This is a genomic window from Noviherbaspirillum suwonense (assembly GCF_900182955.1).
GTDB lineage: Bacteria > Pseudomonadota > Gammaproteobacteria > Burkholderiales > Burkholderiaceae_D > Noviherbaspirillum_A > Noviherbaspirillum_A suwonense.
Genome location: NZ_FXUL01000009.1, coordinates 57672 through 114197, shown reverse-complemented (window position 1 = coordinate 114197; position 56526 = coordinate 57672). Strand labels below are relative to the sequence as shown.

Here is a 56526-nt window from a genome sequence, read left to right as displayed (position 1 = left end):
GCCACCAGCGCGTGATCGTGGTCGAGGTCATGGGCCGCTATGCGGGATGGATCGCGCTGCACGCGGGCATGGCCGGCGGCGCGCATGGCATCCTGATCCCCGAGATTCCGTTCGATATCGACAAGCTCGCCTCCGGATTGCAGATGCGCGATGCGAGCGGCCGGCCGTATTCCATCATCATCGTCGCCGAGGGCGCCAGGCCGGCCGGCGGCGAACGGGCGCTGGCCGCGCCCGCGCAGGCCGGGCGCGCGGAGCGCCTCGGCGGCATCGGCGAACGCGTCGCCGGCGCAATCCAGGAACGCAGCGGCAAGGAAGTGCGGCTGGTGGTGCTCGGCCACCTGCTGCGCGGCGGCAGCCCGACCGCATTCGACCGGCTCGCGGCGCTTCGCTTCGGCGCCGCGGCGGTGCGGGCGCTGGCCGCGGGCCGCTCCGGCGTCATGGTCGCACTGGCCTTCCCCAATGTCGCCTATGTCGCGCTGGAGGATGTGGCCGGTCGGATGAAGGCGGTGCCGCTGGACTGCGACACGCTGCAGACGGCGCGCGACCTCGGCATCTGTTTCGGGGATTGATGCGGCTATGCAGCATCCGGTCGGCGCTGCGTTGGCGAAGGCGCATCCTCTGTCGCTTTTTTGCCGCCTGGCGCAACGCCATGCCGCACGCGATTCGATTTCGCTCAATGCATGGCCGCATTAAAGTGACGCGGACGCAGGCAACGCTATACTCGGTCGGCACAGAAAACCTCCAGGGGGAACGTGCTGGGTATGAAGCAGCTGCAGCGTGGAATGCGATACCGTCTCAAAACCATGCAGCTTCGGCTGCGGATCCAGGTAAGGCTGATGGCCCGGCACCGGAAGGCGCAGGCAGCGGCGCTGTCCTGCGAGACGGCGCCGCAGGCCGGTTCCACGCAGGACCCGCGCCGCACGGAAGAATGGACCGCCCAGCCGAGCACCACCCTTCCGCTGCCGACGCTGCGGCGGCGCAGCAGCCCGGACAACACGCAGTAACCCGATTGGCCCATCGCCGCCGGTCGATGCACTGCCTGCCTCATTGACCGCGGGCGGCCCTGCCCCGCATGCATCGATGCATGGGCATGCGGCGGAGCAGCATGTAAAGGGTGGATTACCTACCATGCAAAATATTCAACAGCCTTAATCGCGCACCTAAAACGGTGCGGATGGAAGCGCCGCGCCGTCCTGGAGGCAAGCATTCCCTTCGCGGGCCCATCGAATGGCACGATGCATGCATCAGTGCGCAGATGACTGGAACATTCCCCTCGAATCCGCATCCTGCCACGCGCACCGTAGCCGCTGGCCGCGATGCGGTAGACCGCTTCTACCAACATGCGCCCGATGCCGCACTGGCTACGCAATAGCCTGCTGGCGCTGGCGGCGCTGGCCGTTGCCGGGCTTGCGCTCAGCTGGCGGCCGTCGATCGATGCGGCCGCGCCGCCCGGGCGCCAGGCGTTTGCGCCCGGATTGATCGAGCAGGGCGCGCGCCTGGCCGCCGTCGGCAATTGCGTTAGCTGCCATACCGCGTCGCCATCGTCGCCGTTTGCCGGCGGGCGGCCGATGGAGACGCCGTTCGGCACCGTCTACAGCACCAACATCACGCCGGATGCGGCGACCGGCATCGGCGCCTGGCCCGAGGCGGCATTTGCACGTGCGCTCAGGGAAGGCGTGGCGCGCGACGGCAGCCACCTTTACCCGGCCTTTCCCTACGATCATTACACCCGGCTGACCGACCGGGACATCCATGCGCTGTATGCCTATGTGATGACCCGCGAGCCGGTGACGGCGCCCGGCCGGGCAAACCGGCTGGTGTTCCCATTGAACTTCCGGCCGCTGCTGGCCGGGTGGAAGCTGCTCTTCCTGGACCGCACGCCGTGGACGCCGGTCGCAGGCCATGACGACAGCTGGAACCGCGGCGCCTACCTGTCGGACGCGCTGGGCCATTGCAGCGCCTGCCACAGCCCGCGCAACGCGCTGGGCGCGGAGGACCGCAAGCGCTACCTGGACGGCGGCGATGCGGAAGGCTGGCATGCGACCGCGCTCAATGCGTCTTCGCCATCGCCGCTGCCGTGGACCGTAGACAAGCTGGCTGTTTACCTGCGCACCGGCATCGCGCCCGGCCACGCGATCGCCGGCGGCCCGATGCAGGAAGTCGTCGCCGGCCTGGCCCATGCCGACGATGCCGACGTGCGCGCCATCGCAAGCTACATCCATGCAACGCTCGGCGCGGACACGCCGGAGCGCCAGGCGCGGGCCGAGAAAAGCAGCCGCATGGCGCAGCAGCCGCTGGCTGCGAGCGCAGCGGCCGGCACGGTGCCGGGCGCGCCGGCCGACCCGGCGCCGGCCACGCAGATGGCGCAAATGGCGCTGGGTGCGCAGGTCTACGCCGGCGCCTGCGCGCGCTGCCACGATGCCGGCCGCGAGATCGGCTCCGCCGGCGCGCTGCCGATGCCGCTTGCCATCGCCAACCATGTGCCGGATGCGCGCAACCTGCTGCGCATCGTGCGCGACGGCGTCCATCCCGGCCCGAATGCGCCCGGCCGCTGGATGCCGGCCTTCGGCGACACGCTCACCGACGAACAGCTGACCGCGCTGGCGGCCTGGCTGCGCCGCCAGGCCGCCGGCGCGCCGCCGTGGCCGGACCTCGCGGACACCGTACGAAAGACCCGAACGCCATGACCAGACTGGACCTCAGCATCAACGGACGCACGCGGCAGGTGGATGCCGACCCTTCCACCCCGCTGCTCTACGTGCTGCGCGACGACCTTGCGCTCAACGGCGCCAAGTTCGGCTGCGGCCTGGGCCAGTGCGGCGCCTGCACCGTCATGGTCGGCAAGGAGGCGGCGCTGTCCTGCCTGCTGCCGGTCGGTCTGGTCGGCGCGCGCCCGGTCACCACCGTGGAAGGCCTGGGCAGCGCCGACAAACCGGGCGTGCTGCAGCAGGCATTCATCGCCGAGCAGGCGGCGCAATGCGGCTACTGCATTGCCGGCATGATCATGCGGGCGCAGGCGCTGCTGGAGAAAACGCCGTCGCCCGGCGATGCCGACATCCGGCGCGCGATGGCGCTTAACCTGTGCCGCTGCGGCACGCACATGCGCATCCTGCGCGCGGTCCGGCGCGCGGCCGATGCGCTGAAGCAGGGGCCGCAGGCATGAGCGCGCCGAACCTGCCCGATCCCGGCCGGCGCTGTTTCCTGGCCGGCGGCGCACTGGTCGTCAGCTTCGCCGTCATGCCGGCGCTGGCCGCCGGCGCGGACGGGCCGCCGCTGCCCGGCAGCCTCAGGACCGAGCCGATGCTGGACGGCTGGATCCGGCTGGGCGCCGACGGCCGCATCACCGTCATGACCGGCAAGGCCGAGCTCGGCCAGGGCATCAAGACCGCGCTGATCCAGCTGGCCGCCGAAGAGCTGGTGGTCGCGCCGGCCAGGATCACGCTGGTCACCGCCGACACCGCGCGCACGCCGGACGAAGGCTATACCGCCGGCAGCCACTCGATGCAGGACAGCGGCACGGCGATCCGGCATGCGGCCGCGCAGGTGCGGGCGACGCTGCTCGACCTGGCCGCAGTGCGGCTGGGCACGCCGCCTGCCGCCCTCGGCATCGCCGACGGCGTCATCAGCGCCGGCGACCGGCGGGTCGCTTACGGCGACCTGGTGCGGGGCGATGAACTGCATCTGCGCGCCAACGCCGCGGCGCCCTTGCGCGATCCGGCGCTGCACCAGGTCTCGGGCAAGCCGATGGCCCGCGTCGACATACCCGCCAAGGTCAGCGGCGGCGCGGCCTACCTGCAGGACATGCGACCGGCCGGCATGGTGCATGCGCGCATCGTGCGTCCGCCCAGCCCGCATGCGCAGCTCGACGGCCTGGATGTCGCCGCGGCGGCGGCCATGCCGGGCGTGGTGAAGGTGGTGCGCGACGGCCGCTTCCTCGCCGTCATCGCGCAGCGCGAATACCAGGCCATCGTCGCGGCGCAGGTGCTGGCGCGGTCCACGCGCTGGCGGGAAGCGCCCAGCCTTCCGGACCCGGCCGGACTTTACCAGTCGCTGCTGTCGGCGCCGTCGCGCGACGACGTGATACTGGCGCGCGGCAGCATGGCGGGCGCCGAAGGCCGCCGACTCGACGCGACCTATCGCCGCCCCTACCAGATGCATGCATCGATCGGCCCGTCCTGCGCGATCGCGCAGCAGGACGGCGGCAGCTACACGGTCTGGACCCACAGCCAGGGCGTCTATCCGCTGCGGGATGCGCTGGCCGAGCTGCTGGAGGTGTCCGTCGACAAGGTGCGCTGCATCCATGTCGAGGGATCGGGCTGCTACGGGCACAACGGGGCCGATGACGTCGCCGCCGACGCCGCGCTGCTGGCGCGCGCGATGCCGGGCAAGCCGGTGCGGGTGCAGTGGATGCGCGAGGACGAGCATGCATGGGAGCCGTACGGGCCGCCGATGGTGGCCAGCGCGAGCGCGGTGCTGGGCAGCGACGGCACGATCCGCCAATGGCAATACGGCGTGTGGAGCAATACCCATTCGACCCGTCCCGGCAAGGCGGGCGACCTGCTCGCCGCGACCCACCTGGCCAGGCCGTTCGCGCCGACGCCGCCCAAACCGCTGCCGCAGCCGGAAGGCGGCGGCGACCGCAACGCGATCCCGCTGTACCGGCTGGACAACGCGCGCGTGACCCATCATTTCCTGCCCGCGATGCCGCTGCGGGTCTCGGCGCTGCGTTCGCTGGGCGCGTACACCAACGTGTTCGCGATCGAAAGCTTCATGGACGAGCTGGCGCGGGCCGCCGGCGCCGACCCGGTCGCGTTCCGGCTGCGCCACCTCGACGAGCCGCGCGCACGGGAAGTGATACAGGCCGCGGCGGCGCGCTTCGACTGGAACGGCTACCGCCGCACGGCGATGCGCGGCCGGGGCTTCGCGTTCGCGCGCTACAAGAACCTGGGCGCCTACGCGGCCATCGCGATGGAAGTGGAAGTCGCACGTGACACCGGGCTGGCGCGCGTGGTGCGGGTGGTCGCCGCGGTGGACTCGGGCGAAGCGGTGAACCCGGACGGCATACGCAACCAGATCGAAGGCGGCATCATCCAGTCGTCCAGCTGGACGCTGTGCGAGGAAGTCCCGTTCGACCGCACGCGGCCGCTGGCCCGCGACTGGGGCGGCTACCCGATCCTGCGCTTCCCGCAAGTGCCCGACAGCATCGAGGTCGTGGTGATGGAGCGGCCCGGCATGCCTTTCCTCGGCACCGGCGAGGCGGCGCAGGGACCTACCGCGGCGGCGATCGCCAATGCGCTGGCCGACGCCACCGGCGTGCGCATGCGCGACCTGCCTCTGAGCCGCGCACGCGTCAGCGCCGCGCTCGGCGCATGAAGCGGCACATGACCAGCCCCGCGACCCGGCGCGCCGGATCCCGAACGCAGCGTCCATTCCAGGGAGCGGCCGGCGCCTCCTTCCCTGCCATCGTTGCACAACCCCGCGAACCATCGCAAACCATCTGAAAGAGAAAAAACATGAGCGGCACAGTAGGCGATTTCTTTGTGGAGCGGCTCCATGCATGGGGCGTTCGCCGCATCTATGGCTATCCGGGCGACGGCATCAACGGCGTGCTCGGCGCGCTGAACCGGGCCAAGGGCAAGATCGAATTCATCCAGGTCCGGCATGAGGAAATGGCCGCCTTCATGGCGGCCGCCCATGCCAAGTTCACCGGCGAGATCGGCGTCTGCCTGTCCACCGGCGGGCCGGGCGCATCGCACCTGATCACCGGCCTGTACGACGCGAAGATGGACCATGTGCCGGTCCTCGCCATCACCGGCCAGGCGGCCCGCACCTCGCGCGGCGCGCACTACCAGCAGGAGCTGAACCTGGACCGCATGTTCGCGGACGTCGCCGACTATGTGCAGGAAGCCTCGGTGCCGTCCCAGCTGCGGCACATGGTGGACCGCGGCATGCGCACCGCGATTGCGAACAACGGCATCGCGGTGCTGATCCTGCCGAACGACCTGCAGGAACTGCCGTGGGAAGACCCGCCGCACAGCCACGGCTCGGTAATGTCCGGCATCGGCTACACCAAGCCCAGGGTCGTCGCCTATGACGAGGACCTGCGGCGCGCCGCCGACGTCCTCAATGCCGGCAGCAAGGTGGCGATCCTGGTGGGCGCGGGCGCGCTCGGCGCATCGGCCGAAGTGACCGCGGTGGCGGCGCGGCTGGGCGCCGGCGTCGCCAAGGCGCTGCTGGGCAAGGCCGTGCTGCCGGACGACCTGCGGTGGGTCACCGGCAGCATCGGCATCCTCGGCACCGAACCCAGCTACGACATGATGATGCATTGCGATACGCTGCTGATGATAGGCACCGGCTTTCCGTATGCCGAGTTCCTGCCCAAGGAAGGCCAGGCCCGCGCGGTGCAGATCGACATCGATCCGTCCATGCTTTCGATACGCTATCCGGCCGAGGTCAACCTGCATGGCGATGCGGCGGAAACGCTGCGCGCGCTGCTGCCGCTGTTGCAGCAGAACGGTGACGCCAGCTGGCGCGAGCGCATCGCCGGCAACATGGAGAAATGGTGGAAGACGCTGGAAGAGCGCGCGATGCAGCCGGCAAACCCGGTCAATCCGCAGCGCGTGGTCTGGGAGCTGTCGCCGCGCCTGCCGGACCGAGCCATCGTCTCGAGCGATTCCGGCTCCTGCGCCAACTGGTTTGCGCGCGACCTCAGGATCCGCGAAGGGCAGATGTGCTCGCTGTCCGGCGGCCTGGCGTCGATGGGCGCGGCCGTGCCCTATGCGATCGCCGCCAAGTTCGCCCACCCGGACCGGCCGGTGATTGCGCTGGTCGGCGATGGCGCGATGCAGATGAATAACATGGCCGAACTGATCACGGTGTCGAAGTACTGGCAGCGCTGGGCCGATCCGCGCTGGATCGTCTGCGTGTTCAATAACCAGGACCTGAACCAGGTGACATGGGAGCAGCGGGTCATGGAAGGCGACCCGAAGTTCGCGGCGTCGCAGGATTTGCCGGACGTGCCCTACCACCGCTTCGCCGAACTGATCGGGCTCAAGGGCATCTTCTGCGACCGCGCGGATGGCGTGGCCGCCGCCTGGGAGGAAGCGCTCGCCGCGGACCGCCCGGTGGTTCTGGAATTCAAGACCGATCCCGAAGTGCCGCCGCTGCCTTCGCACATTACCTTCAAGGATGCGAAGAACCTGATGAGCAGCATGCTGCAGGGCGACCCGGACCGCGCAAAAAGCCTGATCGGCGCGGCCAGGCAGGTGCTGAGCGCCATCCTTCCGGGCAATAAGAAATAAAAGGAAGCTGCACCGCCTGAAACGGGGCGGGACCACTGTCCGGGCCGGCGCCGCGCCGGCCCGCTCGCGTGCCTAGCTCGCCGCGCCGTCGCTGCCGGACTGGCCGGCCGCGCCGGACTGCGACTCGTTCGACGCATTACGCCCGGAAGCGCCCATGACCAGCTGCTCGGGCGCGCCGGTAAACCAGCCGGGCCGGCGGCCGAGGCCGGACCAGGTCTTGTCCGAATTCGGGTCCTTGTATTTCGCCGCGCGCTTGCCGTTGCCATTGCCCTGCTTCGCAGCGCCTGCCCGGACCGGCTTGCGGCCTTTTGCGTCGCTGACCTGCGCCGACGCCAGCGTGCTGCGCTCGGCCAGCTTGCGGCCGCGCTTGGACGTGATGCCGGCCGCGGGCGCAGCCGCTTTCGACGGCGCCGCGCCTTGCGCATTCCTGGGTTTGCGGCCGCGCTTCGGCTTGCCTTCGGCCGCGCCAGGCGCTTCCAGCGCCGGCGTGCGCGCCGTTCCCTGGTACTGGACGCGCAATGCATTGCGCGAGGTGCTGACCGCGTCGATCTGTTCCAGCGCCTTCTCAAGTTCCTCGACCTGCTTGGTCCAGAGGCTTAATACACTCCGTGCATGATCCAGGTCAGCCTGTATCAAGGACCGCGCTGTAATTAAATTGCTGGCCATACGTTCTCCTGGTTGGCATTAATCAAAACCTTCTGGAACCGGCATCCTGCGGCTTGCATTGCCCGACGCTGCGGCGTCAGGCGAAGGATAGCAAAATCGGCCCTATTAAATAGTCTATTTTAATGAGGCGATTTAATATTATTTCCACCGGCGGAAAGACTTGTGTGCAATTAATCCGTCCCGCGGCTGCCTTAAAGAAATCGCCTGCCGAAACAGCAGGCAGTTTAATGGATTAAAAAAGCATCTTTATAACGATCAGCGCCCTCCTGAATTAAAATTCGACGTGTACCGCGGAGGTGCCATCGTCGCGCTCGCGCCTGGCCGACCGACAATTCAAATAAAAGGAGCGCCTGACGTGCGTGAAACAACTGGGCAACGCTGGTATTTCGGATGGACGATCGTCGCGGCCGCGACCCTGCTGACGCTGCTGACCGTCGGCATGCGCCTGGGCATAGGCCCGTTTTTCCTGCCGATGGTGAACGACCTCGGCTTCAGCCGCAGCCTGCTGGCCGGCATCGTCGCCGTCGGCATGCTGTGCTACGGGCTGGCGATGCCGCTCGCCGGTTACCTGGTCGGCAAATACAATACCCGGCTGGTGCTGCTGCTGGGCACGGCCATCGTCGTGCTGTCCACCGTCGCCACGGTGACGGTGCGCAGCCCGGTGGCCTTCCTGCTTGCATTCGGCGTATTCCTGTCCGCCGGCCTGGCGTTCACCAGCCCGGTTGCGCTGACGCCGGTCATCAGCCGATGGTTCACGCGGCAGCGCGGCATGGCCCTGTTTTTCCTGTCCACCGGTTCCATGGCCGGCATGGCGATCATGACGCCGCTGCTGACGATGGCCATCGAATCCTTCGGCTGGCGTCATACGATGCTGGGCTTCGCAGCGGTGTTCGCGGCCGTCACCGTGCCTTCCGCGCTGTTCGTCATCCGCGACGAGGCGCCGCCGCATACCGACCTGCTGCCCGACCAGATCGCCGCGCTGCCGGCGCAGCCGGCGAACGCATTGCCGGGCCTGCGTTTTTCCGAGGCCGTGCGCACCGCGCCTTTCTGGCAGATATTCGGCGGCCTGTTCGCCTGCGGCTTCAGCATGAACCTGCTGGGCACGCACGGGATGCCGATGCTGATGGACCATGGCTTCGACGCGATGACCAGCTCGCTGGGCATCGGACTGATAGGACTCGTCGCCATTGTCGGCACGCAGGTGCTCGGCCGGGTCGCGGACAAGCTGCAGCGCCGGAATATCCTGGCGATGATCTATGCGATCCGCGGCCTCGGCTTCTTCGCTCTGCTGCTGGTCGGCACCCACTGGGAGCTGTACGGGACGGCGACGATAGGCGGCCTGGTCTGGGCCGGCAGCATTGCCTTGTCTTCCGCCATCCTGGCCGATGTGTATGGCGTGCGCCTGGTCGGCGTGCTGTATGGCTGGGCCTATCTCGGGCACCAGATCGGCGCGATGGTCAGTTCCTGGCTCGGCGGCTGGGGCTACGAGGCGACGGGCAGCCACTGGCTTGCGTTCGGAAGCGCCGGCGTGCTGCTGCTGGTCGCCGCCGGCGTCTCGCTGCAACTCCCGCTGAGGGGCGCCGCGGCGCTGCGCGAGCGCCCGGCCGCCTGAAGCAGGCGACGCGCCGTCAGCCGCAGGCGCTGCGCCGTCAGGCGTCCTGCTTCAGCATGTCCCGGTATTCAGGATGGCCGTCGATGTAGCGCGCGATGAATTCGCAGCGGGCCACGACCTTGCGCTTGCTGTTCCTGACATCGTCCAGCGCGCCGCGCGCGAGCCGCGAGCCGTAGCCCTTGCCCTCTTCCTCGGGATTGACGGCCGTGTGGGTGAAGATCACGGCATCCTCCCCGTCGATGTGGTAGCTGGCGATTCCCAGCACGGTCTGGCCGCTGCGCAGTTCGTAGCGCTGCTCGGCCGGGTTATCGGCGACGACGGGGGAAGGCTGGTTCATCTGTGCTCCTGCTGTTGGAAGGTGGGCGCGCCATGCGGCGGCGGTGACTGTTCTGACGCCGGGCGGCGCCGAATGTTCCTTGGCCCCGCAGGACGGGCCGGCACGCGTTCATGCATGCTCGACGAAAAGCGATTTTCTGCCGAGCAGCGCGCCGGCCTGTTCGGCGGGCAGCGGCCGGGATATGTAATAGCCCTGCACCTCGTCGCATGCGTAATGCTGCAGCGCCTGCAGCTGCTCCGCGGTCTCCACGCCCTCGGCCACGATGCGCATGCCGAACGTGCGCGCGATCGACACGATGGCGGTGAACAATGCGCGGTCGTCCGGCCCGTTCAGCAGCCGCGACGTGAACGCGCGATCGATCTTCAGGCCGTCCATCCGCAGCCGCTTCAATTCGGCCAGGCAGGAATAGCCGGTGCCGAAATCGTCGACATACAGGTCGATGCCCAGCGCCTGGATGTCGGCCAGCGCCGCCAGCGCCGTGGAGCCCTCGCCCATCGTGGCCGACTCGGTGATCTCCACCTCGATCAGCCCCGCGTCCAGGCCATGCCGCTGCAGCGCCGCCGCCAGCAGCCGGCTGACGTCGCCGGTGCAGATCTGGCAAGCCGACACGTTGACCGAGACCGGCACGACCGCCAGGCCCTGCTTTTTCCAGAGCGCCAGCCGCGCGCAGGCCATTTCGATCACCTGTCCGCCCAATGCGACGATGCTGCCGTTCTCCTCGGCCAGCGGGATGAACTCGCCCGGCGACAGCAGGCCGTGGACCGGGTGCAGCCAGCGCACCAGCGCTTCCATGCTGGTCATCTCGCCCGTCGCCGCATTCACCCTGGGCTGGTAGTGCAGCACCAGCTGCTCGTGCCCGATCGCATGCCGGAGTTCGGCCTCGCGCCGCAGCTTGGCCAGCCGCCGCTGGTACAGCGCGGGCTCGAAATAACGGTAGGTGCCCTTGCCGGCGGTCTTGACCGCATGCATCGCGATGTCGGCATGGCGCAGCAGGGCGTCGCCGTCGGCGCCGTCGCGCGGATACATGCTGATGCCGATCGACGCGCGGACCGCATGCGTCTGGCCGCACTGGTCGAGGCGGAACGGTTCGAGCAGCGTGGCGATGATGCGCTCGGCCACCGCGGTGACATCGTCCTGGCTGGCCGCGCCTTCCATGATGACGGTGAATTCGTCGCCGCCCAGCCGCGCCACCTTGTCCTGCGGCCGGACCACGGCGCCCAGCCGGAGGCCGGCCGCCTTCAGCAGCGCGTCGCCGGCCGCATGTCCGACCGTGTCGTTGATGTTCTTGAAGTCGTCGAGGTCGCAGAACAGCACCGCCAGCATCGTGCCGTCGCGCTCCGCCTTCGCCACGGCCGCCGGCAGGTAGGCGGTGAGCCAGTGCCGGTTGGGCAGCAGCGTCACCGGGTCGGTGTCGGCCTGCCGCATCAGCGCCTGCTCGTGGTTCTTGCTGTCGGTGATGTCCCGCAGCGTCACGGCCAGGCAGCTGCCGGTGCGGATCAGCCGCCGGTGCAGCCATTGCGCGGGCCGGGCGTCGCGCGGCGGCACATACATTTCGTCCTCGTGCAGGCCGTTCGCCATCGCCTTGCGGCAGGCCGGGAACATGTCCTTGGCGAACATGACGGGCAGCACCGCGGAAAGCGTGCTGCCGATCAGCGCCAGCCGGGGAATGCCGCGGTAGGCCGCGCCGCGCTCGTTGCAATCCTCGATCCGGAAGTCGACGATCTTCTCGTCCGGCCCCGACAGCGCGCGCAGCATGTAGAAACCTTCCCGCGCGTTCTCCGTCGCCAGCCGATACGCATGGTGCACTTCGCGGGAGTAATGCTGGTCCCGCAGCCTGCGTGCGGCGCGGCTCGCCCCGATGACGGCGGCCAGCAGCAGCGCCAGCGTGCCGCCGGCGGCGAACAGCATCATGTCGCGCTCGCCTGCGCCCTGCGCGGCAAACCTGCCCGACCCGGACAGGCCGACCATCGACACGACCGGGTAAGTACGGGCGCCATGCCATGCCAGCACGCGCTCCTTGCCGTCGGCGAAGCGGTCGCCGGCGGCAATCATGCTGCCGACCGGCGCCGCGGAAATGGCGTCGCTGCCGAAGATCGGCGTGGACAGCAGCGGCGCGCCGGCCTGCCGGGCGGCGAAGAACACGCCGTCCTTCCGGCGCACGGCGATGAAGTCGTCGCTTCCCAGGCCGGTGTCGTCGTACAGGGACAGCAGGTAACGCGGTTCGAACGCCACCACGACAACGCCGGCGAATGCGCCGTCGGGCGTGTCCAGCCGCCGCGACGCGAAGATCACGTGCCGGTGAAGGATGCTCGTCATCGGCTCCGATATCGTCAGGCCGAGCTGCGGGTCCGCCGCATGCGCGCTGAAGTACTGCCGGTGGGCGATGCTGCCGGTCCGGCGTTTCCCGAGCACCGTGCTGGTCACCGGCATGCCGTAGCTGTCGAAAATCGTCACGCTCAGGTCGGTTGATTTCGGCACCAGCCCGGCACGCACCTGCTCCTCGAGATCCACCGTGCCGCCGGATTTCTGCCAGTGATACTTCAAGCTCAGCATCAGGTAATCGATCTGGCCGATCGAGCGCTCGATCTGCTCGCTGCTGGCCCTGGCATGCGCCGCGGCGCTCTGGAAGAGCCGTTCGCGCAGCGCCGCCTTTTCATGCACGACCACCCAGGCGACCCAGGTCCAGAGTATCGCCGTGAGCACGACGAAGGCCAGCGGCCACAGCGCCAGCGCGCCGGCATTCTGCAGCATGAAGCGCACGTGGCGCAGGACCGTCTTGCATTGCACGCGGCGCATCGTTGAACCAGGGATCATCACGCGCATAGGCTGGATGCGGGCAGTCACTCCGAATGTGACATGCGGTACGCATTTCCTTTTTCACATTGACTGGCTCGATCATACTGGGCGGCCCTCTGCGCCCCGGTTCCGTTTGCACAAAAACATTGCGCGGAATTAAGAGGTCCGCCAGGAAATTATCATTTGGAAAGGAAAGCCGGTGCCGGCACGGCAGCTGCGCAGCGTCCGCGGCCGCGGTCAGCCCGGATAGAGATGGCGTTTTTGCAGCATCAGCAGGACGTCGGACGCCGGGACCGGCGGCGAGATGTAGTAGCCCTGCATTTCGTCGCAGCCCAGTCCCTGCAGCAGCGCGAGCTGCTCCGCCGATTCCACGCCCTCGGCGACGACCTGCATGTCGATCGCATGCGCCATCGACACGATCGCCCTGAACAGCGCCAGGTCCTGCGGACCGTCGGTGAGCTGCGCCGTAAAGGAGCGGTCGACCTTGATGCCGTGCATGTCCAGGCGCCGCAGCTGGGACAGCGACGAATAGCCGGTGCCGAAATCATCGACGTAGAGCCGGCTCCCCATGGTCTGCAGCGTCGCAAGTTCGGCCGACGCGACAACGCTTTCGCCCACCGTGGCCGACTCGGTGATCTCGACCTCGATCAGGTCGGGCGCGATGCCGCACCGTTCGAGCGCGGCGGCGATGACGGCGCTGACGCTGCCGCTGTTGATCTGCCGGGCCGACACGTTGACCGAGACCGGGACCAGCGGCACGCCTTCGGCACGCCATTGCACCAGCTGGTCGCAAACCTTGTTGATGACCTGTTCGCCGAGGGGGATGATGAGCCCGGTCTCCTCGGCGACCGGGATGAAGTCATCGGGCTGCATCACGCCGCAGGACGGATGGCGCCAGCGCGCCAGCGCTTCGAGGCTGGTCAGTTCGCCGGTCCGTCCGCAGACCCGCGGCTGGTAATACACGACGAGTTCGTCCTGTTCGAGCGCCTGCTTCAGCTGCGCCTGGCGGGTGAGCTTGCTGACCAGCTGCTCGGACAGGTTCTCGTGGAAGAAGCGGTAGTTGCCCTTGCCGCTGGTCTTGGCCGCATACATCGCGATGTCGGCATTCTTCAGCAGCGTGTCGCTGTCCTCGCCATCCTGCGGATAGACGCTGATGCCGATGGACGCATGGACCACGTGCCGGTGCCCGCCGGCCACGACGAATGGCTCGTGCAGCGTGTCCACGATGCGTTCGGCCACGGTGACGATATCGCGGTCGCTGCCGATGGACTCCAGGACCATCGTGAATTCGTCGCCGCCGAGCCGGGCGACGCTGTCCTGCGGCCGCAGCACTTCCTTCAGGCGCAATGCGGCCGCCTTCAGCAACTCGTCGCCGGCGGCGTGTCCCAGCGTGTCGTTGAGGTTCTTGAAATCGTCCAGGTCGACGAACAGCACGCCCAGCGACTTTCGGGTGACCCTGGCCTTTTCGATCGCCACCAGCAGGTAGTTGGTCAGCCAGTGGCGGTTCGGCAGCGACGTGAGCGCGTCCGAGTTGGCGAGCTGGTGCAGCTTATCCGCATGCGCCTTTTCGGCGGTGACATCCCTGACCATCACGGCCAGCCCGCGCCCGGAGCGCAGCAGCCGGCGCTTGCGCCATTGCGCGGGACGCTTGCCGTGCGCGGGCATGAACGCTTCTTCCTCGTGGAATCCCTGCGCCATCGCGATACGCCCGATCGACAGCAGCTGGTCGCGGAACGTGGCCGACATATGCGACGACATCCGGGTGTTGAGCAGTTTTTCCTTTCTCGCGCCGAAGTTGATCGCACCCTGCTCGTTGCAGTCCTCGATCGCGAAGTCGATGATTTCATCGTTTTCGTCATGGATGGGCCGCATCATGTAAAACGCGTCCTGCGCATTTTCGGTGGCGAGCCGGTAGGCCGCGGTTACCTCTTTCGCATCGCGCAGCTTCTGGCCGCGCCAGGTCGAAAAGACGGTCGCGCCGACGCCGAGCAAAAACAGCACCGCGCTGACCAGCAGCGCGACGAAGCGCATTTCATGTTCGCGTTCGCGATACTTCGCCAGCCTGTCCTCGACGGACACCCCGACCACAGACACGACCGGATAATTCTTTGCCTTTTGCCAGGCCACGACCCTGGGCCTGGCGTCCATGAAATGCTGTCCGGGCGCGCTGGCGATGCCTGCGTCATTGGGAAACTGGGGCGCAGACCGGTACTGGGTGCTCCCGGACGCCGCGTTTGCCAGCGACTTTTCGGCGAAGAACGTGCCGTCCATCTTTCTTACCTCGATGAAGTCGCCGCCATGGATCGTCGTCGGGTCGCTGAAGGCCAGCAGGTAACCGGGTTCGACCGACACGGCGATCACGCCGTCGAACGCGCCGCTCGCCGTTTCGAGCCGGCGGCTCAGGATGATCTGCGGGCGCTTCGAGCGCAGGCCGATCACCGGCTCGGAAATTGAGAGCCCGCGGACGGTGCCATTCTGGTGTTCCCTGAAATAGGCCCGGCTCGAAAAGCCGCTGAAGTCCTTGCGGAACGGACGCGTGCTCGTGACCGCCTTGCCGGCGCGGTCCGTGATGGTGACGACGAAATCGCTGTTCGACGAGACCAGCCCGGCATCCAGCTGCTTTTCCAGCCGGATCCTGCCGCCGGTTTCCTCCCAGTAATGCTTCATGCTCAGCATGATGTAGTCGATCTGGGCCAGCGACCGGTCGAGCTGGTCGGCATAGGCCCTGGCCTGCGAACTGGCGGACTGGCGCGCATCGAGCACGACGGCTTCCCTTTCGCGGGCGATCTCGCTGTAAGCCCACATCCAGAATGCGCTGCTCAGCGCGGCGGCGGCCAGCAGCCACAGGGCGAGGACACGGATATTGCGTCGGGCAAATTGCAAATTCCTGAAAAAACCTGTTTGTCTCAGCCTATGGAGCATATTCGGATCTGTTCAACACGCTCACCTCCGTCGCGGGAAAGCCGGGTGTCCACGCTCTCTGTTCGAAAGCCTATGATACTGGCATAAAGAAACATCCTATATCGAAAAGCCAGTTTCGGATTTCCAGCTTGCCAACGAATTCGCGGGCGCGGGGCGCCTTCCCCGTCCCGACAATGAACGCATTTACGCGAATCGCCGTCGCGGACGCGCGGAAATTGCAATTCCCGGAAACGAAAGGCAAGCCATTTGCATAATCGCCGGCGATAGGATGCGCGGGGCGGCGCACGCGTTTCCGGGACATTCCGGCGGACACATCCGGCTGCGTTTCCCCGCCGCTGTCCGCTGCTCCGGCTGGACGTCCGGCCCCCGCATTTTCGTCGTTGCAAGCGGCGGCACACCTGGACGGTCATGCCGCGGCGGTTGATTGTTGCCGAAATGGCCCGACATGGGAACAAGACCGTCCACCATAATGAAAGGCAATTGCATCGCCATGTTCAAGAAATCGAAAAGCGGTTCCAGCTTCAAGGGGAGCGCCGTGTCGTCCGGTGCAGCCGGCCAGCGGGAAATACTGGAGGGCGTCGGTTATGCATTCGACAGCGTGACCAAGAAATCCGGCTGGTCATGGAGTACGACCGACACCCGTTCCGACGAGAATCAGCCGAGCGAGAGCGACGCCATCGCGGACGCCTGGCGCGACGCCGGCGAACGGACCCGGCAAGCGCTGAACATTCCTGCAGACACCTGGGAGCGCATGGGTGTCAAGGAACAAGGCGAACTGGTGCAGGACGCCTTGTCCGTTTAGCGGGCATCGCGATGCCTGCGTGCGTCAATCCGGGCGCGTCGCGTCCGCCTTCCGCCGCGGCTTGAACAGCGTCCGGGCGACACCGTCCACCGCGCGCAGCCGGTTCGGCCAGGTGCGGGCGCCGGCACGGCGCACCTGCAGCTCGTATGCACGATACAGCAGCGCCGGAATGCTGAGGCTTGCCACCACGGCTGCCATGAACGCCAGTTCGGCCGGGTAGCTGAAGTGCATCCCGATCCGCCAGCTGACAGGCTCGAGGAAGGCCACCAGCAGCACGTGGAAGCAGTAGACCTGCAGGCCGTACTTGCCTATGAAACGGAGCCACGGCAATCCCCTGTCTTTCGGCAGGAACTGGACAAGCTTGCAGAAGACGACGACCTGGCAAAAAATGTTGGCGAGCCGCAGCGCGCGCATGTCGGACTTTTCGACATAGAACTCCATCTGGCCGGGCATGTTGAGCACATCCTGCTTTGCCAGCATGAAGCCGACGACGGCGATCCCCGCAAGCCAGAAGGACATCGGCGAGTGAAACAGCGCAGTGCGCTTTTCCACGCCATGAACGAAACCGATGTACAGGCCGGACACCCACAGCACCTGCCAGGCAAGCAGGTTGAAGTCGCCGGCGAGCGCGCCGCTGCCGCTGGCCGCGACCAGCCATTCCAGCGGATCGTAAAACTGGCCCCAGGCCCACAGCGAAAGGCTGAGCACGAGCACAGGCAGGTGCAGGCCGCGGTGAAAGGCCAGCAGCACCAGCGGACTCAGCAGCGTGAATATGAGGTACATCGGCAGCAGGTGCATCAGCGTGGGCTGGTGCAGCAGCACCGCGCCGTAGAGCATCGATGCCATCGGCCCGATATTCCCTGGCAAGAACTGGTGCGCCAGGTAGCCGCGGTGGAGCGGACTGACCAGGATCAGCAGCAGGAGAAGCGCAAAGACGAGAACGTGGTAGCGATAGAGCTTGGCCGCGCGCACCAGGGATTGCCGCCACAGGGACGGCCCGAGCGGCTGCTTGGTCGATGCGGTGTAGGCATACAGGTAGGCCGACAGCATCACGAAGCCGGCCGCCGCCGAAACGAAACCGAACGGCTCGTAGGTAAATGCAGTCACTTTCCCGCCGATATGGTCGACCGTCATCAGGACGAGGAAAATTCCCCGAAAAGTGTCGAGCCGGACGTCGCGTGTCGTCATAAAAACCTCTCAATTTGCATCTGTACTGGCAAGATCCATTCCAGAAAACATGTCTGTTAAATAATAACTTTTGGAAATTATACATTCATCCGGCGAGACGCCTCGCGAACGGTGCTGCTGCTGGCGCACGGATGACCGCTTGGGTAGGGGCGGTTACGGAAGTCCGGTAATAGAACATCGAGTCGAAAATCTACGTTTGCCGGGTGCAGAAACCGGGTCGGGCAACGGGTGTGCGACGGCCGGCGACGGGCTGGCGCGGGCGACGCGGGGACAGCGACCGGCAAGCCGCCGCGGCGTTCTGCATGAAACCGCCGCCTGTTTTTCGTGACTCAGGCGTCGCTTCGGGGACAGCGCACTTTTCAGGTGCTTGCCGATGCCCGATCCTGGTGTTTCACGCACACTTCACGTTTTCAAAAATTCACAGATTCACGGCTTCTCGGCTTCCCCGGCTTCCCCGGCTTCCCCGGCTTCCCCGGCTTCCCAGCTTCAAGTTTTCCCAGCTTCGTCAGGCTGCTTTCCCGGAACGCAGCCTTATGGGCAAGAACGGCTTTCTGTCACACGCATTCGTTCAATACATCGCCCGGCTGTTTCGCCGGACGCTGTCGCAACTTGTCGCATGCCGGGGTACCGGTTCGCCGCCACGGTTGCCAGTTCGCGGTCCCACTACGGTCCGGTCCGTCCCGGCCTGCCTGTGGATTTTCAGCTTCAGAAGCATATGCGCTGTCCCCTGTAGCCAATCCTGTCCGCCGCCTTGCACTGCACTCACTGGAGCCAGCATGCCCGTCGCCTCATTTGCCCACGCGGAGCGCCCCGCCCGGCCTCCCGTAGTGCGCTGCGCTGCCTACCGGCGGGCGTGCGGCTGGTGCTGCCGCATGCTGGCCGCCGCGCTACTGAGCGTCGTAGCAGCGAGCGCGCCGGCTGCATCCGGCGTCGTGATCAGCCAGGTGTATGGCGGCGGCGGCAACGCCGGCGCGTACTACCGCAACGACTTCGTCGAGCTGTTCAACCGCGGCGCGGCGCCGGTCGGCCTGAAAGGCTGGAGCGTGCAATATGCGCCGTCGTCCGGCGGCAGCTGGTCCGTGACGGCGCTGCCCGCCGTGACGCTGCAACCCGGCCAGTACCTGCTGGTGCAGGGCGCCGCCGGCGCGGGCGGGACGGCCGCGCTGCCCGCCGCGGACGTTACCGGCACGCTGGCGCTGGCCGCGACGGCCGGCCGGGTGCTCCTGGCGAATACGGCAGCCGCCGTGGCCGGTCCCGGCGCGCCCAGCGTGGTCGACCTGGTCGGCTTCGGCCCGGCAGGCACGGCACACGAAGGCGCCGGCCCGGCGGTTGCTCCGTCCAACACGATGGCCATCCTGCGCGCCCGCGACGGCTGTGCCGATACCGACGACAACAGGGCCGACTTCGCGGCAGCCATGCCCGCTCCACGCAACGGCGCCAGCGCATTCAACCTCTGCGCGGCAGGCAATGCACCCATCATCGCCCTGTGTCCGGAACGCTATGCGACGCCTGCCGGGACAGCCGGGAGCACGATGCTGTCCGCCAGCGATGCCGATGGCGTCGTAAAGGCCGCGACCATTGTCGCGGGCGCGACGCCCGGCATCGGCGTGGCTGCCGCCGGAGCGGTAGTGCAGCTAGCGGGCGGCGCGGCATTCCGGCTGGATATCGCGCCCACCGTCCCGCCCGGCGCTTACCCGCTGACGGTCGGCTTCGCCAACGACCAGGGCCAGGCCGGCTTGTGCGCAATCGTGGTCGACGTGCAGCCAGCGTCGGCCGGCATGCATGCGATCCCGCAGATCCAGGGCAGCGGCGCCGTCAGTCCCTACGCCGGCACCATGCAGACCACCGAAGGCGTGGTCACGCTGCTGGCGCCGAATGGCTTCTACCTGCAGGACCCGGTAGGCGACGGCGATCCGGCCACATCGGACGGCCTGTTCGTCTTCACCGGCGGCGTGCCGCCGAGGCGGATTGCAGTCGGCGACCGGATCAGGCTGACGGCTACCGTGACGGAATTCAATGCCGGAGACGCCAGCCGCACCGTGACCCGGCTGACCGGCGTCTCCGTGATCGACGTGATCAGCCGCGACAACCCATTATTGCCGACCGACATTGCCCTGCCGCTTGCCTCGGCCGACGACTTCGAGCGGCTGGAAGGCATGCTGGTGCGCATCGTCAATCCGCTGACGGTCAGCCAGAATGCGTTCCAGGGACGCTACGGCCAGGTGACGCTGTCGGCGGGCCGGCTGGAGAAGCCGACCAACCGGCATGCGCCGCGTTCGGCGCAGGCGCTGGCGGCGGCGGCAGCCAATGCGGCCGCCATGATCGTGCTGGACGATGGCCGGTCCAGCCAGTATCCGGACCCCGTCCCCTATCTCGGCGCCGACCGGACGCTGCGCGCCGGCGACAGCGCGACCGGGCTGGTCGGGACGATAGACTTCGGGCTGATCGGCGCGTCCAGTTCAGGGCCAGCCGGCTACAAGCTGCAGCCCGCCGCCGCGCCGGTGTTCTCGCGCGACAACCCGCGCCCGTCTGCCCCGTCGCTTCCCGCCGGCAACGTGAAGGTCGCCAGCTTCAATGTCCTCAATTTCTTCACGACCTTTGCCGACGGCACGACCGCCTCGGGCCAGGTAGGCCAGGGCTGCGCGCTGGGCGCGTCGGTGTCGCGCGCTAACTGCCGCGGCGCCGGCGACCTGGCGGCCTTCCAGCGGCAGCGCGCGAAGATCGTCGCCGCCGTCGTCGCCCTCGATGCCGACGTGCTGGGCCTGATGGAGGTGCAGAACAATGGCGACGCCGCGGTTGCGAACCTGGTCGACGGGCTCAATGCGGTCGCAGGCAGCGGCGCCTATGCGGTGGTGCCCAAGCCGACCGTCACCGGCGACGATGCGATCCGGGTCGCGATGATCTACAAGCCATCGCGGCTGACGCTGGTCGGCGGCGCGCTGGCGGACGCCGACCCGGCCAACCGCCGTCCGCCGATGGCGCAGACTTTCGCCGCGGCCAACGGGCAGACCTTCTCGCTGGTCGTCGCGCATCTGAAGTCCAAGGGCGGCTGTCCGGCGGCCGGGCATCCCGATGCGGACGCCGGCGACGGCCAGGGCTGCTGGAATGCGACCCGGGTCCGGCAGGCGCGGCGGCTGGCGTCGGTGTTCATTCCCCGGGTGCAGGCGGCGGCCGGCGACCCAGATGTGCTGGTCATCGGCGACATGAATGCCTATGCGATGGAAGACCCGGTCGCCGCGCTGATCGATGCCGGCCTGCACAACCAGGTCGAGCGTTTCCTGCGGCGCAGCGGCATGCCGTATTCCTATGTCTTCGACAGCGAAGCCGGCTATATCGACCACGTCCTGGCGACGCCAACGCTCGGCCGCCAGGTGCTGGGCGTCGCGGAATGGCATATCAATGCGGACGAGCCATCGTTCATCGACTACCGAACGGCGTTCAAGCCGCAGGATCTCTACGCGCCCTCACCTTACCGGTCATCCGACCATGATCCCGTCGTGGTCAGCCTCAGGCTGGAAGCGGCTACCGCCGATCCATGATGCCGTCGTGGTCAGACCTGGTCCGAGGCGGCGTCTGCCGGCGCCAATGCGCGGCCCGCCGCTGCCGCGCACGCCGCGCCCCGATCTGCGAAAGCGCCGATATGCTGAAGTATCGATCTACAAAAGTACCGGCGCTACCCAAGCTCCGATCCACCGAAGCGCCGTTTTACCGAAGCCCGGGCCTGCCCCGACACGGCGAACTACCGTTCCAGCCCATGCCCGGCGGCTACCCAGGCGTCGATCCCGCCGGTCAGCGGGCGCACCCGCTTGTAGCCCTTGTTCATCAGCAGCTTCGCCACTTTCGCCGCGGACGCTTCATTCGGGCAGGCGCAGTAGACGATGACCTCGCTGTCCGCCGGCATGTCGAACACCGCCCGGCTGATCTCGTCCACCGGGATCGCCAGCGCGCCGGGTATTTTTCCTTCGCTCTGCGCATGGGCCGGGCGCACGTCGACGACGACCGGCTCCGAGCCGAGCAGGTGCAGGTCGTGCAGCTCGGCCACGGAAATGCGCGCCATGCGCAGCGACCGGATGAACTGCCGGCGCTGCCACCACCTGTTAAGGATGAACAGCAGCAGCGCGGACGCAATCAGCAGCAGGCCCCACTTGCCCAGGCTTTCCAGCACGCTGAGCAGATCGCCGACCGTGCTGCGAAACAGCATGCCCAGCCACAGCGCCGAGCCGGCCCAGATGCCCGCGCCGAGGCAGTCGAACAGCAGGAAGACCGGCGCCCTCGTGCCCAGCGCGCCGGCCATCGCGCTGGCGATGGAGGCGAAGCCGGGAATGAACTTGGCCACCAGCAGCGACGGCGCGCCCCAGCGGTGAAACAGCGATTCGGTTTGCCGCACGCAGGAATCGGGCGACAGCGAGATCCGGCACAGCAGCGCCAGCACCCGCCTGCCGTAGCGCTTGCCGGCCGCATACCAGGCCAGGTCGGCGATCATCGCGGCCACGACCGCGGTAAGCAGCAGGTCGCGAAATGACGTAGGCTCGTTGCTCATCAGCGCGCTGGCGATCACCAGCGTCGGATAGGCCGGGATCGGCGCGCCGAGCTGTTCGATCAATACATTCATGAACACGGCGAGAATGCCGAACTGCTCGATAAATTGCACTAGATAAGACATCGCCGCCTTTGCTTCAGCGCCAGCCCGGGGAAGGCTGGCCAGGACGAAACTTTTCGCCGAATGGCAAGTCTGCCATCAATGCAGCCTTGCACTGTTGTGCATAACGAACTTTCCACCGGGAGATTCCATGGAAGCAAGCACTGTCCAATACCGCGGCTTCGAGATTGCAGTGACCCCGTTCACCGACCATGACGACCTCTGGGATTTCCGCTACCAGATCACCAGGGCCGGCGACCCGGAGAAGGCGGTGATCAGGCATTCGGTCACGCGACAGCAGACCATGGATGGCCATACCACCGAGAGCGCCGCCCGCGAGGCCGGCACCCTGCTGGCGAAAGTCGACGTCGACAATTTCCTCGCGCTCGGCAAATAGGGAAGGCAGCACGACGGGCAACCCTGCTTCAGGAAGCCAGCACCGAATGCAGCGCCTGTATCGCCGCCGCGCCCTCGCCGACCGCGGTCGCCACCCGCTTCACCGACCCGCTGCGCACATCGCCGACCGCGAAAATGCCGGGACGGCTGGTCTCCAGGAAATAGGGACTGCGCGGCAGCGGCCATTGTCCTGCCGGCAGGTCGGGACCGGTCAGCACGAAACCCTTGCCGTCGAGCGCAATGCAGTCGTTCAGCCAGCCGGTGTTCGGCGCCGCGCCCAGGAAAAGGAACACGTGTTCGATGGGATAGTCGCGCACCGCTTCCTCGGCGCGCTGGCAACGCACCCTTTGCAGAGCCTCCTCGCCGACCAGTTCGACGATGCTGGTCTCGGGGTGGATTGTGACATTGTGCGCGGCATGCAGCCGCTGTATCAGGTAATGCGACATGCTGGCCGCCAGTCCCTTGCCGCGCACCATCACATGCACGTGGCTGGCGTGGGCGGCAAGGAAAACGGCAGCCTGCCCGGCGGAATTGCCGCCGCCCACGACGATGACTTCCTTGCGGGCGCACAGCGTCGCCTCCATGAAGGACGCGCCGTAATACACCCCGCGGCCCTCGTAGCGCTCCAGGCCCGGCAGGTCGGGCTTGCGGTAGCGGGCGCCGGTGGCGATGATCAGCGCCCGGGTGCGGATATGTTCGCCATTGTCCATCTGCAGGCGCAAATGCGCGGCGTCCTCGGTGTTCTCCGGCGCCTCGTCACATTCCAGCCGCATGACTTCCACCGGGACCGCGACCTCCGCGCCGAACTTGCGCGCCTGGGAAAGGCCCCTGCCCGCCAGCGCCTGGCCCGAGATGCCGGTCGGGAAGCCGAAGTAATTTTCGATCTTCGAACTGGTCCCGGCCTGGCCGCCGGGCGCTTTCAGGTCCAGCACCGCCACGCTCAGTCCTTCCGATGCCGCATAGACCGCGGCAGCCAGTCCCGCCGGACCGGCGCCGGCGACGACCACGTCATAGCGCTTGCCGTCCATGCGGTCCGGGCTCAGGCCCACCGCATCGGCGGCGGCGCGGTTGCTAGGGTTCCGGTAGACCGCGCCGCTGGACGAGATCAGCACCGGGATATCGGTGGCGGCCGCGCCGAAACGCTGCAGCAGCATCTCGCCGCCCTCGTGCAGGTCGAGGTCGAAATAGGCGACGGGCTGGCCGTTGCGGCCCAGGAATTCCCGTAGCCGCAGCGTGTCGCTGCTGTGGGACGACCCGATCAGGATGGTGCCGCCGCACTTGTCCTCGATTAAGGCCACGCGGCGCAGGATGAAGGCGCGCATGATCAGTTCGCTCAGGTCCGCTTCCGCCACCACCAGCTGGCGCAGCGCCTCCTCGTCGATCGCGATGACCTCGGTGTCCTCGACCGCCCTGGCGGTGGCGATTGCGCCGCGCCCGGCCAGCGTGCCGACTTCCCCGGTGAACGCGCCCGGGCCATGCGTGGCGAGCTGGTGCGGCCCGGCGATGGTGTTGCGCTCGACGGCGACGCGCCCGGACCGCAGCACGAACATCGGCACATGCCGGTCGCCTTCGCGGAAGAGCAGTTCATCGGCCTTGTACGACCGGCGCTGGCCATAGCTGCTCAGGATGGCGAACTGGGCATCGTTCAGCACCGGGAACGCCTGGTGTCGCCTGTCGTTCAGGCCAGGGCCGGACTCAGGCGCTGGCGGAAGCATGATGTCGCTCATGGATGGACCTCGACGGAATGGACCGCGCCGGTCGGCGCGGAGCATCACCGGATACTAAGGCATGGCAGCGGATGCTGTCTTGCGGTCGGGCAGGCAGCGCACCGGGGATCGCCATCTGCATTGCCTGCCGGCAGCGGATGTTGTCCGGCACCGCACGCTGCGCGGCGAAACATGCCGGTTTTCTTACAAGGACAAGGCCGCTCGTCTTATTTACGCGGCGCGCCTGCTGGCCTAACGTCGACAAATCACGGAACGCGGCATGCATGCCGCTGCGTCATTCCGCAACGAAGAAACCCCAAGGAGACCCTTATGACCGACCTCGACCGGCATGCGCCCCTCGTCACCGGGCTGTTCCCGGACCTGGCTTCCGCGGAGCAGGCCTACCAGGAACTTTCCGCACGCGGCTACAGCAATAGCGACATCAACGTCGTCATGGCCGACGAGACCCGCAAGCGCTATTTCCCGGACGGCGACAGCGCCGGGACCGGGCTCGGCACCAAGGCGGCCGACGGCGCCAGGATCGGCGCGGGCATCGGCGGAACGCTGGGCGCGATCGTGGCGGCCGTGGCGGCGGTCGGCACATCGCTGGTGCTGCCGGGCGTCGGCCTGGTCATCGCCGGCCCGCTGGCCGCGGCGCTGCTGGGCGCCGGCGCCGGCGGCGCAGCCGGCGGACTGATGGGCGGACTGGTCGGCTGGGGCATACCTGCAAAAACCGTGGAGCGCTACGAGCAGGGCATCAGGGAGGGCGGCATCCTGATCGCTTTCAGGCCGCGAAACGAGGACGACGCGCGGTATTTCAGCAGCCGCTGGAGGAACACGGCCGAAGCGGCCGCCCCGCGTGGAGTGGAGGAGCGGGTCGAAGCGCCGCCGGTTGCGGGACCGTCGCCCGCCGCGATGCCTGCGCCGGCTGCAGCTCCGTCGACCGTTGCAAGACCCGCGGCGGTTGCGCCAATTTCGCCGGCGGCGACGCCTGCGCCGGTTGAAAGGGTTGCGCCAGTTGCATCTGCTATATCTGCTGCACCGTCTGCAACGCCCGCACAGGTTGCAGCGCGCACGCCAGTTGCACCTCGGTCACCGCTCCCACCCGCTACCCATGCTGCAACGTCCTCGCCGGCTGGAACTGCGCCGCCCCCCCTTGCGGACTCTTCACCAGCCACAACGCCTTCAACGGTTCCAAGAACTTCATCCACCATGACGTCCGTGCCGGCCTCGCCGCCTGCCGCCATCGGCAGCATGGGCGTGGCCCCATCCGTAGAAATTCCCGCGATCGGTAACCAGGCGAAACCCGCAACTGGCCAGGCCGGCCTGGATGCCGCGCCTGGTTTGTCCGGTGCCGGCAAGCCTCCTGCCGGCGAAGGCGCGACATCGCGGCCGCAACAGGAAAGCAGCGCGCCCCGGACCGCCGCGCAGGCCGCGGCGGAATCCGCCTACCCGGCATTCACGGAACAAATCTTCGAAGTGCGGCAGATGGCGGAAAAGGCGGTGATCGGCAAGACCGTGCGCGTCGTCGAGGAAGTAATCATCGGCAAGACTGCGACCGTGGCGACCCGGCAGATCAGCGGAACGGTCCGCAAGACCGTGATTGAAACGGAGCAGGCAGGGCGGGAGCCGTCCGCCACGGACTTCCGCGGCGACTTCCAGGCGCGCTTTGCCGGTTCCGGCCGCGCCTACGAGGACATCGCGCCTGCTTACCGCTATGGCGCGGCGTTAGGCTCCGACCCGCGACACCGCGGCCGGACCTGGGACGAGATCGAGTCCGGCGCGCGCAGCGGCTGGCAGGCGCGCTATCCGGGCAGCGCCTGGCAGGACATGAAGGCCGCGATCCGCCATGGCTGGGACAGCATGCGGGGCAGCCGCTAGCCGGCGTCGGAAGCGTCGTCCCTGCCAGCGCGGTCGAGCTTTTTCGCGACCGGGCTGGGGCGCAGCCGGAAGGCGTCCGGCATGCCGGAACCGAGCAGCGGGCGCAGGTAGAGCCGGAACGCGTCGGTGATCCCGGTGCCGGCTTCGTCGATGAATTCGTCTTCCATCACCCGGGTCTTGCCGGCGACGGCATCGAGCGGCAGCAGGTCGTAGTCGACCGAGTAGAAGCCGGTGCGCCGGATCGCCACCGAGCCGTCGCTTGCGCCCCACATGCCGAACTGCACCGCTTTCTCACCCACTTCGCGCGCCTCGCGCTGGTCGACATCCGACACGCAGCCGATGAACGAGCGCTGCAGGTAGCCGAAGGTGTCGCCGCGCACCCGCCTGATCTTCAGCTTGGACTTGATTTCCTCGCACAGCAGGTCGGCCAGCGCGCCGGTGCCGGACAATTGCACATTGCCATGCGCATCATGTTCGAGGTCCTTTGCGAGCAGGCTGGCGATCGGCGCGCCGGAGGCGTCGTGTATGCCCTCGGATACCGCGATCACGCAGCGCCCGTATTTTTCGTACGCGGCCTTGACGTCGGCCAGGAAACGGTCGAGCACAAAGGTGCGTTCCGGGAGGTAGATCAGGTGCGGGCCGTCGTCCGGAAACTTCTTGCCCAGCGCCGAAGCGGCGGTCAGGAAACCGGCATGGCGGCCCATCACCACGCCGACATAGATGCCGGGCAATGCCGCATTGTCCAGGTTGGCCCCGGCGAATGCCTGTGCGACGAAACGGGCGGCCGACGGGAAGCCGGGCGTATGGTCGTTGCCGACCAGGTCGTTGTCGATGGTTTTCGGGACATGGATGCAGCGCAGCGGGTAGCCGGCCTTCTGCGCTTCCAGGCTGACGATGCGCACCGTGTCCGATGAATCGTTGCCGCCGATGTAGAAGAAATGCCCGATGGCATGCGCGCGCAGCACCTGGAAGATTTCCTGGCAATACCTGAGGTCGGGCTTGTCGCGAGTCGAGCCGAGCGCCGAGGACGGCGTCGCGGCGACCAGCTCGAGGTTGTGGCTGGTTTCCTGCGACAGGTCGACGAAGTCCTCGTCGACAATGCCGCGCACCCCGTGCCGGGCGCCATAGACCCGTTCGATGCCGTGGAAGCGCCGGGCCTCGAGCGCGACGCCGACCATGGACTGGTTGATCACCGCGGTCGGACCGCCCCCTTGCGCGACCAGAATTTTTCCGGAACTCATAGGTCAGCTTCCCGTGCGTGGTTGGACACCCAGCCATCATCTGCCAAAAGCCACGATCCGTCCACGATGCGGCAATGCAAGCCAGTCCGCCGGTCACCGCCAGCCGCGGCCGCCGGAAAGCAGTAATCCAGTGTGCTCCCGATGCGCCCGGGCCGTGGTGCGGCCGCGGGCCGGGATTAGCCTTACTTGGCTGCGGTGGACTCGCACTTCTTCATGAACGATGCCTTGGCAGCGCCGGCCAGCGGCTTGCCGTCCTTGCTGACAGCCTTGGTTTCGCAGCTGGCCGCCGCGCTGGCGCCGCCTTCGCATTTCTTGATGAACGAGGCCTTGGCCGCTCCGCTCAGCGGCTTGCCGCTTTTCGACACCGCCTGCGCTTCGCAGCTGCTGGCGGCAGGCGCGGCAGTTGCGGCCTTGGCCGGTGCGGCGGCCGGCGCGGCTGCCTGCGCATGGGCCAGGGATATGGAAAAAAGGGTGGCGCCGAGTACCGCAACGATCTGTTTCATCATGATATTTGTTCTCCTGAAGGTAGTTGACGGGTTCAAGCCCATCCGATTAACGCACAAGAGATTTATTAGTTGACAACAGACACCTCGGGCTGCCCCGACGCTTGACGCCCGGTGCCTGCCACTTGCCACTTGCCACTTGCCACTTGCCACTTGCCACCTGATGCCTGTGCGTCAGCGCGCCAGGCCTGCCCTACAGGGCCCGCGCAATGACTTCCTTCATGATTTCATTGGCGCCGCCATAGATGCGCTGTATCCGGGCGTCGACATACATCCGCCCGATCAGGTACTCGTTCATGTAGCCGTAGCCGCCGAACAATTGCAGGCAGTCGTCGATGACCCGGTTCTGCAGGTCGCTGGTCCAGTACTTGACCATGGACGCGGACGCCGTATCGAGCCTGCCGGCCACCAGGTCCTCGACGCAGCGGTCGACGAACACCCGCGCCACCTTCACGCTGGTGGCGATTTCGGCGAGCTTGAAGCGGGTGTTCTGGAAGTCGGCCAGCGGCTGGCCGAATGCCTCGCGCTCGCGGGTGTAGCGCAGCGTCGCCTCATACGCGCCTTCCATCGCGGCCACGGCGCTGACGCCTATCATGGTCCGCTCGTACGGCAGGTCGCCCATCAGCTGGTAGAAGCCGCGGCCCTCGTCGCCGCCCAGCACCGCGTCCGGCCCAAGCTGCACATTGTCGAAGAACAGCTCGGTGGTGTCCTGCGCCTTCATGCCTATCTTGTCGAGCAGGCGGCCGACGCTGTAGCCCGGCCGCTCCGCGGTCTCGACGATCATGATGGACATGCCCTTCGCCTTTTGCGCCGGGTCGGTACGGGCCACGACCAGCACCAGGCCGGCCAGGTAGCCGTTGGTGATGAAGGTCTTGGCGCCGTTGAGCAGGTAGCCTGCGTCGTTGCGCGCGGCGGTCGTGCGTATGCCCTGCAGGTCGGAGCCTGCGCCCGGCTCCGTCATCGCGATGGCGCCGACCAGTTCGCCCCGCGCCATCGGCGGCAAATAGCGCTGCTTCTGCGCCTCGGTGCCGTGGTTCAGCAGGTAATGCGCGACGATGCTGTGCACCGACGCATTCATGCCGGTCAGGCTGCGGCGCGCCATTTCCTCGTAGAACACCGCCTCGTGCCGGAAATCCCCGCCGCCGCCGCCGTACTGCTCGGGAATGTCGGCGCACAGCAGGCCGAGTTCGCCGGCCCGGCGCCAGAGCGCGTGGCCGACATGGCCACGCTTGCGGGCCGCCTCGTCCTGCGGCGCCATCTCGCTGTCGATGAAGCGGATCGCGGTGTCGCGCACCAGCGCCAGTTCCTCGTTCATCCACGACGGGCTGAAGTCGATCGCCATGCTTGCTGTCTCCTGATTTTCTTGTGTTCTTATGGTGGCCGGGACGCGCCGCCGTCACAGCAGCGCGTCGATAGGCAGCAAGGATAGCAGCCAGACCAGGAAACGCTGCCAGCCCGTGGTGCCCGGTTCGGTCGCATATTGCAGCGGCGGCCCTGCCGGCTGCTTTTCGGTCCAGAGCAGCCTGCCGCCGCTGCCCAGCGTCACCCGGTAGGCATCGTCCGGCACGCGCTGCTCGAAGGTGTCATGCACCCTCCGCGCCAGCGTCGGGCTGTCGATCACGAAGCCCATCTCGGTGTTCAGCGTGGCCGAGCGCGGGTCGAAATTGAAGGAGCCGACGAACACCCGGGCATCGTCGACCGCGAAGGTCTTTGCATGCAGGCTGGACGCCGACGAACTCCCCATGCTGAAACGCGGCTGCTCGTTCCAGATGCCGGGTGCGAGCCGCCGCAGCTCGTACAGCGTCACGCCGGCATCCAGCAGCTCGACCCTGCGCTTCGCGTAGCCCGCATGCACGGCGGCGACGTCGGTCGCTTCCAGCGAATTGGTCAGGATCTCGACCCGCATGCCCTGCTCGGCCCAGCCGGCCAGCATGTCGACCGCCTCGGCCGACGGCACGAAGTACGGCGACACCAGGCTGACGCGGGTCGACGGCTCGCCGACCACGGCCTTCAGCATTTCCTTCACCAGCGACTGCGGCGGCGCCTGGCCGAGGCCCTTGGCCGGATCGTCGCTGACCATCCGCGTCGGCGCCCATTCGACCGGCAGCCTGGCTTCCATCAGCTGGTGCACGAACGGCGAATCGCGCAGCGCGCGGGTGTAGGCATTGGCCGCGTCCTGCTGCATCATCGCCTGGTGCTCGATCGCGAGCCCGGCCAGCACGCCGGGGTCGCCGGGGGGCAGCAGCAGGCGCACCGGGTAGGACGACTGGCTGCGCCAGTACTGGTCGAAGCTGGCGGAAACGTCGCGCACCACCGGTCCCGCGGCCATCACGTCGACGTCGGTAAACAAGACGCCGTTGGCCGCGCCGAAATACTCGTCGCCGACGTTGCGCCCGCCGACGATGGTGACCTGGTTGTCCGCGGTGAAGGACTTGTTGTGCATGCGCCGGTTGGCGCGGCTGAAGTCGGTCAGGTAGCCCAGCCAGCGCGGCGACCGCAGCACGAAGGGGTTGAACAGCCGCACCTCGATATTGGGATGGCCGTCGAGCGCCGCCAGCACCGGGTCCAGCCCGGAGGTATTGTTATCGTCCAGCAGCAGCCGCACCCGCACGCCGCGGTCGGCCGCGGTGCGCAGCATGTCGAACAGCAGCGTGCCGGTCAGGTCCTTGTGCCAGATGTAGTACTGGACGTCGAGGCTGCGCTGGGCGACCTGCGCCAGGTGCGCGCGCGCGGCGAACGCGTCGCGCGCGTCGAGCAGCGGATAGACCGCGGACTGGCCCGGGTGCTCGGCCGTCATCGGCTCCAGCACCTTGCCCAGCGCGGTGTCCCGGGTGTCGACGAAGGCGCTCGACACGCTGCGGCCCTGCAGCGGCGGCAGGGTGGTGCAGGCCGCGGAAAGCAGCATGCAGCATGGCAGGAGGCAGCGCGCCAGGCGATGCAGGTGACGTAGGAAGCCGGCCATGTCGGGCGCGGCCTCTCGGGCCGCGCATCAAGTCGGAAGGATGGTCAGCCTATCACGGCTTGGCGGTTTCGAGCGCCGGCTTGTCCGCGCCGGACACCGACTGCGGCGCGGCGGTGGAATTGGCGGCGCCGGCCATGCAGGTCTTCAGGAACGCCTTGCGCTCGGCGCGCTTGATGCCCTGCGCCTTGGCCTCGCTGTTGCAGCGAGCGGTCAGTTTCGGGTCGGGCGTCCCGCCGGTTCCGCTCGTGCCGGCGGTGGCCGGCGCGGCGGTATGGGCGGCGGCGAGGACGGCGCCGCTGCTCAGTGCAGCCAGCAGCATCACGGTCGACCTGATCATTGATTTTTTCATCGGTGATTCCTTTCGTTTGCGCAGCCTGGAGGCTGCCGGAACCCCAGCCTTACGGTAACCGGGTCCCGTGTCAAGCCGATCGGCCAGTTCGACTGAGGCCGGGCAATGCCCGGCCTGTTTTCCGTTGGATACTGCTGTTTTGCAGTGCCGGGCCGATGCTGGCCAACCATGCGCGAAGACGGCCCGTCCTCCGGTCAAGGGTGCCGAATCTCAACGAAGTGATGAACGCCGGACTCCCAGCCGACCTGGATAGCATGCCCGCCGGATAAGGTTGCCGGACGCCGCGACAGTGAACGGCGCGCCGGACAAATGATGCGCCGGACGCGGCGCCAGGGTGCATGATGGCGGGCATTGTAAAAGTCCGGCGGCTGGCCGACACTTCGTCCACCGGCCAGCCAGGCCGCGCCATGCCTTCATCGTCATAATGAAGTAATAAACAAGTGATTAAACAGGAGACCTGCATGAACACCACCGACCGCTATCCCGTCGCCGAACTGGACAACCTGCCGGACGACATCCGCGCGCAGATCCTGGAAGTCCAGGAAAAGTCCGGCTTCGTGCCCAACGTCTTCATCAAGCTGGCGCGCCGCCCGGATGAATACCGCGCTTTCTTCGCCTACCATGACGCGCTGATGCTGCGCGAAGGTGGCCTCAGCAAGGGGGAAAAGGAAATGATCGTGGTCGCCACCAGCGCGGCCAGCCAGTGCCTGTACTGCGTTGTGGCGCACGGCGCGCTGCTGCGCATCTTCGAGAAAAACCCGCTGATCGCCGACCAGGTGGCGACCAACTACCGGAAGGCGGCGATCACGCCGCGCCAGCGCGCGATGCTGGACTTTGCGCTGAAGGTGTCCGGCGCGTCGCACACGGTGGACGACAGCGACTTCGCCGCGCTGCACGAGCATGGCTTCAATGACGAGGACATCTGGGACATCGGCGCGATCGCCGCGTTCTTTGCCTTGTCGAACCGGATGGCGAACATGGCCGGGATGGCGCCAAACCCGGAGTTCTACCTGATGGGCCGCATCCCGCGCGAGAAGAAGCCGGGATGAGCCGCGCCGACGCTGCGCCGGCCGATCCGTGGCCTTCGCTTATTTCGCCCGGTCCGGCAGCATCGCGGCGACGCGCTCGGCGGTGATGACGCCGGAATAGGCGCGCACCTGCCCGCTGCCGTCGAACCAGTAGCTGCGCGGCATTTCGCCGCGCCATTTCGGGTCGATCGCGTGACGCAGCTGGTCGGCCGGCGCCGGGCCGAACGCCCAGGTTTCCGCCTGCAGGCCGGACTTCGCCAGCTTGCGCCCGATCAGCGCCGTCGCCTCGGCGTCGTCCGCCGGGTCGGTCGCGATGGTAACCACTTTCGCGCCGCGCCGCTGGGCCTGCTTCAGCGCCTCGAAGCTCGGCTCGCAATAGCTGCAATCCAGCGACCAGACCATGACGACCTGCGGCTTGCCCCGGGCGCCGGCCGCGATCTGCGCGAAGCTGTCGGGGCCGAACGACTTGATCGCGGTGTCGGCTGCGCCGGCCAGCGGGGCGAGCAATGCCGCGGCCAAGCAGAACGCGGCGCGCTTCATGCCTTGTCCCCGCTTATTGGCGACACGCGTATGCCCTCGTTGGCCGTGCGCCATGCGAGCAGGATGCCGGACGGCGCATCGATCAGGTAGGGCTTGCCGGAATCGCCGTCGGTGCGGGCCAGCGCCAGTTCGCGCCATGTCGCGCCGCCGTCGCCGGAAAGCCGGCCCAGCACCGCGGTCGCCGTGCCGTCGAACTGTTTCCATGCGACGGCGACCTGCCTGCCGCGCACCGCGATGTCGGCCTGCGCCGCCTGGGCATTGCCGAGTGGCACGGGGGCAGGCCGCGAGCCGTCCGGGGCGAACGCGGCATACTGGACACCGCCGCCGACGCCTTCCTTGCCATTGAACCAGACCTGGTGCCGCGTGCCGTCGGCCGCATACGCATGCGCCGGTCCCTGGTGCGGGCAGGCGTCGATGCGCCAGTCGTCGAAGCTGGCGCGCACCAGCGGCGAGGCGCTGCCGCCCGCGCCCAGCACCGATAGTGCATGGTCGCGGATGTTGGGCGCGAACACGTGCCGCCACAGGGCCACCGGCCTGCCCTGCCGGTCCAGCGCCAGGCCGATCCGGCAGCATTCGCAGGAATGGTCGGCCACCTTGTAGTCGCCCTTGAAATGTGCGCCGGCGTCGTCCGACACCGCGTAGTAGACGGCCGAGCCGGCATAGCGTTCGCCCCGCGCCTTCGCGGCGTCGGCGTCGCGGCCGTCGATCCACGCGATGAAGATGCGGCCGTCGCCGTCGACGATCATCGACTCGAAGCTGTGCGTGGTCACTGCGCGGTGCGCATGGACGGTGACGGGCGCGGAAAACGTGCGGCCGCCGTCGGTGGAGCGGATGAAGCGGATGTCGCCGACGTGGGGCCTGGCGATCGGCTTGGTGTAGGCAATGAAGATCTCGCCCTGGCGTCCGAACGCGATCTTGGGACGGGACTCGCCGCTGGCGGTGATTGCCTCGGACGACAGCTGCCGCGCCGCCGACCAGCTGCGCCCGTTGTCGCTGGAAGACTGCAGCGCGAGGAAGGCGCCCTCGCCGGCGCCCTGGCGGGACGCGACCCAGATCGTGCCGGCCGCATCGACCGCCGCCGAGATGCCGAGTTCGGCGCGCTTGCCGCCGCCGTGCTGGTGCTGTGCCCAGGTCGGCAGCGCCGTCGCGGCCACGCCGGCCGCCGCCGCGAGCAGCAGGCGGCGCCGGCCTGGCCGGGCTTGGTCGCTGTGCATGATGAATTCCTTATCCAGTTCGAAATTGCTTGGTAAGGATGAATTGTATAGGCCATTCCGGCGGCATGTGGCGGCGGGCCGGTCGCCGGGGCGCTATGCCACGCTGCCGGCGCGCTTCTGGCGCAGGATTTCCTCCTCGACGTCGCGCAGCTTGTCCTTGCCGAAGTACAGTTCGTCGCCCACCAGGAAGCTCGGCGAGCCGAACGCGCCCTGCTCGAAGGCGCGCTGCGTATTGGCGAGCAGTTCCGCCTTGACCGCGGGGTCCTGGGCCATCGCCATCAGCGCCGCGGCATCCAGCCCGGCGGACGTCAGCGCGGCCGAAATCACCTCGGGCTCGTCCATCTTCAGGCCCTGCTCCCACATCGCCGAGAACACCGCATCGACATAGCGCTCGAACACGTCGAGTCGCCTGGCGGCCACCGCGCCGCGCATGATCTGCAGCGTGTTGACGGGAAAGAAGGGATTGCGGCGATACGCTTCCAGCCCGTGCCGCTGCACGAAGCGCCGCAGTTCCAGCGCCTCGTATTCCGGCTTGTTGCTGATGCCGGCCATCGACTCCGCCGGCGAACGGTTGTTGGCCAGCTTGAACAGGCCGCCCAGCAGCACCGGCACATAGTCGACGTCGACGCCGCAGCGCTGCGCAATGCCGGGCAATACCTTGTGGCTGAGATAGGCGTTCGGACTGCCGAAGTCGAACAGGAATTGCAGGTGGGGTTCGCTCATGATCGCTCCAGGAAAAAATGCTGCCGGTGTGCACGCAACGCGTGCATTGCGCGCCGGGCCGCCCGGCGCGCTCCTCCAACCTCTCCGTTCATGCGCCGCGTCCGGCCTGCGCCTCGACCGTGCGGACCAGGTCCAGCAGCAGCGGCCGGATTTCAGACAGCATCTTTTCCGCCGGATACAGGTCCGCCACGCCGGCGACGCTGACCACCATGCGCGGCGCTGCCGAACCCAGCGCCAGCGGCGCGGCGATGCCGTTGATCTGGCCGACCCAGCTGCCCATGGCCGAGCAGCACCCGGTCGCCGCGTATTCGGCCAGCGCCGCCTCGATCCCGGGCTCGATGGTGAGCCAGGCATGTTCGTCCAGGTTGCGGATGCGTTCCAGCAGCCCGGCCCGCTCGCTGGCCGGCATGCCGGCCAGGCAGGCGCGGCCGCCAGCGGTGGTCGCCAGCGGAATGCGCGAGCCGATTCCGAGGTTCAGCGTCACCAGCGACTGGCCGCGAAAGGTTTCCAGGTAAAGGATCGAGAGCTGGTCGCGGATCGCAAGCGCGACCTGCGCGCCGGTTTCGGCAGCCAGCGTCCGCATCAGCGGCCGGGCGATGTCGCGCGCGTCGCCCTGCTCGTTCGGCGCCGCGTTCAAGGCCAGCATCGACGGCCCCAGCCGGTATTTTCCATTGTCCCGGCTGTATTTCAGGTAATCCAGCGTGCTCAGGGTATGGATCAGGCGGGTCACGGTCGATTTTGGCAGGCCGGACATCTGGGCCACCTCGCCCGCACCCAGCGCCGCCTGACTGCGGCTGAAGCAGCGCAGCACGTCCAGCCCGCGCGCCAGCGCCGTCACGAAATCGCGGTCCACGGGTTCGGCGCCCGGAGCATCGCGGTCGACCGGCTCTTCAGGTGGGTCGGCGGGTGCGTCGGCGTCGCGTAGTGCGGTTTTCACTGTCATGTTCAGGGATGCGGGCTGATCTTGCCGTATGTGGATATGCGGTTCAATGTACCGCCAAGCGGTAACTCGGTCAAGTAGAGGATCGGATTTTCGATTGACTTCCGAGTTGATCGCGGACTAGCATTGCATTATTGCGGTTTTCTAATCCGCTATGCGGTTCAACATATTGACGGAGGCAACATGGACGGAAAAAAAACGGTCCTCGTGATCGGCGCGGGCGATGCCACCGGCGGCGAGATCGCCAGGCGATTTGCCCGCGAGGGTTACATTGCCTGCGTTACCCGGCGCGACGAGGAAAAGCTCAAGCCGCTGGTCGACCAGATCCGGGCCGAGGGCGGCGAAGCCTACGGCTTCGGCTCGGACGCCCGCAAGGAAGACGCGATGGTTGCGCTCTTCGCGCACATCGAAAAGGAAATCGCGCCCATCCACGTCGCGATATTCAATATCGGCGCCAATGTGCGCTTCGACATCACCGACACGACCGCCCGCGTCTACTTCAAGGTCTGGGAAATGGCCTGCTTCGCCGGTTTCCTGATGGGGCGCGAGGCCGCCCGCGTGATGCTGCCGCGCGGCCACGGCTCGATCTTCTTTACCGGCGCGACCGCCAGCCTGCGCGGCCGTGCCGGCTTTGCCGCCTTCTCCGGCGCCAAGCACGCGCTGCGGGCGCTGGCGCAGTCGATGGCGCGCGAACTCGGCCCGAAGGGGATCCACGTAGCCCATCCGATCATCGACGGCGCAATCGACACCGCATTCATCCGCGAAAACTTCCCGGAACGCTACGCGTTGAAGGACCAGGACGGCATCGTCGACCCCAGGCACATCGCCGATACCTACTGGATGCTGCACCAGCAGCCGCGTTCCGCCTGGACGCACGAACTCGACATCCGGCCCTGGATGGAAGCATGGTGATGCCGGGACAAAGCTGATAATGTTGGCGGCCAGCCATCGCTGCCAGCGATGCAGGCTGCACCGGGCGAGGCGCCGGCGCATCGACAGACCCTCTACAAGAAGGCAGGACAACATGAAAACCAGAATCACCGAATTGTTCGGCATCGAACGTCCGATCATCCAGGGCGGCATGCATTACGTCGGCTTTGCCGAACTCGCCGCCGCCGTGTCGAATGCCGGCGGCCTCGGCATCATCACCGCGCTGACCCAGCCCAGCCCGGCGCGCCTGGCCGCGGAAATCGCGAAGGCGCACACGATGACCAGCAAGCCGTTCGGCGTCAACCTGACCTTCCTGCCGGCCGTCAACTCGCCGGACTATCCCGGCTACATCGACGCGATCATCGAAGGCGGCGTCAAGATCGTCGAGACCGCCGGCAACAATCCGCAGAAATGGATGCCGAGGCTGAAGGAAAACGGCATCAAGGTGATCCACAAGTGCACCGCGGTCCGGCATGCGCTGAAGGCGGAGTCGATCGGCTGTGACGCGGTCAGCGTCGACGGCTTCGAATGCGGCGGGCATCCGGGCGAGGATGACGTGCCCAACATGATCCTGCTGCCGCGCGCGGCCGAGGCGCTGACCATACCGTTCGTGGCCTCCGGCGGCATGGCCGACGGCCGCTCGCTGGTGGCGGCGCTCGCGCTGGGCGCCGAGGGCATGAACATGGGCACCCGCTTCATCGCGACCAAGGAGGCGCCGGTCCACCAGAACGTCAAGGACGCGATCGTCAAGGCCAGCGAACTCGACACCCGGCTGATCATGCGCTCGCTGCGCAATACCGAGCGCGTGCTGGCGAATGCCGGCGTGGAGCGCGTGCTGGAAAAGGAACGCGCGCTGGGCGCCGCGCTGACGTTCGAGGACATCCGCGCCGAGGTGGCCGGAATCTACCCGCGGGTGATGCAGCAGGGCGAGGCCGAACTGGGCGCGTGGAGCTGCGGCATGGTCGCCGGCCTGATCAACGACGTGCCGACCGTGCAGGAGCTGATGGACCGGATCATGGCGGAAGCCGAAACGCTGATCAGGCAGCGGCTGATGGGCCTGCTGGGCTGAGCGACACGGGCGGCGGGAATGCGGCACGCAGGGGCGCGCTAAAGTAATCGGCAAAGCCGCCGTAATTGCAGGGTCAGCGGCGACCATGCCGCCATATCCACCCTTCCCGCCCTGGTGCCCATGCTCAAAGCCCCGATTCCTGCCGATGAAGAAACACGCCTGGCGGCGCTGCGTGCGCTGCTGATCCTGGACACGCCGCCCGAGGAACGCTTCGACCGCATCGTCAGCTTCATGGCGACCGAGTTCGACGTTCCGATCGCGCTGATCACGCTGGTCGACCGCGACCGGGTCTGGTTCAAGTCGAAATTCGGCCTGACCGCCTGCGACGCGCCGCGGGACACGTCATTCTGCGGCCACGCCATCGTCGTGCCCGACCTGTTCGTGGTGCCGGACATGCTGAAGGACAGCCGTTTTTCCGACCACCCGATGGTGGCCGGCGAGCCGGGCCTGCGCACCTATGCGGGCGCGCCGCTGCGCCTGGCCTGCGGGCACGTGGCCGGCATGCTGTGCATGAACGACACCCGCGTGCGCGACTTCGACGCACTCGACCATGCGATCCTGTTCACGCTGCGGGACCTTGTGGTGGCCGAACTGGAAGGAGAACCTGCAGAAGCGGCAATGGAGCAGCGTCGTGCACAGGACTAATGCGCATCCGGGGCGCGGCGCGCAGCGCTTCCTGCTGGTCGAACAGTCGCTGGTGATGCGCCAGACCATCGCGCTGACCGCGGGCTCGCTGCGGATCGGCGAAGTCCACCAGTCGGGGTCGGTGGCGCTGGCCCTGCCGATGCTGGAAAGCACGCCGTTCGACGGCATCGTGATCGCGGTCGACCAGGATGGCGACGAGAAAGCCCGCGCCTTCGATTACGGCGTGCTGGAGCAGATCCGCGCCGGGCGCACCGCCAGCAAGGCGAACCTGCCGGTCATCGTGCTGACGTCGGCCTGCGATGCGACCTTCGTCACCGCCATGCGCGCGCTGCGCGTCGAGCGCATCCTGGTCAAGCCCTTCCGCGCGCGCACGCTGCTGGAAGCGCTGGCGGGGCTGACGGCGGGATGACGGGTTTCGCCGGCCGGCCGGCGCGAATGCCGGCCGGCCGCAAGGGTCGTCCCTTGCTCAACCGCTCACTTTCCCCAGCGCCCGCAGGATCTTCTCCGGCGTGAACGGCTGCGAGAACACCGCCGCATCCAGCGGCGCGAGCGCATCGTTGATCGCATTCATCAGCGCCGCCGGCGCGCCCGCGGTGCCCGCTTCGCCCGCGCCCTTCGCGCCCAGCGTCGAACTGGCCGTCGGCGTCTCGACGTGGGCGACGATAATGTCCGGCATCTCGCCCGACATCGGCACCAGGTAGTCGGCCATGCTGCCGTTCTGCATCTGGCCGCCGGCGTCGTACAGGCATTCCTCGTACAGCGCGCCGCCGATGCCCTGCACGATCGCGCCGCGCATCTGCTCGTCGACCAGCATCGGGTTCAGGATGCGGCCGCAGTCCTCGACCACCCAGTGCTTGAGCAGTTTGACGAAGCCGGTGTCGGTGTCGATCTCGACATAGGACGCTTGCACGCCGTTGGTGAAGATGAACGGAAAGTCGCGCTGCGCATAATGCCGGGTCACCATCAGCTCGGCGGCAAAGCCGGGCGGCAGCGTGTCCGGCCGGAAGTAGGCGATCCGGCCCAGTTCATGCAGCGGCATCAGGCTTTCCATCGTGTGGCTGTCGATGATCTCGTCGCGCCGCACGGCCAGGTCGCCCGGATCGCGCTGCAGGATCTGGCCGGCGGCGGCAAGGATGTTTTCCCGCAGCGCCATCGACGCCTGCAGGATCGCTTCGCCGCCGATGCCGGCGCCGCGAGAGGCCCAGGTGCCGCCGCCATACGGCGTCACGTCGGTGTCGCCGGTGATGATGCGCACCCGGTCGACGCTGACTCCGACCGCATCCGCCGCGATCTGGGTAAACACGCCCTCGGTGCCCTGCCCCTGCTCGCCGACGCCGACCATCACGGTCACGGTGCCGGTCGGCTCCAGGCGCACGGTCGCGCCGTCCTGCGCCGAGATGCGGGCGCCGCCGACGCCGTAGAATGCGGAACCGGGATTGGTCAGCTCGATCACCGTCGCAAAACCGATGCCGCGGTAGATGCCCCGCTCGCGCAATGCCGCCTGTTCGGCGCGCAGGGCCGGGTAGTCGATCAGCAGCTCGATCTTGCGCAGGCATTCCTCGTGCGACAGCACTTCCAGCCGGATGCCGGAGGCGCCGTTGCACGGGTAGGCGTCGTCGGGGATCACGTTGCGCTTGCGGATTTCCAGCGGGTCCATGCCGAGCTTCTTCGCGGCCAGGTCCACCAGGCCCTCGGTCACCGCGCAGGCGATCGGATGGCCGACGCCGCGGTACTGGCAGGTCGGCGTCTTGTTCTGGAACACCACGTCGAGATGGGCGCGGTAGTTCTGGTGCCGGTACGGGCCGCCCACCAGGTTGACCACCTGGTTGCCCTCGATCGCGCTGGTGCGCGGAAACATCGAGTACGGGCCGATGCCGGTCAGGTCGTCGATCTCGAACGCCGTGATCATGCCGCCGCGGTTGGCCGCAATGCGCGCCCTGACCCGGTGCTCGCGGGCATGGATGTCGCTGGTGAAGGATTCGAGCCGGTCGGCCACGAACTTCACCGGGCGCTTGAGCAGGATGGCCATGGCCACCGTCGCGAAGTCGTCCGGGTACGCATGCACCTTGATGCCGAAGGAGCCGCCGACGTCCTTGCAGATCACCCGCACCGACGACTCCGGCAGGTCGAACTGGCGCGCATACAGGTCCTGCATCATGTGCGGCGCCTGCTGCGAATGGTAGACCGTCAGCCGCCGGTCGCCCGGGTTCCAGTCGGCCACCTGGGAGCGCGGCTCCAGCGGCACGCCGGTATGGCGGCCGAAGTGGAACACCGCCTCGGCGACGACATCGGCGTCGGCGAATGCCTGGTCGACATTGCCGACATCGAGGCTGCGGGTGAAGCACAGGTTGTCGCCCAGCTCCGGGTGAATGACCGGCGTGGCCGCGTCGAGCGCGCTTTCCATCTGCACCACCGCCGGCAGCTCTTCCCACTCGACCTGCAGGTACTGCAGCGCATCCTCGGCCTGCGACCGGGTCTCGGCGACGACCGCGACCACCGGCTCGCCCTGCCAGCAGGCGCGCTCCACCGCCAGCGGGTATTGCGGCGCCGACTTCATGCCGGCGAGGTGGCCGAGGGTGGCGACCCAGGGCTTGCACAGGGTCGCCATCTGCTTGCCGTCGACCACGGCCAGCACGCCGGGCATCATCCGTGCATAGCTGCCGTCGACCGAGAGGATGCGCGCATGCGCGACCGGCGAACGCCAGAACACCACGTGGGCCATGCGTCCGAAGCGCAGGTCGTCGACATAGGCGCCGCGGCCCTCGGTCAGGCGGCGCGCGCCGCTGCGCGGCACGCTCTGGCCGATGTAGCGCGGGTCGTCGGTCAGCGGCGACAGGCCGGTCGGGATTTTTTCGGGCGCGTTCATGCGGCGACTCCCTTGTCATCGCGGACACCCGCATCGCGGCGGTCGGCCAGCACGTCGCAGATCGCGTCGACGATGGCCTGGTAGCCGGTGCAGCGGCAATAATTTCCCGAGATCCACTGGCGCACCTGCTCGCGGCTGGCGTCCGGCTGGGTGTCGATCAGTTCCGACGCCGCCATCAGCATGCCCGAGGTGCAATAGCCGCATTGCAGCGCATTGCGGTTCAGGAAAGCCTGCTGCAGGTCGCGCATCGCGCCGGACTCCGACAGCCCCTCGATGGTCTGGACCGACTTGCCGTCCGCCTGCACCGCGAGCACCAGGCAGCCGCGCACGATCGCGCCGTCCAGCTTCACGGTGCAGGCGCCGCAGACGCCGTGCTCGCAGCCGAGGTGCGAGCCGGTCAGGTCCAGCTCCTCGCGCAGGAAATCCACCAGGTGCTGGCGTGGCCGCACCTCGTGCCGCCGGTACTGGCCGTTCACGGTGAGATGTATGGTCTTGGTGTCCGACATGGTTGCGTCCTCTTGGTCTGCCGGGCTAAGCGGCGATGAAGGATGTCAGCGCGCGCCGCAGCAGCACGGTGGCAAGATGGCGCTTGGTGGCGCTCGAATTGGTAAGGTCGGCGACCGGCGCCAGCGGGCCGTCCAGTTCCTCGGCCAGCAGGCTTGCCGCCTCGCCGGCCGCGGACGCGTCCAGCGCCCGGCCTTCGAGCAGGGCCTCGGTGCGCCGCGCCCGCACCGGCGTGCTGGAGATGCCCATCAGCGCGATGCGGGCCTGCCGCATCAGTCCCTGCTCGACGCGGCCTGCAAGCGCCAGACCAGCGATCGCATAGTCGCCATGCCGGCGCGCAAGCTCGTCGAAGTGAAAGCGCGCGCCGGGGGCGGCGAGCGGAAACTCGCAGGCCAGCACCAGCTCGCCGGGCTGCAGCGCGGTGGTGTACAGGTCGAGGAAGAATTCCGCTGCCGGGATGCGGCGGGCGCCGCCGGCGCCGGCGCAGACGATGACGGCGTCCAGCGCCAGCGCGCAGGTGGGCCACTCGGCCGCCGGGTCCGCATAGGCGATCGAACCGCCCAGCGTGCCGAGGTTGCGGATCGCCCGGTGCGCGATATGCGGCGCAGCCATCGCCAGCAGCGGCGCATGTTGCGCCACCAGCGCCGAGGTCTCGATCTGCGTATGCGTGGCCAGCGCGCCGATGCGCAGCGCGCCGTCCTGTACCGCGATGCCGCGCAGCGCGTCGATGCCGGTGATGTCGATCAGCAGCGCCGGCTCGGACAGCCGCATGTTGAGCGTCGCCATCAGCGTCTGGCCGCCGGCCAGCAGCCGCGCCTCGTCGCCATATTCGGCGAGCAGGGAAAATACCTCGTCAAGCGTACGCGGCTTGGAATAGTCGAAATCCGGTGCTTTCATCGCAACCTCGTCTGGTCAGGCTTCATGGGGGCTTGCGCGGTCAGCGTGTCAGCTGCACGGCGAGCCAGACGCCGAAGCCGGTCGACAGCGCGCCCAGGCAGAACCAGAGCGCGCGCACGCCCTCGGCCATCAGCGGGCTCGACGCCGGAGCGACGGTCCTGGTCGCGGAGACCGGCTGATATGGCGGCGGTGACGGCGGCAGCGGCGCTGCCTGCGATGCGGGCTGCGGCGCTGGCTGCTCCGGCACGGGCGGGGCCGTCACCGGCGTGTCCGCCGGGAATCCCGCCCCGATCGTTGGCGCGCCGGCCAGCTGCGCCTGCAGCGCGCTGAAGAATTGTTCGGCCATCTGCTTGGCAGATGCATCGATCATGCGCCCGCCGATCTGCCCGAGCTTGCCGCCGACGGATGCGTTGGCGCTGTATTGAAGGCGGGTCGACTCGCCTTCGCTCCCCTCGCTCTCCAGCGTCACCACCGACTTGCCGCGCGCAAATCCGGCCGCGCCGCCCGAACCCTGGAAGTCCAGCGTGCAGCCTTCCGCGGGACGGATGTCGCTCATGAAGATCTTGCCGACGAAACGCGCCCGCACCGGCCCCATCTTCAATAGCACGCGGGTATGGGTCTCGGTGGCCGAGATCTGCTGGACTTCCTCGCAGCCGGGAATGCAATGCACCAGCACGTTCGGGTCGTTCAGCGCCTGCCAGACCTTCTCGCGCGGCGCGGCCATCAGCATGGCGCCGGTCAGTTCCATCTTGTCTCCTCCGGATTGATCGGGAATCCCGAATTCTTGGATCTTGTAAGGCGCAAGCGCCGCAGCGCGTCACGCCATTCTCCGAACCTGGCTGCGGGCCGCGGCATGGACAACGGTCGTGAAACACGCGTTGCATGCCCCCATCCGCCATAGCCTGCGCCCGCTTTTTCCAGGTTCGTTTTTTATTTACCAGCTGCTGAATTATATGCCACAATACTTAACGCTTGGTAAATACCGACATGAGAAAAAAAACCGCAACCGCGAATCAGGAGACCGAAGCAGCAGGGGAACAAGCCGTTCCCTCGCGCAAGCGCCTGTCCGTCGAGGAACGCGAGAAACAGATACTTGCCAGCGCCATCCAGTTTTTTTCGGAACACGGCCTGAACGGCCAGATGCGGGTGCTGGCGCAGCAGATGGGCATCACGCACACGCTGTTCTACCATTACTTCCCGACCAAGCAGGCGCTGCTCGACCGGGTCTATTACGAGCTGTTCGAAGGCCGGTGGAAACCCGAATGGCAGACGCTGCTCGACGACTCTGCGCTCGACCCGGAGGAAAAGCTGGTGCGCTTCTATTGCGACTATGCGCAGACCATCCTGACCCGGGACTTCGTGCGCATCTTCATCTATTCCGGGCTGTCCGACCATTACATTCCCGACCGCTTCTTCGCGCTGCTGCGCACCAAGCTGTTCCCCCGGCTGGTGCGCGAGACCCGCAGGTATCGCGGCATCACGTCCCGCGCCAGGCCCAGCGTCCGGGAAATTGAATTGCTGATGGGGCTGCACGGCGGCATCTTCTACACCGGCGTGCGGCGCTGGATTTATGGCCAGGAAATCCCGTCGAGCGCCAGGGACCCGGACGGCATAGCGCTGATCACCGATCGCGTGCGATCCTATCTACTTTCCGCGCCGGCCGTCCTTGACGGCGACAAGGCCGCGGCCACCAAAACCCGCAAATCCCGGCAAAAGGAGACCTGACATGGCGCTCGCGTTGAATCACTATTCGATCCGCACCACCAACCTCGATGCCTGCCGTAATTTCTACGAGAAGGTGCTCGGCCTCACCGTCGGCCCCCGTCCCGAGTTCCCGTTCCCCGGCCTCTGGATGTACTGCGGCGACCATGCGCAGTATTCGAATGCGGTGGTCCACATCATCGGCATCGACCGCCAGGCGCCGGGCGGCCTGGACCAGTACCTGGGCGGACGCGACGAGAAGGCGCTTTCCGGCACCGGCGTCATCGACCACGTGGCGTTCTTCGCCGACGGGCTGGCCGGCATGCTGCAGCACCTGGCCGGGCTGGGCATCGAATGCCGGCAGCGGCTGGTGCCCGGCCTCGGCCTCTACCAGCTGTTCCTGGACGACCCGGACGGCGTGGTCATCGAGCTGAATTACCCGGCGCACGAGAAGGCCGCGCTCGACGCGTCGCCGCAGGGCGTCTGAGATGGCCCGCGTGCTGGTGGCAGGAGGGTCGTTGGGCGGGCTGTTCGCCGCCAACATCCTCGCCAGGGAAGGCCATGACGTGACGGTGCTGGAAAAGGCCGCGGGCACGCTGGACGGCCGCGGCGCCGGCATCGTCACCCATGCGCCGCTGCTCGACGGCCTGCGCCGCGCCGGCATTCCGGTGGACGACACGCTGGGCGTGCAGGTGCGCTCGCGCGTGGCCCTCAATGCGGACGGCTCGGTGGCCGCGGTCAACACCCTGCCGCAGCTGCTGACATCATGGGGCCGGCTTTACCACCTGCTGCGCCAGGCCATGCCGCCGGAACGCTATCTTCATGGCGTCACGGCCCGCAGCGTCACCCAGGACGGCAGCGGCGTCCATGTGCAGTGCGCCGACGGCAGCACGTTCAGCGGCGACATGCTGGTTGCGTCCGACGGGCTTCGTTCGGCCGTGCGGGCGCAGTTCGCGCCGGACGCGCAGCCCTTCTATGCCGGCTATGTCGCCTGGCGCGGCGTCTGCGACGAGGCCGCGCTGTCGCGCCATGCGCTGGACACGGTGTTCCCGCACTTTGCGTTCGGCCTGCCGGCAGGCGAACAATTCCTCGGCTACCCGGTGGCCGGCTCGGGCAACACCACCGCAGTCGGCTTGCGCCGCTTCAACTTCGTCTGGTACCGGCCAGCGCCGCAGGACGGCACGCTGGCCTCGCTGATGACGGACGACGAGGGCCAGACCTATCCGCTGGGCATCCCGCCCAACAAGGTGTCGCACCGGCATATCGCCGACATGCGGGCCGCGGCGGCAGGCCTGCTCGCGCCCCAGTTCGCCGAGATCATCGCGAAGACGGTCCAGCCTTTCCTGCAGCCCATCTATGACGTCAGCTCGGAGCAGATCGCGTTCGACCGCGTCGTGCTGATGGGCGATGCGTCCTTCGTCGCCCGGCCGCACGTGGGCATGGGCGTAACCAAGGCGGCGCAGGATGCAATGGCGCTGGCCGACTGCATCGCACGCCACGGCGCCGGCCCGGACGCGGCGCAGGCCTACCAGGCGCTGCGCCTGCAGCCGGGCCAGGCCGTGGTGCAGCGCAGCCGCGAACTCGGCGCCTACATGCAGGCGCAGTCCGGCCCGGAAGCGGCGTCGGCCAGCCGCAGTGCGGACAACGTGCTGCGGCTGACCGCCGTGGACCCGGAGAGCGCAAGCCAAGGGGGCCAGCCCAGATAACAAGCCAGCACGCCTGAATTGGCAGAAGTCGACAACAACCATCATCGTTCATCGCAAGCAATGAGGAGACAAGCATGACCCAGCCCGCCCCAGACAAACGCCGCCGCCAGCTGATCGGCGCCGGCATCGCCGCCGCCAGCTCGCCGCTGTGGTTCAACATCGCCCGGGCGCAGAACAGCGCGCCGATCAAGATAGGTTTCCCGACGCCGCTCACCGGCGCGTTTTCCGCGGAAGCCCAGGACCAGAAGCGCGCCGCCGAACTGGCGGTGAAGGAATTCAACGAGAGCGGCGGCTTCAACGGCCGCATGGCCGAACTGCTGGTGCGCGACGACAAGCTCAATCCGGGCGAAGCGGCGACCCGCACGCTGGAGCTGATCGAGAAGGACAAGGTCGACTTCGTGGTAGGCTCGCTGTCGGCCGCCACGCAGCTGTCGATCAACGCGGTCTGCAAGGAACGCAAGATCCTGTTCAACTCCATCAGCCAGTCGGACGCGATCAACGAAGCCAAGGACTGGAGCCTCTACACCTTCCACGAGGCGCTCAATCCGCATATCACCGCCGGCGCCGTCGCCCGCTATGCGTTTCCGAAATTCGGCAAGAAGGTGGTCTACCTGACCGCCGACTATGCGTACGGCCACGAGATGGTGCGCGGCTTCCAGCGCGCCGGCGCGCCGCTGGGCGTGCAGACGCTGGCCGACATCCGCCACCCGATCGGCGCGTCCGACTACTCGGCCTTCCTGCCGCGCATACAGGCGCTGAAGCCCGACGTGCTGGTGCTGTGCAACTTCGGCCGCGACCTGGTCAACTCGGCCAAGCAGGCCACCGACTTCGGCCTCAAGTCCGGCACCAAGATCATCACGCCGGTGCTGCTCTACACGTCGCGGCTGGCCGGCGGCGCCGACGCGTTCGACGGCATCATCGGCGGGACGTCCTATTACTGGGGCATGGAAGACACGGTGCCGTCGGCGAAGCAGTTCAACGACAAGTTCCGCAAGGCCTTCGGCGGCGCGGTGCCGTCGGACTACGGCGCGCTCGGCTATGCCGGCGTGCGCAGCGTGCTGCAGGCGGTGCGCAATGCGAAGTCGACCGAGTCGCTGGCCGTCAGCATCGCGCTGCGCCAGCTGAAATACGACTGGTACAAGGGCGAGCAGTTCTATCGCAAGTGCGACCACCAGTCGGTGCAGTCGGTGATCATCGTCGAGTCGAAGTCCAAGAACATGAAGGACAAGAACGACGTGTTCAACGTGCTCGCGATCGAGAAGCCGAACGAGCAGCTGCTGCGCACATGCGACGAGTTGGGCCACAAGGTCACGACCTGATAACCATAATAAGTACGAGGACTTGACTCATGGGTGAAATAACACCCCAGCTGCTTGCCGTGCAGCTGGTGACCGGGATCGCGCTCGGCGCGGTATATGCGCTGCTTGCCATAGGCCTTTCGCTGATCTTCGGCATGCTAACGGTGGTCAACTTCGCCCATGGGGCTTTCTACATGGTGGGCGCCTTCCTCGGCGTCTATTTCCTGAGCCTGACCGGCAATTTCTGGCTCAGCCTGGTGCTGACGCCGCTGGCCGTCGGCGCGCTGGGCCTGCTGACCGAGCGCTTCCTGGTGCGCCCGCTCTACGGCCGCGGCATCGACTATCCGCTGCTGCTGACCTTCGGCCTGTCCTATGTGCTGATCGAGGCAATGCGGGTCGCATTCGGCATCGAGGGGCTGCCGTCCACCACGCCGGAATCGCTGCGCGGCGCGGTGAACCTCGGCATCGGCTATTTCCCGAAGTACCGGCTGTTCCTGATCGCGGCCACCGCGGTCATCGTGCTCGCGCTGTGGCTGTTCATCGAGAAGACCCGTTACGGCCTGATCATCCGCGCCGGCTCGCGCGACCCGGAAATCGTCCGCGTGCTGGGCGTGGACGTGTCGAAGATCTGGCTGATGGTGTTCGGCATCGGCACCGCGATCGCCGGACTGTCCGGCATCCTGGCGTCGCCGACGCGCGCGGTGAATCCCGAGATGGGCATACCGATCCTGGCCGAGTCCTTCGTCGTCACCGTGGTCGGCGGCATGGGCTCGCTACCCGGCGCGGTGGTGGCCGGCCTGCTGGTCGGCGTGGTGTTCAGCATCACCGCGCTGCTCGCGCCCGATTACGCGGAGCTTTCCATCTTCGTGCTGATGGCGGTGGTGCTGCTGATCCGCCCGCAGGGTTTCTTTGGCAAAGCCGGACTGATGAGCTGATGATGACGCTTCCACAAAAACTCTATTTCATGGTGGTGCGCCACCGCGTCGCCGCCGTGCTGCTGTTCCTGCTGGTATTCCCGCTGCTGATGCCCTACGAGGCATTGGCGGTCAACATCCTGATCTACGGCCTGTATGCGGTCGGCTACAACCTGCTGTTCGGCTACACCGGCATGCTGTCCTTCGGCCATGCGGCCTTCTTCGGCGTCGGCAGCTATATCACCGGCATCGCCATTGTCCATTTCGGCCTGCACTGGCTGATCGCCATCGTCGCCGGCGTTGCCGCGGCCGCCTTCGTCGGGCTCATCATCGGCTACCTGGCCATACGCACCCGCGGCATCTACTTCGCGATGGTGACGCTCGCGCTCGGGCAGATCGTCTACTACCTGTTCTACAAGGCCGAGCGCTGGACCGGCGGCGAGAACGGGCTGCGCGGCATCACCGTGGCGCCGTTCGAGGTGTTCGGCTTCACCGTCGACTTTCTCAACCCGATGACCAAGTACTACCTGATCTTCCTGTTCGTCGCCGCCGCGCTGTGGTTCGTCTCGCGGGTGCTGAACTCCCCGTTCGGCGCGGTTATCGAGGCCGTGCGCGAGAACGAGAAGCGCACCGCGGCCTGCGGCTTCGACGTGGCCCGCACCCGGCTGCTGGTGTTCGTGCTGTCGGCCACCCTCTGCGGCCTGGCCGGCACGCTGCGCGCGCTGCACCTGTCCATCGTGCCGATCGACTCGCTGCATTACCTGCAGTCCGGCCAGGGCGTGATGATGTGCCTGCTGGGCGGCATGGGCACCTTCTTCGGCCCCTTCGTCGGCGCCGCGGTCTTCCTCTACCTGGAAGACATCGTCACCACGATGACCAAGCACTGGATGGCCGTGGTCGGCGTCATCTTCATCATCTTCGTGCTGTTCTTCCCGCGCGGCATATGGGGTTCCCTGGTGCGCTGGCTGCAGCGCAGCCTGTTCCGTGAGGCGACGGCAAAATGACGACACCGATACTCGAAGTCCGCGGCGTCTCGCAACGCTTCGGCAAATTCCAGGCGCTCAGCAATGTCAGCGTCGCCTTCCAGCCGGGACGGCTTACCGCCATCATCGGCCCCAACGGCGCCGGCAAGAGCACCTTCTTCAACGTCGTCAGCGGCGCATTCCCGCCGACCGAGGGCAGCATCCATTTCCTCGGCAATGACATCACCGGCCTGCCGCAGCACGAGTTCGCGCGCATCGGCATCGCCAAGAGCTTCCAGATCACCAACGTGTTCAAGCAGCTCTCGGCGCACGAGAACGTGCGGGTCGCCGCGCAGATGCGGCATGCGCGGTTCGCGCTGCTGCGTCCGCGCGCGTCGATGCGCGAGCTGATCGACCTGGCCGACCACTTGCTCGAGCGGGTCGGCCTGCAGCCGGTGCGCGACAAGCCGGCCGCCGACCTTGCGCACGGCCAGCAGCGGGCGCTGGAGATCGCGATGGCGCTTGCCTGCGAGCCGAAGCTGCTGCTGATGGACGAACCCACCGCCGGCATGTCGCCGGAGGAAACCACGACGATGATGAAGCTGATCGCGTCGCTGGCGACCGAGCGCACCGTGATCCTGGTCGAGCACAAGATGAAGCTGGTGATGGGCCTGTGCGAGCGGCTCATCGTCCTGCATCACGGCGAATTCCTGGCCGAGGGCACGCCGGACGAGATCCGCAGCAATGCCGAGGTCAAGCGCGTCTATCTCGGCCAACATTAAGGATTGAGCATGCTGAAAGTCACCGGGCTCAATGCCTACTACGACCGCAGCCACGTGGTGCAGGACATCGCATTCGACGTCGCGCAAGGCGAGATCGTCACGCTGATGGGCCGCAACGGCGCGGGCAAGACGACCACGCTGCGCACGCTGATGGGCCTGCTGGGCAAGCGCAGCGGCAGCATGGTGTTCGACGGCCACGAATGCCTGATGCAGCCGCCGCACACCCGCTTCCACATGGGCCTGGCCTATGTCCCCGAGGACAGGCGCATCGTCCCCGGCCTGACCGTCAGGGAAAACCTGGAACTCGGGCTGATCGCCAGCAAGGACCGCGGACGCATGACCGAGATGGTCGACGAGATCGCGGAGACCTTTCCGCGCCTCAAGGAGCGGCTGCACCAGGAAGGCACCTCGATGTCCGGCGGCGAGCAGCAGATGCTGGCGATCGCGCGGGCCATGATGGCGCGGCCGAAGATGATCCTGCTCGACGAGCCGTCGGAAGGCATCATGCCGATTCTCGTCGACGAGATGTTCGAACTGTTCCTGCGCCTGAAGCAGCGCGGCACGACCATCCTGCTGGTCGAGCAGAATGTCGAGCGGGCATTGTCGATTTCCGACCGGGCCTACATCCTCGACCAGGGCGAGATCGTGCATACCGGCACTGCCGCCGAATTGCTTGCGGACCAGGAAATACAGGAGCGCTATTGCGCGGTCTAGGTCCGGGCCGCTAGAAGGCGACCCTGCGCAAGGCCGTACGCTGTTTTGCCGCAAGCCTGCGCGCATTGCGAGGAACTACGCGTGTCGCTGCTGTCCAAACCGATACCGCAAACCTCGGCATCCCGCCTGGGCGGATGATGTGACGATATGGACAAGCAAGCACCGTTGGAGCCTGGACAGGCCGCACCGGTCGGCCCTGACGCCGGCCGCAGGCGCAAGCTGCGCCAGCATGCATGGAGCCTGGCGACGGGCGTGGCAGTGTTCGCCGTGTCGATCGGACTGATGCAATCGCTCCGGCCGGCGCCTGTCGGCGCACCGGTCGTAACGATATCAGCGTCGCAACGCCCGGCCGACGGCCCACGCGCGGCCGCAGCCAGCGGCGGCTCCGGCACCGGCGCCACGGCGGGCGGCGGCGAGGAAGACGAACCCGGTCCGGCGCCGGCGCCCGCCCAAGTCGCGGCCGCCGCTCCCGCGACGCCCGCGGCTGCGACGCCGGACCCGTCCATGGCGGCCCAGATCATGGGCATGCCTTCCGTCTACATCCATGTGCTCGACGAAAACGCCCGCGAACAGGCGCGGCGGCTCGCGCCGGAGCTGGAGAAGCAGGGCATCGCGCTGGCCGGCATCAAGGTGGTCAGCGCCGGCCCGCGTTCTTCCGACCTGCGATATTTCCGGCCGTCCGAGAAGGAAGAAGCGATGAAGGTGCAGGCGACGCTGCTGGCGCTGGGGCTGCCCGCGCAGCGCCTGAAGAGCATCGGCGGTTTCGAGACCAGCGCGGTTCCGCGGCAGTACGAGCTCTGGCTGGCGTCGGACTACAAGGGTTGAGCAGCCGGGGGACTGGCCGCGCCGCCCGGCGCCCCCCGCCCTCGGATCAGCGCAGCGCGGCCGTGTCGGCCGGCGCCACCGCCGCGCCTTCGATGCGGTGCCGGGCCAGCGCCTGCGCAACGAAGCCCGATGCCTTCATTTCCTCGACGAACGCATTCAGGTAGCGCTCGCCCGCCGGTCGCCCGAGCGGCATCGCCATCGCCTGGTTGATCACCATGAACCGGCCGTCGAGCATGCGCAGTCCGGGCAGGCGCCGGGCATCGGCCTCCAGCTGCTGCCGGACGCCGGCCGCCACCTCCATGCGCTGCTCCAGCAGCGTGTCGACCACGCGCGGCGAGGTCGGCGCGCGCACCAGCTGCGCATTCCTGATTTCACGCGTCAGGTAAAGGTCGTAGGCGCTTCCGGCGCCGACCACGATGCGCGTGCCCTGGCGATCGACATCGGCATTGGTCCTGATCGGCGATGCCTGCGGCACCAGGTAAGCGCCCTCGATGACGACGTAGGGCGTGGTTTGGGCCATGTCCGCGCCGCGCTTGGGATCGATCGCCACGAAGGCGACATCCCATTCATTCGACTTCGCGCCTTCGACGACCTTGCCGGCTGCGCCGTATGTCACCAGCTGCACCGGCACGCCCAGCCGTTTCCCCAGCTCCCGTGCGATGTCGACCGATACGCCGCGCGCTTCGCCGGTCGCATCATCCCTGGCGGCGAGTATCGGGTTGCCGAAGTTGATAGCCGCTCGCAGCGTGCCGGACGGCGCCAGCTCCTTGCGCGCCGCGTTGTCCGAGCCGGGCGGGGCCTTGGCGGCGGGACCGGATGCGCATGCGGCAAGCGCGGCCAGGGCGAGCATGCCCAGCACGAAGGTCACGGGCCGCAGCGCGGTTCGTTTCGCCGGTCCGGCGGATTTGCGTAGTCGCGGCGTCGGGTGAAGCATGGTCGGTCTCCTCGTTCTTGTTGTCGGGCTGTCGGGACAGGATGTGCGCCGGCCGGTGACGGCCGGGCTACCCGGCACAATATCCGATAGTATGATTTCCTGTCATGCGCTTGCGACGCCTATATAAGAATGCCTACGGAGACACCGTGAAAAACCCGATGATGAAACAAGCCCGGCCGTCGCGCCTGCTCGCCTCCGTGCTGCTGGCAAGCCTGTCCCTTGCGCCGTTGGCTGCGGCGCGGGCGGCGGACATGCGGCTCTACGCCGCCGCAGGCGTGAAGGCGCCGCTCGAGGAACTCGCCCGCGATTATGAATCGGCAACCGGGCGGCGCGTGGCGCTGGTTTTCGACACCGCCGGCGCGGCCGAGCAGCGCTTTGTCGCCGACCAGGGCGCCACTTTCCTGGTCACGACCGACGCCCGGCTTCGCGCGGCGGAAACGGCCGGCCGTCTGCGCGATGGCGTCACGACAGCGGTCGGCGCGACCGTCGGCGGCCTGGCGGTCCGGCCCGGCGGCATGCGGCCGGACATCTCGACGCCGGACGCGCTGCGCCAGGCGCTGCTCGCCGCGCCGCGTATCGCTTTCTCCGACCCGGCCCGCGGCGCGACGGTAGGCCGCCACTTCCTGCAGGTGATCGAGACGCTGGGCATCCGCGACGAGGTGATGAAGAAAGCCACCCTCGCCGCCGACGGCATCGAAACCATGCACCTTGTCATGGATGGCAAGGCAGACCTGGGCGTGACCCAGATCAGCGAGATCATGCAGGCCGATCCTGCCGCATTGCTGGGGCCGTTCCCGGGCCGCTTCGACCTCGCCAGCAGTTACGCGCTATGGGTTCGCGCCGACGCCCCGCCGGAAGCCCGGGCATTTGCCGCGCTGGTCGCAAGCCCGGACGAACGCCATCGCCTGCGCAAGCACGGCCTGCGGCCCCCGGAATAGCCGGCGCAGCCCGCGTGGCGCCACCCCGGCGGCCGCCTGGCTTCGCATTTGCCGGCACGGGCAGGACGGCAGCCCGGACTAGCGCGGAACCGGCAGATTTCCTTACCGCCGGTTTTTTTTGTAAATCTTAGTATTTCACCATCTTTAAACTTTTTTCCCGTCCGTAATACCTTTGGTCGGCAACACGCGGCTTTTGCCGCGCGTGGCGACCCAACGGCACGGGAGCGCAGATGAGCACGGTAGGAAACGAGATCAACGAACGGGCAGCCCTTACTTCAACCAACAAGTTCGAGCTGATGCTGTTCCGGCTCGGGAAATGCGGCGGCGCGGGTCGCAGCGAGTTGTACGGCATCAATGTATTCAAGCTGCGCGAACTGATGGCGATGCCGGAGATTACGGCCATCGCCGGCGCTTCACCATGCCTGCTCGGCGTGGTCAATATCCGCGGCCAGATCGTGCCGGTCATCGACCTGCCGGCGCTGCTCGGCTGCCAGCCGGAAAACGGCCTGAAGATCCTGATGGTCACCGAGTTCGCCCGCACCACGCAGGCGTTCGCGGTCGAGGACGTGGACGAGATCGTCCGCCTGAACTGGTCGCAGGTCCGGCCCGCGGACGGCGCGGCGGCCGGCAACGGCACGGTCACCAGTATTGCCCAGCTCGACAACGCGGTGCACGGCACCCAGCTCGCCCAGATCCTCGACGTCGAGCAGATCCTGCGCAACGTGTTCCCGCCGAGAACCGACGACATCGCGACGGCCGACGTGGCATTCGAGCCGGCGGTGTCGGCGCCGGCCAGGCTGCTGGTCGCGGACGACTCGTCGTCGGCCCGCATGATCATCGGCCAGGGTCTGGACGCAATGGGTCTGAAATACACGATGACCAAGACCGGCAGGGAGGCATGGGACGCGCTGGAATCCATGTCCGCCGATGCGCTGGCCGAGGGCGGCACGCTCGCCGACAAGGTCACGATGGTGCTCACCGACCTTGAAATGCCGGAGATGGACGGCTTCATGCTGACCCGCCGGATACGGGCAGACGCCCGCTTCAAGGCGCTGCCCGTGGTCATCCATTCGTCGCTGACCGGGCAGACCAACGAGGCGCACGTGAAGAGCGCGGGCGCCGACGGCTATGTCGCCAAGTTCAAGGTCGAGGACCTTGCGAAGACGATACGGACCGTGCTCCAGAGCCGGCAGGCCTGACCATTTTCAGCTTCCGGGCTGGGAGCTGGCCGCGCCAACCGGCGAAGATCAGCCCGCCCATTTTTTATCGCGACAGGATCATGAACATCAAGAATCTGAATATCGGCACCCGGCTGGCCATTGCCTTCGCCGCCGTGCTGGGCCTCACCGGGGCCATGACCGGCGCCGGCATCTGGGAACTGTCCCGCGTGGCCGACGCCAAGCTTGAAATGAAACAGACCGCCCACAAGCAGGTGCTGGCAGGCAAATGGCTGGAGAACATCGCCACCAACTCGGTGCGCACGCTTGCCAAGGCGAAAAGCGAGAAGGCGGAAGACCAGGCCTATTTCGACGCCGAGATGAAAGCGGTCAGCAAGCGCATTACCGACATCAGCAAGGACCTCGAGCCGACGATCGGCAGCGACGAAGGCAAGCGGCTGCTCTCTGAAATCATCGCCAGGCGCAAGACCTACACGGAAATACGCGACCGGTTCTTCACGCTGAAAACGAGCGGCGAGTCGAACGATGCCGAACTCAAGGCGCAAATCGACGGCAAGCTGCTTCCGGCGATGAACGCCTACGTGGCCTCGGTGCAGACGCTCGCGAACTACCAGCAGTCGCTGTTCGACAAGGCAAACACCAGAATAGACGAGGTGTCCGCGCAGGCCAGCATGCTGCTTGCCTCGATGGGCCTCGCCGCATTCGCCATCGGCGCGGCGCTGGCGTGGGCACTGTCGCGCAGCATCACGGTGCCGCTGGGCCGCGCGGTGCGGGTGGCCCAGACCGTCGCCGCCGGCGACCTCACGAGCCGGATCGAACCCGGCTCGAAGGACGAAGTCGGCCAGCTGCTGGACGCCCTGAAGTCGATGAACGCGAACCTGCTGCAGACCGTCACCGAAGTGCGCACCAGCACCGACACGATCGCCACCGCATCGCGGCAGATCGCCGCCGGCAACCTCGACCTGTCGTCCCGCACCGAGGAGCAGGCAGGTTCGCTGGAAGAGACCGCGTCGTCGATGGAGGAACTCAACGCGACGGTCAGGCAGAATGCCGACAGCGCACGCCAGGCCAGCGCAATGGCCGAGGCCGCGTCCGGCGTCGCAGCCCGGGGCGGCGTGGTGATCGGGCAGGTGGTCGGCACGATGGGCGAAATCAATGCGTCGTCGCGGCAGATCGCGGACATCATCGGCGTGATCAACGGCATAGCGTTCCAGACCAACATCCTTGCGCTCAATGCGGCGGTGGAAGCGGCCCGCGCAGGCGAACAGGGCCGCGGCTTTGCCGTGGTCGCCACCGAAGTGCGCAGCCTGGCGCAGCGCTCGGCGGCGGCCGCCCAGGATATCAAGGCGCTGATCGACAGTTCGGTCCAGCGGGTCGAGGCAGGCAGCCGCCTGGTCACCGAAGCGGGCACGACGATGCAGGAAATCGTCGACAGCGTCAGCCGTGTCACCGGCATCATCAGCGAGATCAGCGCGGCCGGCCAGGAACAGACGGCCGGGATCGACCAGATCAACCAGGCAATTAGCCAGATGGACCAGGTGACGCAGCAGAATGCCGCGCTGGTCGAGGAAGCGGCTGCCGCATCCGAGTCCCTGCAGGACCAGGCCGTCCGCCTGGCGAATGTCGTCGGCACGTTCAGGATCGATGGCGGTGCGCCATTGCCGGCGGCGGCAGCGGCAATCGCAGCGCCGGCGCCAGTCGCGCAGCCCCTGCGCAAGCCGCCGGCGCCCGTCCGTGCGCCGGCCATGGCCCCGCTCAGGCGCCCAGCAACCCCGGCGATGGTCGCCGCCAAGCCGGCGCGACGGGTCGTCGCGGCGCAGGACGGCGGCGACTGGGAAGAGTTCTGATACCAATCCCAGGTCATCGCGTAACGGATGGGAACGATGTTTCCGCTTCGTCAGCGTGGGACGTCGGCTC

General features: G+C 67.4%; 50 protein-coding genes (1 of these 50 cut by a window edge). 29 read left to right on the top strand and 21 right to left on the bottom strand.

The genetic code is table 11. The annotated features are described in order from the left end of the window. The 6 genes from QOL82_RS13340 to QOL82_RS13315 all read left to right on the top strand — a co-directional run. Positions 1-569: the 3' portion of a 6-phosphofructokinase gene (locus QOL82_RS13340; protein ID WP_283442772.1), read on the top strand. It extends 541 nt beyond the left edge of the window; 569 of the gene's 1110 nt are visible here — the last part of the coding sequence; its start codon lies off the left edge, out of view; it ends in the stop codon at positions 567-569. Positions 570-782: 213 nt separating this feature from the next. Continuing rightward, positions 783-1004 (top strand): hypothetical protein, encoded by a 222-nt coding sequence (locus QOL82_RS13335; RefSeq protein ID WP_283442771.1) that lies wholly within the window; start codon positions 783-785, stop codon positions 1002-1004. 345 nt (positions 1005-1349) lie between these two features. Further along, positions 1350-2687 (top strand): cytochrome c, encoded by a 1338-nt coding sequence (locus tag QOL82_RS13330; protein ID WP_283442770.1) that lies wholly within the window; start codon positions 1350-1352, stop codon positions 2685-2687. After that, positions 2684-3163 (top strand): (2Fe-2S)-binding protein, encoded by a 480-nt coding sequence (locus QOL82_RS13325; protein ID WP_283442769.1) that lies wholly within the window; start codon positions 2684-2686, stop codon positions 3161-3163. Before QOL82_RS13330 ends, QOL82_RS13325 begins: the two co-directional genes overlap by 4 nt. Next, on the top strand, positions 3160-5373 hold the full coding sequence (locus QOL82_RS13320) for a xanthine dehydrogenase family protein molybdopterin-binding subunit (protein ID WP_283442768.1): 2214 nt from the start codon (positions 3160-3162) through the stop codon (positions 5371-5373). Before QOL82_RS13325 ends, QOL82_RS13320 begins: the two co-directional genes overlap by 4 nt. Before the next feature lie 140 nt (positions 5374-5513). Beyond that, a complete protein-coding gene (locus tag QOL82_RS13315; RefSeq protein WP_283442767.1) occupies positions 5514-7301 on the top strand; it encodes a thiamine pyrophosphate-requiring protein in 1788 nt (595 codons plus the stop codon). Between the two features lie 72 nt (positions 7302-7373). Here QOL82_RS13315 and QOL82_RS13310 read toward each other — a convergent pair whose 3' ends face one another. Continuing rightward, complete coding sequence (locus tag QOL82_RS13310; RefSeq protein ID WP_283442766.1) at positions 7374-7967, bottom strand: H-NS family nucleoid-associated regulatory protein; 594 nt, start codon at positions 7965-7967, stop codon at positions 7374-7376. A gap of 355 nt (positions 7968-8322) precedes the next feature. On the opposite strand from QOL82_RS13310, the gene QOL82_RS13305 reads away from it, so the two are divergent. Then, positions 8323-9579 carry an MFS transporter gene (locus tag QOL82_RS13305; protein ID WP_283442765.1) on the top strand — a complete coding sequence of 419 codons (1257 nt, stop codon included), beginning with the start codon at positions 8323-8325 and terminating at the stop codon, positions 9577-9579. 37 nt (positions 9580-9616) lie between these two features. Here QOL82_RS13305 and QOL82_RS13300 read toward each other — a convergent pair whose 3' ends face one another. From QOL82_RS13300 to QOL82_RS13290, 3 genes are all read right to left on the bottom strand, one after another. Then, positions 9617-9916 carry a GNAT family N-acetyltransferase gene (locus QOL82_RS13300; RefSeq protein ID WP_283442764.1) on the bottom strand — a complete coding sequence of 100 codons (300 nt, stop codon included), beginning with the start codon at positions 9914-9916 and terminating at the stop codon, positions 9617-9619. Between the two features lie 108 nt (positions 9917-10024). Beyond that, entirely contained in the window at positions 10025-12730 is a 2706-nt protein-coding gene (locus QOL82_RS13295; protein ID WP_283442763.1) for a bifunctional diguanylate cyclase/phosphodiesterase, read from the bottom strand. Positions 12731-12949: 219 nt separating this feature from the next. Further along, complete coding sequence (locus QOL82_RS13290) at positions 12950-15595, bottom strand: bifunctional diguanylate cyclase/phosphodiesterase (protein ID WP_283442762.1); 2646 nt, start codon at positions 15593-15595, stop codon at positions 12950-12952. Positions 15596-16124: 529 nt separating this feature from the next. Here QOL82_RS13290 and QOL82_RS13285 point away from each other — a divergent pair. Further along, on the top strand, positions 16125-16436 hold the full coding sequence (locus tag QOL82_RS13285; RefSeq protein WP_283442761.1) for a hypothetical protein: 312 nt from the start codon (positions 16125-16127) through the stop codon (positions 16434-16436). Between the two features lie 24 nt (positions 16437-16460). Here the strand turns inward: QOL82_RS13285 and opgC are convergent, their stop codons facing one another. After that, positions 16461-17624: an OpgC domain-containing protein gene (gene opgC / locus QOL82_RS13280; protein ID WP_283442760.1), complete on the bottom strand. Its 1164-nt coding sequence runs from the start codon at positions 17622-17624 to the stop codon at positions 16461-16463. Positions 17625-18400: 776 nt separating this feature from the next. Here opgC and QOL82_RS13275 point away from each other — a divergent pair. Continuing rightward, positions 18401-21163, top strand: a complete 2763-nt coding sequence (locus QOL82_RS13275; protein ID WP_283442759.1) for an ExeM/NucH family extracellular endonuclease — start codon at positions 18401-18403, stop codon at positions 21161-21163. A gap of 200 nt (positions 21164-21363) precedes the next feature. Here QOL82_RS13275 and QOL82_RS13270 read toward each other — a convergent pair whose 3' ends face one another. After that, the gene (locus tag QOL82_RS13270) at positions 21364-22287 is read right to left on the bottom strand and encodes a rhodanese-like domain-containing protein (protein ID WP_283442758.1); all 924 of its coding nucleotides are present in this window, start codon (positions 22285-22287) and stop codon (positions 21364-21366) included. Between the two features lie 127 nt (positions 22288-22414). On the opposite strand from QOL82_RS13270, the gene QOL82_RS13265 reads away from it, so the two are divergent. Next, the gene (locus QOL82_RS13265; protein ID WP_283442757.1) at positions 22415-22660 is read left to right on the top strand and encodes a hypothetical protein; all 246 of its coding nucleotides are present in this window, start codon (positions 22415-22417) and stop codon (positions 22658-22660) included. A 28-nt stretch (positions 22661-22688) separates the two neighbouring features. Here QOL82_RS13265 and QOL82_RS13260 read toward each other — a convergent pair whose 3' ends face one another. After that, entirely contained in the window at positions 22689-24386 is a 1698-nt protein-coding gene (locus QOL82_RS13260; protein WP_283442756.1) for an FAD-dependent oxidoreductase, read from the bottom strand. Positions 24387-24447: 61 nt separating this feature from the next. On the opposite strand from QOL82_RS13260, the gene QOL82_RS13255 reads away from it, so the two are divergent. Next, complete coding sequence (locus QOL82_RS13255) at positions 24448-24621, top strand: hypothetical protein (RefSeq protein WP_283442755.1); 174 nt, start codon at positions 24448-24450, stop codon at positions 24619-24621. Between the two features lie 74 nt (positions 24622-24695). After that, the gene (locus QOL82_RS13250; protein ID WP_283442754.1) at positions 24696-26246 is read left to right on the top strand and encodes a DUF2382 domain-containing protein; all 1551 of its coding nucleotides are present in this window, start codon (positions 24696-24698) and stop codon (positions 26244-26246) included. Here the strand turns inward: QOL82_RS13250 and QOL82_RS13245 are convergent. From QOL82_RS13245 to QOL82_RS13225, 5 genes are all read right to left on the bottom strand, one after another. Beyond that, entirely contained in the window at positions 26243-27487 is a 1245-nt protein-coding gene (locus QOL82_RS13245; RefSeq protein WP_283442753.1) for a 6-phosphofructokinase, read from the bottom strand. The genes QOL82_RS13250 and QOL82_RS13245 overlap by 4 nt on opposite strands. A gap of 182 nt (positions 27488-27669) precedes the next feature. Next, complete coding sequence (locus QOL82_RS13240) at positions 27670-27993, bottom strand: hypothetical protein (protein ID WP_430438478.1); 324 nt, start codon at positions 27991-27993, stop codon at positions 27670-27672. A 190-nt stretch (positions 27994-28183) separates the two neighbouring features. Next, positions 28184-29332 carry an acyl-CoA dehydrogenase family protein gene (locus QOL82_RS13235; protein WP_283442752.1) on the bottom strand — a complete coding sequence of 383 codons (1149 nt, stop codon included), beginning with the start codon at positions 29330-29332 and terminating at the stop codon, positions 28184-28186. A 54-nt stretch (positions 29333-29386) separates the two neighbouring features. After that, positions 29387-30952, bottom strand: a complete 1566-nt coding sequence (locus tag QOL82_RS13230; RefSeq protein ID WP_283442751.1) for a phospholipase D family protein — start codon at positions 30950-30952, stop codon at positions 29387-29389. A 52-nt stretch (positions 30953-31004) separates the two neighbouring features. Beyond that, positions 31005-31301 (bottom strand): PsiF family protein, encoded by a 297-nt coding sequence (locus QOL82_RS13225; RefSeq protein ID WP_283442750.1) that lies wholly within the window; start codon positions 31299-31301, stop codon positions 31005-31007. A 461-nt stretch (positions 31302-31762) separates the two neighbouring features. Between QOL82_RS13225 and QOL82_RS13220 the strand changes: the two genes are divergently transcribed. Then, positions 31763-32350: a peroxidase-related enzyme gene (locus QOL82_RS13220; protein WP_283442749.1), complete on the top strand. Its 588-nt coding sequence runs from the start codon at positions 31763-31765 to the stop codon at positions 32348-32350. 39 nt (positions 32351-32389) lie between these two features. On the opposite strand, the gene QOL82_RS13215 is transcribed toward QOL82_RS13220, so the two are convergent. The 4 genes from QOL82_RS13215 to QOL82_RS13200 all read right to left on the bottom strand — a co-directional run bounded on the left by QOL82_RS13215 (position 32390) and on the right by QOL82_RS13200 (position 35743). Then, the gene (locus QOL82_RS13215; protein ID WP_283442748.1) at positions 32390-32869 is read right to left on the bottom strand and encodes a thioredoxin domain-containing protein; all 480 of its coding nucleotides are present in this window, start codon (positions 32867-32869) and stop codon (positions 32390-32392) included. Further along, the gene (locus QOL82_RS13210; RefSeq protein ID WP_283442747.1) at positions 32866-34083 is read right to left on the bottom strand and encodes a sialidase family protein; all 1218 of its coding nucleotides are present in this window, start codon (positions 34081-34083) and stop codon (positions 32866-32868) included. The genes QOL82_RS13215 and QOL82_RS13210 overlap by 4 nt, the downstream gene beginning before the upstream one ends. 93 nt (positions 34084-34176) lie before the next feature. Further along, a complete protein-coding gene (locus tag QOL82_RS13205) occupies positions 34177-34806 on the bottom strand; it encodes a 2-hydroxychromene-2-carboxylate isomerase (protein ID WP_283442746.1) in 630 nt (209 codons plus the stop codon). An 88-nt stretch (positions 34807-34894) separates the two neighbouring features. Beyond that, complete coding sequence (locus QOL82_RS13200) at positions 34895-35743, bottom strand: IclR family transcriptional regulator (protein ID WP_283442745.1); 849 nt, start codon at positions 35741-35743, stop codon at positions 34895-34897. 186 nt (positions 35744-35929) lie between these two features. Here QOL82_RS13200 and QOL82_RS13195 point away from each other — a divergent pair, with 186 nt between their 5' ends. The 4 genes from QOL82_RS13195 to QOL82_RS13180 all read left to right on the top strand — a co-directional run bounded on the left by QOL82_RS13195 (position 35930) and on the right by QOL82_RS13180 (position 38799). Continuing rightward, positions 35930-36658 carry an SDR family oxidoreductase gene (locus tag QOL82_RS13195; protein ID WP_283442744.1) on the top strand — a complete coding sequence of 243 codons (729 nt, stop codon included), beginning with the start codon at positions 35930-35932 and terminating at the stop codon, positions 36656-36658. A 112-nt stretch (positions 36659-36770) separates the two neighbouring features. Beyond that, positions 36771-37745: an NAD(P)H-dependent flavin oxidoreductase gene (locus QOL82_RS13190; protein ID WP_283442743.1), complete on the top strand. Its 975-nt coding sequence runs from the start codon at positions 36771-36773 to the stop codon at positions 37743-37745. A 120-nt stretch (positions 37746-37865) separates the two neighbouring features. Then, on the top strand, positions 37866-38390 hold the full coding sequence (locus tag QOL82_RS13185; protein WP_283442742.1) for a GAF domain-containing protein: 525 nt from the start codon (positions 37866-37868) through the stop codon (positions 38388-38390). Beyond that, complete coding sequence (locus QOL82_RS13180) at positions 38377-38799, top strand: response regulator (protein ID WP_283442741.1); 423 nt, start codon at positions 38377-38379, stop codon at positions 38797-38799. Before QOL82_RS13185 ends, QOL82_RS13180 begins: the two co-directional genes overlap by 14 nt. 57 nt (positions 38800-38856) lie before the next feature. On the opposite strand, the gene QOL82_RS13175 is transcribed toward QOL82_RS13180, so the two are convergent. From QOL82_RS13175 to QOL82_RS13160, 4 genes are read right to left on the bottom strand one after another with little or no spacing between them, the layout of a single operon-like run. Further along, entirely contained in the window at positions 38857-41256 is a 2400-nt protein-coding gene (locus tag QOL82_RS13175) for a xanthine dehydrogenase family protein molybdopterin-binding subunit (protein WP_283442740.1), read from the bottom strand. Continuing rightward, a complete protein-coding gene (locus tag QOL82_RS13170) occupies positions 41253-41762 on the bottom strand; it encodes a (2Fe-2S)-binding protein (protein WP_283442739.1) in 510 nt (169 codons plus the stop codon). The genes QOL82_RS13175 and QOL82_RS13170 overlap by 4 nt, the downstream gene beginning before the upstream one ends. 25 nt (positions 41763-41787) lie before the next feature. Next, positions 41788-42657, bottom strand: coding sequence for an FAD binding domain-containing protein (locus QOL82_RS13165; RefSeq protein WP_283442738.1), 870 nt, complete (start codon positions 42655-42657; stop codon positions 41788-41790). 40 nt (positions 42658-42697) lie between these two features. After that, the gene (locus tag QOL82_RS13160) at positions 42698-43405 is read right to left on the bottom strand and encodes an SRPBCC family protein (RefSeq protein ID WP_283442737.1); all 708 of its coding nucleotides are present in this window, start codon (positions 43403-43405) and stop codon (positions 42698-42700) included. 239 nt (positions 43406-43644) lie between these two features. Between QOL82_RS13160 and QOL82_RS13155 the strand changes: the two genes are divergently transcribed. The 9 genes from QOL82_RS13155 (at position 43645) to QOL82_RS13115 (ending at position 51559) form a co-directional block, all read left to right on the top strand. Beyond that, on the top strand, positions 43645-44382 hold the full coding sequence (locus QOL82_RS13155) for a TetR/AcrR family transcriptional regulator (protein ID WP_283442736.1): 738 nt from the start codon (positions 43645-43647) through the stop codon (positions 44380-44382). 1 nt (position 44383) lies between these two features. Continuing rightward, entirely contained in the window at positions 44384-44845 is a 462-nt protein-coding gene (locus QOL82_RS13150; RefSeq protein ID WP_283442735.1) for a VOC family protein, read from the top strand. Between the two features lies 1 nt (position 44846). After that, positions 44847-46064 (top strand): FAD binding domain-containing protein, encoded by a 1218-nt coding sequence (locus QOL82_RS13145; RefSeq protein ID WP_283442734.1) that lies wholly within the window; start codon positions 44847-44849, stop codon positions 46062-46064. A 74-nt stretch (positions 46065-46138) separates the two neighbouring features. Next, a complete protein-coding gene (locus QOL82_RS13140; protein WP_283442733.1) occupies positions 46139-47383 on the top strand; it encodes an ABC transporter substrate-binding protein in 1245 nt (414 codons plus the stop codon). A gap of 29 nt (positions 47384-47412) precedes the next feature. Beyond that, on the top strand, positions 47413-48297 hold the full coding sequence (locus QOL82_RS13135) for a branched-chain amino acid ABC transporter permease (RefSeq protein WP_283442732.1): 885 nt from the start codon (positions 47413-47415) through the stop codon (positions 48295-48297). A 2-nt stretch (positions 48298-48299) separates the two neighbouring features. Next, positions 48300-49280: a branched-chain amino acid ABC transporter permease gene (locus QOL82_RS13130; RefSeq protein ID WP_283442731.1), complete on the top strand. Its 981-nt coding sequence runs from the start codon at positions 48300-48302 to the stop codon at positions 49278-49280. Next, on the top strand, positions 49277-50020 hold the full coding sequence (locus tag QOL82_RS13125) for an ABC transporter ATP-binding protein (RefSeq protein WP_283442730.1): 744 nt from the start codon (positions 49277-49279) through the stop codon (positions 50018-50020). The genes QOL82_RS13130 and QOL82_RS13125 overlap by 4 nt, the downstream gene beginning before the upstream one ends. A gap of 9 nt (positions 50021-50029) precedes the next feature. Continuing rightward, positions 50030-50734, top strand: a complete 705-nt coding sequence (locus tag QOL82_RS13120) for an ABC transporter ATP-binding protein (protein WP_283442729.1) — start codon at positions 50030-50032, stop codon at positions 50732-50734. A gap of 147 nt (positions 50735-50881) precedes the next feature. Then, on the top strand, positions 50882-51559 hold the full coding sequence (locus QOL82_RS13115) for a hypothetical protein (RefSeq protein WP_283442728.1): 678 nt from the start codon (positions 50882-50884) through the stop codon (positions 51557-51559). A 46-nt stretch (positions 51560-51605) separates the two neighbouring features. Here the strand turns inward: QOL82_RS13115 and QOL82_RS13110 are convergent, their stop codons facing one another. After that, positions 51606-52493 (bottom strand): ABC transporter substrate-binding protein, encoded by an 888-nt coding sequence (locus QOL82_RS13110; protein ID WP_283442727.1) that lies wholly within the window; start codon positions 52491-52493, stop codon positions 51606-51608. 146 nt (positions 52494-52639) lie between these two features. Between QOL82_RS13110 and QOL82_RS13105 the strand changes: the two genes are divergently transcribed. The 3 genes from QOL82_RS13105 (at position 52640) to QOL82_RS13095 (ending at position 56456) form a co-directional block, all read left to right on the top strand. Then, positions 52640-53431, top strand: coding sequence for a molybdate ABC transporter substrate-binding protein (locus tag QOL82_RS13105; protein ID WP_283442726.1), 792 nt, complete (start codon positions 52640-52642; stop codon positions 53429-53431). Positions 53432-53661: 230 nt separating this feature from the next. Further along, positions 53662-54630: a chemotaxis protein gene (locus QOL82_RS13100; protein ID WP_283442725.1), complete on the top strand. Its 969-nt coding sequence runs from the start codon at positions 53662-53664 to the stop codon at positions 54628-54630. Between the two features lie 80 nt (positions 54631-54710). Beyond that, the gene (locus QOL82_RS13095; protein WP_283442724.1) at positions 54711-56456 is read left to right on the top strand and encodes a methyl-accepting chemotaxis protein; all 1746 of its coding nucleotides are present in this window, start codon (positions 54711-54713) and stop codon (positions 56454-56456) included. Positions 56457-56526: the final 70 nt, after the last annotated feature.

What these genes read in the sequence shown, in the direction of transcription:
- QOL82_RS13330 (WP_283442770.1), top strand. Translation starts at nt 1,350, where the DNA reads ATGCCGCACTGGCTACGCAATAGCCTGCTGGCGCTGGCGGCGCTGGCC.
- QOL82_RS13120 (WP_283442729.1), top strand. Translation starts at nt 50,030, where the DNA reads ATGCTGAAAGTCACCGGGCTCAATGCCTACTACGACCGCAGCCACGTG.
- QOL82_RS13175 (WP_283442740.1), bottom strand. Translation starts at nt 41,256, where the DNA reads ATGAACGCGCCCGAAAAAATCCCGACCGGCCTGTCGCCGCTGACCGAC.
- QOL82_RS13250 (WP_283442754.1), top strand. Translation starts at nt 24,696, where the DNA reads ATGACCGACCTCGACCGGCATGCGCCCCTCGTCACCGGGCTGTTCCCG.
- QOL82_RS13170 (WP_283442739.1), bottom strand. Translation starts at nt 41,762, where the DNA reads ATGTCGGACACCAAGACCATACATCTCACCGTGAACGGCCAGTACCGG.
- QOL82_RS13265 (WP_283442757.1), top strand. Translation starts at nt 22,415, where the DNA reads ATGGAAGCAAGCACTGTCCAATACCGCGGCTTCGAGATTGCAGTGACC.
- QOL82_RS13220 (WP_283442749.1), top strand. Translation starts at nt 31,763, where the DNA reads ATGAACACCACCGACCGCTATCCCGTCGCCGAACTGGACAACCTGCCG.
- QOL82_RS13240 (WP_430438478.1), bottom strand. Translation starts at nt 27,993, where the DNA reads ATGATGAAACAGATCGTTGCGGTACTCGGCGCCACCCTTTTTTCCATA.
- QOL82_RS13160 (WP_283442737.1), bottom strand. Translation starts at nt 43,405, where the DNA reads ATGGAACTGACCGGCGCCATGCTGATGGCCGCGCCGCGCGAGAAGGTC.
- QOL82_RS13255 (WP_283442755.1), top strand. Translation starts at nt 24,448, where the DNA reads ATGGCAGCGGATGCTGTCTTGCGGTCGGGCAGGCAGCGCACCGGGGAT.
- QOL82_RS13100 (WP_283442725.1), top strand. Translation starts at nt 53,662, where the DNA reads ATGAGCACGGTAGGAAACGAGATCAACGAACGGGCAGCCCTTACTTCA.
- QOL82_RS13275 (WP_283442759.1), top strand. Translation starts at nt 18,401, where the DNA reads ATGCCCGTCGCCTCATTTGCCCACGCGGAGCGCCCCGCCCGGCCTCCC.
- QOL82_RS13125 (WP_283442730.1), top strand. Translation starts at nt 49,277, where the DNA reads ATGACGACACCGATACTCGAAGTCCGCGGCGTCTCGCAACGCTTCGGC.
- QOL82_RS13130 (WP_283442731.1), top strand. Translation starts at nt 48,300, where the DNA reads ATGACGCTTCCACAAAAACTCTATTTCATGGTGGTGCGCCACCGCGTC.
- QOL82_RS13150 (WP_283442735.1), top strand. Translation starts at nt 44,384, where the DNA reads ATGGCGCTCGCGTTGAATCACTATTCGATCCGCACCACCAACCTCGAT.
- QOL82_RS13195 (WP_283442744.1), top strand. Translation starts at nt 35,930, where the DNA reads ATGGACGGAAAAAAAACGGTCCTCGTGATCGGCGCGGGCGATGCCACC.
- QOL82_RS13205 (WP_283442746.1), bottom strand. Translation starts at nt 34,806, where the DNA reads ATGAGCGAACCCCACCTGCAATTCCTGTTCGACTTCGGCAGTCCGAAC.
- opgC (WP_283442760.1), bottom strand. Translation starts at nt 17,624, where the DNA reads ATGACGACACGCGACGTCCGGCTCGACACTTTTCGGGGAATTTTCCTC.
- QOL82_RS13095 (WP_283442724.1), top strand. Translation starts at nt 54,711, where the DNA reads ATGAACATCAAGAATCTGAATATCGGCACCCGGCTGGCCATTGCCTTC.
- QOL82_RS13235 (WP_283442752.1), bottom strand. Translation starts at nt 29,332, where the DNA reads ATGGCGATCGACTTCAGCCCGTCGTGGATGAACGAGGAACTGGCGCTG.
- QOL82_RS13210 (WP_283442747.1), bottom strand. Translation starts at nt 34,083, where the DNA reads ATGCACAGCGACCAAGCCCGGCCAGGCCGGCGCCGCCTGCTGCTCGCG.
- QOL82_RS13115 (WP_283442728.1), top strand. Translation starts at nt 50,882, where the DNA reads ATGGACAAGCAAGCACCGTTGGAGCCTGGACAGGCCGCACCGGTCGGC.
- QOL82_RS13230 (WP_283442751.1), bottom strand. Translation starts at nt 30,952, where the DNA reads ATGGCCGGCTTCCTACGTCACCTGCATCGCCTGGCGCGCTGCCTCCTG.
- QOL82_RS13325 (WP_283442769.1), top strand. Translation starts at nt 2,684, where the DNA reads ATGACCAGACTGGACCTCAGCATCAACGGACGCACGCGGCAGGTGGAT.
- QOL82_RS13315 (WP_283442767.1), top strand. Translation starts at nt 5,514, where the DNA reads ATGAGCGGCACAGTAGGCGATTTCTTTGTGGAGCGGCTCCATGCATGG.
- QOL82_RS13270 (WP_283442758.1), bottom strand. Translation starts at nt 22,287, where the DNA reads ATGTCTTATCTAGTGCAATTTATCGAGCAGTTCGGCATTCTCGCCGTG.
- QOL82_RS13310 (WP_283442766.1), bottom strand. Translation starts at nt 7,967, where the DNA reads ATGGCCAGCAATTTAATTACAGCGCGGTCCTTGATACAGGCTGACCTG.
- QOL82_RS13145 (WP_283442734.1), top strand. Translation starts at nt 44,847, where the DNA reads ATGGCCCGCGTGCTGGTGGCAGGAGGGTCGTTGGGCGGGCTGTTCGCC.
- QOL82_RS13110 (WP_283442727.1), bottom strand. Translation starts at nt 52,493, where the DNA reads ATGCTTCACCCGACGCCGCGACTACGCAAATCCGCCGGACCGGCGAAA.
- QOL82_RS13215 (WP_283442748.1), bottom strand. Translation starts at nt 32,869, where the DNA reads ATGAAGCGCGCCGCGTTCTGCTTGGCCGCGGCATTGCTCGCCCCGCTG.
- QOL82_RS13335 (WP_283442771.1), top strand. Translation starts at nt 783, where the DNA reads ATGCGATACCGTCTCAAAACCATGCAGCTTCGGCTGCGGATCCAGGTA.
- QOL82_RS13260 (WP_283442756.1), bottom strand. Translation starts at nt 24,386, where the DNA reads ATGAGCGACATCATGCTTCCGCCAGCGCCTGAGTCCGGCCCTGGCCTG.
- QOL82_RS13225 (WP_283442750.1), bottom strand. Translation starts at nt 31,301, where the DNA reads ATGAAAAAATCAATGATCAGGTCGACCGTGATGCTGCTGGCTGCACTG.
- QOL82_RS13285 (WP_283442761.1), top strand. Translation starts at nt 16,125, where the DNA reads ATGTTCAAGAAATCGAAAAGCGGTTCCAGCTTCAAGGGGAGCGCCGTG.
- QOL82_RS13245 (WP_283442753.1), bottom strand. Translation starts at nt 27,487, where the DNA reads ATGAGTTCCGGAAAAATTCTGGTCGCGCAAGGGGGCGGTCCGACCGCG.
- QOL82_RS13295 (WP_283442763.1), bottom strand. Translation starts at nt 12,730, where the DNA reads ATGATCCCTGGTTCAACGATGCGCCGCGTGCAATGCAAGACGGTCCTG.
- QOL82_RS13300 (WP_283442764.1), bottom strand. Translation starts at nt 9,916, where the DNA reads ATGAACCAGCCTTCCCCCGTCGTCGCCGATAACCCGGCCGAGCAGCGC.
- QOL82_RS13135 (WP_283442732.1), top strand. Translation starts at nt 47,413, where the DNA reads ATGGGTGAAATAACACCCCAGCTGCTTGCCGTGCAGCTGGTGACCGGG.
- QOL82_RS13165 (WP_283442738.1), bottom strand. Translation starts at nt 42,657, where the DNA reads ATGAAAGCACCGGATTTCGACTATTCCAAGCCGCGTACGCTTGACGAG.
- QOL82_RS13140 (WP_283442733.1), top strand. Translation starts at nt 46,139, where the DNA reads ATGACCCAGCCCGCCCCAGACAAACGCCGCCGCCAGCTGATCGGCGCC.
- QOL82_RS13185 (WP_283442742.1), top strand. Translation starts at nt 37,866, where the DNA reads ATGCTCAAAGCCCCGATTCCTGCCGATGAAGAAACACGCCTGGCGGCG.
- QOL82_RS13155 (WP_283442736.1), top strand. Translation starts at nt 43,645, where the DNA reads ATGAGAAAAAAAACCGCAACCGCGAATCAGGAGACCGAAGCAGCAGGG.
- QOL82_RS13320 (WP_283442768.1), top strand. Translation starts at nt 3,160, where the DNA reads ATGAGCGCGCCGAACCTGCCCGATCCCGGCCGGCGCTGTTTCCTGGCC.
- QOL82_RS13190 (WP_283442743.1), top strand. Translation starts at nt 36,771, where the DNA reads ATGAAAACCAGAATCACCGAATTGTTCGGCATCGAACGTCCGATCATC.